Origin of the sequence: Mycobacterium paraffinicum (genome assembly GCF_001907675.1) — a bacterium.
GTDB classification, from domain to species: Bacteria; Actinomycetota; Actinomycetes; order Mycobacteriales; family Mycobacteriaceae; genus Mycobacterium; species Mycobacterium paraffinicum_A.
In genome coordinates this window covers 1-55,735 of record NZ_MPNT01000017.1, presented here as the reverse complement: position 1 = coordinate 55,735, position 55,735 = coordinate 1, and the positions used below count along the sequence as shown (strand labels likewise).

Here is a 55,735-nt window from a genome sequence, read left to right as displayed (position 1 = left end):
ACCGTGCAGCAGGTCGTGGGTCATGCGCAGGCCGCCGCAGAACGGGCAGTTCCAGCCCGTCAGCCATTTGAAGGGGCATTGGGGATACAACGAATTCGTGTTGTGCGGGTCGACCAGGGCGACGTAGCCGAGCGCGCCGCCCAGCACCACGGCGGTGCCGGCGGCGACGTAACGGCGCGGGCCGTGACGTCGTTCCACCGCATGGCCGGCGGAATGTGGCTGCGTCACGTTCTCAGGATGCCAGACTGCGCCGGCCGCTAGGTGTTCGACGGCCGGTTCCTTCGCAACCTCCAGCGGCTGCGTGGTGTCTGGTACGGCTCGGCGGCCGAGGCCGGTTCGGCCGAATCCTGTGCCGGCTCTGGCTCGGGCTCGTCGTCTTCTTCGGGTTCGGGCTCTTCTTCAGCCTCGGGCTCGTCGGCTTCGGGCGCATCGGCCTCAGCCTCGGGCTCTTCGGATTCGGGCTCGTCGGCTTCGGGCTCTTCGGCGTCGGGCGCTTCGGCCTCGGGCGCTTCGGCCTCGGGCGCTTCGGCGTCGGGCGCTTCGGCCTCGGGCGCTTCGGCCTCGGGCTCTTCGGCCTCAGCCTCGGGCCCTTCGGCCTCGGCTTTTTCGGCCGCCGCGGTCTCCGGCTCGTCGGCTTCGTCGGCCTTGCCCGTTTCCGCCGCGTCGGCGGATTCGGTGCCAGCCGCGGCCGACGCGGCCGATGCCCCGGCAGCGACGGTTGCGAGCTCTTCCGCCGGCTGTGCTGCCGCGGGTTCCCCGGCCTCCTTGCCGCGCAGGCTCTCGGGGGCCTCCCGCCCCTTCGGCGCCGCCATGATGTACACCACGGCCCCGATGAACACGAAAGTCGATGTGAACGAATTGATCCGGATGCCCGCGATGTGGGTGGCGGTGTCGTCGCGCAGCAGCTCGACGCCGAACCGCCCGATGCAATAGCTGGCGACATACAGCGCGAACAGCCGCCCGTGGCCCAACACGAATCGCCGGTCCGCGTAGACCAATATGGCGAAAACCACGACGTTCCAGATCAATTCGTACAGGAACGTGGGCTGCACGACGAGCGCCACCTGCCCCGTCGAGACGCCGTCCAGCGAATGGGGGTCGATGTACCCCGAGGGGTCGCGGCGGTAGAAGATCTCCAGGCCCCACGGCAGGGTGGTTTCCCGGCCGTAGAGCTCCTGGTTGAAATAGTTGCCCAGCCGGCCGATGGCCTGCGCCAGGACGAGTCCCGGGGCGACCGCGTCAGCGAATGCGGGCAGCGGAATGCCGTGCCGCCGGCACCCGATCCACCCACCCACGCAACCGAGGGCCACCGCACCCCAGATGCCCAGCCCGCCGTCCCAAATACGCACCGCGGCGCCCAATCCGGCGCCGCCGGGCCCCCAATAGGTCCGCCAGTCGGTGGCCAGGTGATAGAGCCGCCCGCCCACCAGCCCGAACGGCACGACCCACAACGCGATGTCGTAGATGACGCCGCGCTGTCCGCCGCGGGCTTCCCAGCGGCGGTCGCCGATCAACAGCGCGACCACGATGCCGGTGATGATGAACAGTGCGTAGGCACGAATGGGCAGCGGCCCAAGGTGCCAGACACCCTGGGGCGGGCTGGGAAAGTACGTCGGCAACGTCGTCATCAGGCGGACGCCTTCTGCCGAACACCGGCGGCCAGTTCCTCGGTCAGTTCCCGCAACGCAGGCAGCCCCCCCTCACCGAGCGCCGACACCAGCGCCGAGCCGACGATGACGCCGTCGGCGTAGCTGCCGATCTGGGCGGCCTGCTCCCGCGACCGCACCCCGAGGCCGACGCCGACGGGTATGTCCGATACCGCCTTCACCCGCCCCACCAGCTCGGGCGCGGCCTGCGACACCGCGTCACGCGCGCCGGTGACCCCCATCGTGGAAGCGGCGTAGACGAATCCTCTTGACGCCGCGACGGTCATGGCCAACCGTTCCGGCGTCGACGAGGGCGCGACGAGAAAAATGCGATCCAACCGATGCTCCTCAGCTGCCGCCAACCACTGCCCGGCCTCGTCGGGGATCAGGTCTGGAGTGATCAAGCCGTGCCCGCCGGCCCCCGCGAGATCCCGCGCGAAGGCGTCGACCCCGTAGCGCAACACGGGATTCCAATAGGTCATCACCACCGCGCGGCCGCCGGCCGCACTGATCGCCTCGACCGCGGCAAGGGTGTCCCGAACCCGCACCCCCCCTTGCAGCGCGGCCTCGGTGGCCCGGGCGATGGTCGGCCCGTCCATGCCCGGGTCCGAGTAGGGCACACCGACTTCGATGATGTCGCAACCGGATTCGACCAGGGTGAGCATTCCGTCCACCGAACCCCGCACGTCGGGGTAGCCGGTGGGCAGGTAGCCGATCAAGGCCGCGCGATTCTCCTTGCGGCACAAGTCGAAGACGGGCCCCAGCCTGCTGGCTTGCCTCTGTTGCACGCTCATCGCCCGCTGGGCCCCATCAGGCCGAACCATTTCGCGGCCGTCTCGACATCCTTGTCGCCGCGGCCCGACAGGTTCACCACGATGATCGCGCCCCGGCCCAACTCGGGGCCCAGCTTGACCGCACCCGCGACCGCGTGGGCCGATTCGATGGCCGGGATGATGCCCTCGGTGCGGCACAGCAGCGCGAACGCGTCCATCGCCTCCGTGTCGGTGATCGGCCGATATTCCGCGCGCCCGATCTCCTTCAGATACGCGTGCTCGGGGCCCACCCCGGGATAATCCAGACCCGCTGAGATCGAATGGGATTCGATGGTCTGGCCGTCCTCGTCCTGCAGCAGGTACGAGAACGACCCCTGGAAGGCTCCCGGCGATCCGCCGGCGAAAGTCGCGGCGTGCCTTCCCGTCTCGACGCCGTCGCCGGCCGCCTCGAAGCCGACCAGGCGTACCCCCGGATCGTCGATGAACGGGTGAAAGATGCCGATGGCGTTGGACCCGCCGCCGACACAGGCCACGACCGCGTCGGGCAACCGGCCCGCCTGGGCCTGAATCTGAATGCGGGCCTCCAACCCGATGATCCGCTGGAAATCGCGCACCATCGCCGGAAACGGATGCGGCCCGGCCGCGGTGCCGAAGCAGTAGTAGGTGCGCTCGGCGTTGGTCACCCAGTCGCGGAACGCCTCGTTGATGGCGTCTTTGAGCGTCTTGGAGCCGCTCTCGACCGACACCACCTCGGCGCCCAGCAGTCGCATCCGTGCGACGTTGAGCGCCTGGCGCGCGGTGTCGACGGCGCCCATGTAGATGACGCAGTCCAGGCCGAGCAGGGCGCACGCGGTGGCCGTGGCGACGCCGTGCTGGCCGGCCCCGGTCTCGGCGATGACCCGGTTCTTGCCCATCCTCTTGGCCAGCAGCGCCTGACCGAGAACGTTGTTGATCTTGTGAGAACCGGTGTGGTTCAGGTCTTCTCGTTTGAGGAAGATGCGCGCCGATCCGGCGTGCTCGGACAGCCGGATGGCTTCGTACAGCGGCGACGGCCGGCCCGCGTAGTTGGCCTGCAAGTCGTCCAACGTGTCCAGGAAATCGGGGTTGATGCGTTCCTTTTCGTAGGCGGCGGTGACCTCCTCGATCACCGCCATCAACGCCTCGGCCACATAGCGGCCGCCGTACACGCCGAAATGGCCGCCAGCATCGGGTTCGTGGCTGGTCGGTTGGGCGACGGCTGCACTCGGAAGGGGAAGGTCCGGGCGGGACAGATTGACCATCACCAAGGCTCTACGCGGGGACGGCTCATCAGGTTCAACGTTTCAGCGCCGGGACTCTTCAAGTGACTTGACGACTAGCGAGACGGCTTCGGACAAGACGGGTGGGTGCCCGCGGTGACCAGATCGGCGACCGCGGCGCGCGGGTCACCGCTTTTGACCAGACCCTCGCCGACCAAGACGGCGTCCGCGCCCGCGCCGGCGTAGGCCAACAGGTCGCCGGTGCCGCGGACACCGGACTCGGCGATCCTGATCACGTTGCTCGGCAGCCCCGGGGCGATGCGCGCGAAGCAGTCGCGGTCGACCTCCAGCGTCGCGAGATCGCGCGCGTTGACACCGATTACGTTGGCTCCGGCCTTCAGCGCCCGGTCGGCCTCCGCCTCGGTGTGCACTTCGACAAGGGCCGTCATGCCCAGCGATTCGGTGCGGTCCAACATCGACACCAGGGCCGACTGGTCGAGCGCGGCAACGATGAGCAGCAGCATGTCGGCGCCGTGCGCTCGGGCTTCGTGGATCTGATAGGGCTGGACGACAAAGTCCTTGCGCAATACCGGGATCGAGACCGCGGCGCGAACCGCGTCGAGGTCGTCGAGCGATCCGTGAAAGCGCCGCTCCTCGGTCAAGACGCTGATGATCCGGGCCCCGCCGTCCTCGTACGCCCGCGCCAGCTTCGCCGGGTCGGCAATGGTCGCCAAGGAACCCGCCGACGGACTGGCGCGCTTGACTTCGGCGATGACACCGATGCCGGGCTCGCGCAGGGCGGCCATCACGTCGCGCGGCGGCGGCGCGGCGGCGGCGGCGGCTTTGATTTCGGAAAGGCTGATGAGAGCTTCGCGCGCCGCAACATCGGCCCGGACTCCCTCGAGGATGGAGTCAAGCACGGTAGCCGGACTCATGCCTGTTGCTTCCCTTCGCGCTGTTACCCATCGTCACCCCGCGGCCAACTCGACACATCTGAGCCGATTGCGACGACGTGAATGAAGGGTAGCGGCCCTCGGCTCGCGGCCCGTCACCGACCCTCGGTGTCCGAGTCGCGCGGCCGATCGGTCGCGTCCCGCGTTGGGTCACAGCCCTCGTCAAGCGCATCCCAGATCATCCGCTCCGACATTTCCGGCGTCTCCGGCTTCTCCAGCATCGCGCCATCGGCGTCGTCGCGGAGCGCATTTGAGCGGCGCGCCGCGGGCGTCGCATACTTTTCCGCGCTCAACCGAGAACCGCCGGCCGACCGCAGCAACAGGACGGCCGCGACGAGGGTGCATGTGGCGGCGGCCACCGCGATGCCCGCGCCGACGTACCGCCGCTCGCTGCCGACCAGCGACATCACGGCGACGTGCGCCAGATCGGCCCCCCGTACGGCGACGTCCGGCAGCGCCCACAGGCTGACCCCGAGGTATCCGACCGCCAGGCTGGCCAACGCCAGCAGCCCCGCCAGCACGCGCAGCGGCCAGCCGCGCACCGCGATCGCCGCGACGGCCGTCGCCAGCATCAGCACCGCCAACGGCAGCAGCGCCGTCGACCACGACGCGCCGGACAGCGTCACGTCGCGGGGCGGGCTCAGCCCGTCGAACGACCGGATCACCACCCACGGCAGCCGGGACGCCGCCCACAACGCCGCGGCCGACAACACGAGCAACGCCTGCGCCACCCGAACGGAGAGCCGCGCCCGCCGATTCGGCCGCGCCTCAGTCATGGTGGTCGGCATCCGGAGCGGTGAGCGTCTCGGCGGCCGCGATCGCGTTGAGCACCGCGCGCGCCTTGTTGGAGGCCTCGGTGTACTCGTACGGACCGTTGGAGTCGGCCACCACCCCGCCGCCGGCCTGGACATAGGCCGTCCCGTCACGCATCAACGCGGTGCGGATGGCGATCGCGAAATCGGCGTTGCCGGCGAAGTCGAGGTAACCGACCACACCGCCGTACAGACCGCGCCGCGTCTTCTCGACCTCTTCGATCAGCTCCATGGCCCGCACCTTCGGGGCGCCCGACAGCGTGCCGGCCGGGAAGCAGGCCGTCACGGCGTCCAGGGCGGTCCGGCCCTCGGCGAGCATCCCGGTCACCGTGGACACCAGGTGCATGACGTGGCTGTAGCGCTCGATGTGGCTGTAGTCCTCGACGCGCACGGTGCCCGGCGCGCAGACCCGGCCAAGGTCGTTGCGACCCAGGTCAACCAGCATCAGGTGCTCGGCGCGCTCCTTCTCGTCGGCCAGCAGTTCCTTTTCCAGCAGCTGGTCCTCTTCGTCGGTCTGCCCACGCCAGCGGGTTCCGGCGATCGGATGCGTCGTCGCCCAGCCGTCGTGCACGGTGACCAACGCCTCGGGGCTGGAGCCGACCACCGAAAAGTCCGTTCCGCCGGTGCCGTCCGGGACGTGCAGCAGGTACATGTAGGGGCTCGGGTTGGTGACCCGCAGCATCCGGTACACGTCGATGGGATCGACGTCGGTGTCCATCTCGAAGCGCTGGGAGGGGACGACCTGGAAGGCCTCGCCCGCGGCGATCTGCTCGACGAGGTAGTCGACGATCTTGCCGTATTCCTCGACGCTGCGCTGCGAGCGGTACCGCGGCTCGGGCCTGTCGAACGTGGCGACCGTGGACGGCAGCGGCTGCCCCAGCGCCGCGGTCATCACGTCCAGACGGGCGACCGCGTCGTCGTAGGCCTCGTCGACGCGCTCGTCGGTGCCGTTCCAGTTCACGGCGTTGGCGATCAGCGTGATGGTGCCCTCGTGGTGGTCGACCGCGGCGACGTCGGTGGCCAGCAACAGCAGCATGTCCGGGAGGTGCAGGTCGTCGACGGCCAGCTCGGGTAAGCGCTCCAGCCGCCGCACCATGTCGTAGGCGAACAACCCGACCATGCCGCCGGACAGCGGCGGCAGCCCGGGCAGCGCGCCGGTGGCCAGCAGCTCGCACGTGGCCCGCAGCGCGCTCAGCGGGTCGCCGCCGGTGGGTGCGTCCTGCGGCGCGGCGCCCAACCACACCGCCTCGCCGTCGCGGACGGTCAGCGCCGACGGCGCGCCCGCACCGATGAAGGACCAGCGCGACCAGGATCGGCCGTGCTCGGCGGATTCCAGCAGGAAGGTGCCGGGGCGATCGGCGGCCAGTTTGCGGTAGGCCGACAGCGGCGTCTCGCTGTCGGCCAGCACCTTGCGGGTCACCGGAACCACGCGGTGCTCGGCCGCCAGCAGGCGGAAATCCTCTCGTGAGGTCGTCGCGGCGAGGTGGGCGTGCACCGAACCATCCTCCCAGATGGGCCGACGGGGCTCGCGAGCGTGACGTGGCTGCGCTTCCCTGGGTCGAAACCCGCCGCGGCGTTACGCTCGCGGCATGAAAACTGGTGACACGGTCGAGGACTTCGAACTTCCCGATCAGTCCGGCGCGCCGCGCAGGCTCAGCGAGTTGCTCTCCGGCGGTCCGGTGGTGCTGTTCTTCTACCCCGCCGCGATGACGCCCGGCTGCACCAAGGAAGCCTGCCACTTCCGGGACCTGGCCTCCGAATTCGCCGCCGTGGGCGCCAATCGGGTCGGCATCAGCGCCGATCCGGTGCAGAAGCAGGCGAAGTTCGCCGACATGCAGAAGTTCGACTACCCGCTGCTGTCGGACACCGAGGGCACGGTCGCCACGCAATTCGGCGTCAAGCGCGGCCTGCTCGGCAAGTTGCTGCCGGTCAAGCGCACCACCTTCGTCATCGACACCGATCGCAGGGTGCTCGACGTGATTTCCAGCGAGTTCAGCATGGACACCCACGCCGACAAGGCGTTGGAGACCCTGCGCGGCCGGTCAGCGGCTACGGGCTGATCGCCAGGAAGACATAGGCGGCCAGCAGCACCAGGTGCACCTCGCCCTGCAGCCGGGTGGCCCGGCCGGGCACGACGGTGAGCGTGCTGATGACGACGGTCAGCGCCAGCAGTACCAACTGGATCGCGCCCAGGCCGAGCACCAGCGGCCCCTTGAGCCAGATCGACGCCAGCGCGATCGCCGGGATGGTGAGCCCGATGCTGGCCATCGCCGAGCCGTAGGCCAGGTTCAGGCTGGTCTGGATGCGGCCCTGGCGCGCCGTGCGCACCGCAGCCAGGGTCTCCGGCAACAGCACCAGCGCGGCGATCACCACGCCGACGAAGGACTGCGGGAAGCCGACCGCCGTCACCGCGTGCTCGACGGCCGGCGATTCCTCCTCGGCGAGCCCCACCACCGCGGCCAGGGCGACAAACAGCAGCCCCAGACTGCCCAGCGCCTCGCCGCGGCTCGGCGGATCGGCGTGGCTTTCGTCCTCGAAGAGCCGCTTCCGCTGCCCCTTCTGCGCGACCGGCAGGAAGAAGTCGCGGTGCCGTACCGTCTGCGTGAACACGAAGACCAGGTAGAGCAGCAGCGAGACGATGGCCGCGAAGATCAGCTGCCCCGGCGAGAACTCCTTGCCCGAGCCGCTGGTGGTGAACGCCGGCAGCACCAGGCTCAGCGTGGCGAGCGTGGTGAGGGTGGCCAGCGCGGCGCCGCTGCCCTCGGCGTTGAACAGCGTGACGCCGTAGCGCCGCGAACCGAGCAGCAGCGACAGGCCCGCGATGCCGTTCGTGGTGATCATCACCGCGGCGAACACGGTATCCCGGGCCAGCGTCGCGGCCTCGTTGCCCCCGGACGACATCAGCTCGACGATGAGGGCCACCTCGATCACGGTCACGGCGGCGGCGAGCACCAGCGACCCGAAGGGCTCACCGACCCGGGCCGCGACCACTTCCGCGTGCTGCACCGCGGCCAGCACGGCGCCGATCAGAAACACCGCCGCCACGACGACCAACGCCGGGCTCAATTCGTGGCCCCAGGTCAACGCCAGCACCGCGACGGCAAGCAGCGGCACGACCGCGGTCCACGACACCCGTCTCAACATCGCCCGCCATTCTGGTCGACGGCATCCGACCGGGCGAGTTCGGAGCTAGGCCCCGGTCTGCCGGCCGGTGCGACGGCGTCGCCGGAACATTCTTGAGCCGAAAGTCCTCCGACGGTTGCGACAAAAGCCCCTACGTTCGACCGACGGCGTTTTCTACGGTCGCAACATTCGCCTCGGGTTGTTCGGGCTCGGCCAGAGGGAGTCAACACAGCCATATCCGAACGCTGAACTCTCAGCGCGGCCGGAGCGAAGGGGGACGCGGTGCTAGCTACTCGGATCACCGCAGACGGCGACACCAATAGCCCGATTCACAACCATCTCCGGATTGTGAAGTCGGAAGATCGCGACGCCTGGGTTTCCAGGGCACTGTGTCGCACCGGCGACCCGGACGGGTTGTTCGTCCGCGGCGCCGCCCAGAGGAAGGCCGCGGCGATCTGCCGGCACTGCCCGGTGATCCTCGAGTGTGGCGCCGAAGCGCTCGACAACCGAGTCGAGTGGGGCGTCTGGGGCGGGATGACGGAACGCCAGCGACGCGCGCTGCTCAGGCACCACTCCGAGGTGGTGTCTTGGGCCGATTTCTTGGCCGCCACCCGGCGGCAGCAGCGCGCCGCGAATTAATCCGGCGAGGCGGCCGCCCGCGCGCCACAACCTAGGTCCCCGGTTGCAGCAACACGTCGGCGTCGAAGCAGCTGTGATCCCCGGTGTGGCAGGCGCCGCCCACCTGGTCGACCGTCAGCAGCACGGTGTCCCCGTCGCAGTCCAGCCGCACCGAGTGCACGTATTGGGTATTGCCGGACGTCGCGCCCTTGACCCACTGCTCGGCGCGCGACCGCGAAAAATAGGTCGCCTCACGGGTTTCCAGGGTTCGGGCCAGCGCCGCGTCGTCCATCCAGGCGACCATCAGGACGTCGCCGGTGCCGCGCTCCTGCACGACGGCGGTGAACAGGCCTTCGGCGTTGCGCTTGAGCCGCGCGGCGATCTGCGGGTCGAGCGTCATCGCACCGTGATCCCCTCCGCAGCCATCGCGGCCTTCACCTGGCCGATGGTCAGCTCCCGGAAGTGAAAGACGCTGGCCGCCAACACCGCGTCGGCGCCGGCGGCGACCGCGGGCGCGAAGTGCTCGGCCGCGCCGGCGCCCCCGCTGGCGATCACCGGGACCGTGACCGCCGAGCGCACCGCCTGCAGCATCGGCAAGTCGAACCCGGCCTTGGTGCCGTCGGCGTCCATCGAGTTCAACAGGATCTCCCCGACGCCCAGATCGGCGCCGCGCGAAGCCCACTCGACGGCGTCGATCCCCGTCCCGCGGCGTCCGCCGTGCGTGGTGACCTCCCAACCGGACGCCGTCGGCACCGAGTCCGGGGGCACCGTGCGGGCGTCGACCGACAGCACGATGCATTGCGAGCCGAATTGCCTTGCCATTTCCTCCAACAGGTCGGGGCGGGCGATGGCGGCGGTGTTGATCGAAACCTTGTCGGCGCCGGCGCGCAGCAGGACGTCGACGTCGGCAACCGTACGCACGCCGCCGCCGACGGTCAGCGGGATGAAGACCTGCTCGGCCGTGCGGCGCACCACGTCGAGCATGGTGGCCCGCCCCGACGAGGAGGCGGTGACGTCGAGAAAGGTGAGCTCGTCGGCGCCTTCGGCGTCGTAGGCGGCGGCGAGCTCGACGGGATCGCCCGCGTCGCGCAGGTTTTCGAAGTTGACACCCTTGACCACCCGCCCGGCGTCGACGTCCAGGCACGGAATCACCCGCACCGCAAGCCCGTTACCGGACGACATCTCAGTAGTCCTCCGGTCGGCCGGTGCTGCGCAAAATCTCGAGAATCTCGGCATGCGCGCGGGGCCCGGCGGCCAGGGCGGAGTCCGAGGCAGGCGACCACGATTCGCCGTGGACATCGGTGACGACCCCGCCCGCCGCCCGCACCAGCGCCACGCCGGCGGCGTGGTCCCACACGTGGCCACCGAAACTGATCGAGCCGCCGAGGACCCCGTCGGCGACGTAGGCGAGGTCGAGTCCGGTGGAGCCGTGCATGCGCAACCGCGACGAGACCCGGCTCAAGTTCTCCAGCACGGCGATGCGGTAGCGCCCGGGGAACCGGCCCCTCGCGTCGGCGCTGAAGGAGCCCGCGCCGATCAGGGCGTCGGCCAGGTCGATGTCGGCCAGCGGCGGTTGCGCCACACCGTTTTTCATCAGCGGTCCGTCCACGACCGCGGTGTAGCGCTGGTCGACGAACGGCAGCCAAGTCAGGCCCGCAACCGGGTCGCCGTGATGCAGCAGGCCGAGCAGGATGCCCGCCATCGGCGACCCCGCCGCGTAGTTGAACGTGCCGTCGACGGGGTCCAGCACCCACACCCACTCCGAGTCGACGTCGGCGCCGCCGAACTCCTCACCGTGCACACCGATCCCGGTCGCCTCTTCCAGCGCGCCGACCACCTGCCGCTCGATCGCGAGGTCGACGTCGGTGGCGAAGTCGTTGCCCTTCTTCTGGACCGCCGAATCGGCGCGGTGCCCGGCCAGGAACGGCTCGGTGGCGTCGTCGAGGATCGCCGAAGCCTTTTCCACCAACGCGTCCAGGTCCGCCACGGCCCCTACCCCGCAACCGCGGCCAGCGCCTGCGGCAGCGTGAACCGCCCGGCGTAGAGGGCTTTGCCCACGATCGCGCCCTCGACCCCGCGGTCGGTGAGCGTCGCGATCGCGCGCAGGTCGTCCAGGCTCGACACGCCGCCGGAGGCGATCACCGGAGCCTCGGTCCGGCCGGCGACGGCGGCCAGCAGGTCGAGGTTGGGTCCACCCAGCGTGCCGTCCTTGGTGACGTCGGTCACGACGAAGCGCGAACAGCCCTCGCCGTCAAGGCGTTCCAGCACCTCCCACAGGTCACCGCCGTCGGTTTCCCAGCCGCGTCCGCGCAGTCGATGCTGGCCGTCGAGGATCTGGACGTCCAGCCCCACCGCGACCTTCTCGCCGTGCTCGGCGATCGCGCGCGCGCACCACTGTGGGTTCTCCAGGGCCGCGGTGCCCAGGTTCACCCGGGCGCAGCCGGTGTCCAGCGCCGCGGCCAGCGAATCGTCGTCGCGGATCCCGCCGGACAGCTCCACCTGCACGTCGAGCTTGCCGACCACCTCGGCGAGCAGTTCGCGGTTGGAGCCCCGCCCAAACGCCGCGTCCAGGTCGACGAGGTGGATCCATTCCGCGCCGTCGCGCTGCCAGCCCAGCGCCGCGTCCAGCGCCGAGCCGTACTCGGTTTCACTGCCCGCCTTGCCCTGCACCAGCCGCACGGCGCGGCCCTCGACCACGTCGACCGCGGGCAACAAGATCAACACATTCCCTCCCGAGCCGTTCTTCACAGAGCCTCGATCCAGTTGCGCAGCACGGCCGCACCCGCATCCCCACTCTTTTCGGGGTGAAACTGGGTGGCGGACAGCGGTCCTTGCTCGACGGCGGCCAGGAAGGGCACCCCGTGGGTGGCCCAGGTGAGGACGGCCTCGGGCGAGCCCTCCCAGCGCTGCGCGGCGTAGGAGTGCACGAAGTAGAAGCGGGTGTCGGAGTCCAGCCCCTTGAACAGGGTGGTGCCTCCCCCGGCGTCGACCACGTTCCAGCCCATGTGCGGGATCACCGGGGCATCCAGCCGGGTGACCTCGCCGGGCCACTGGCCGCAACCCGTTGTCCGCACGCCGAATTCGACGCCGCTGGCGAACAGGATCTGCATGCCCACACAGACTCCGAGCACCGGGCGCCCGGCGGCGACCCGGTCGGCGATGATGCGGTCCCCCTTGACTCTGTGCAGGCCGGTCATGCAGGCCTCGAAGGCCCCGACGCCGGGCACCACCAGCCCGTCGGCCGCCGCCGCGGCGTCGGCGTCGGCGGTCACCTCGACCGACGCGCCCGCCCGCTGCAGCGCACGCTGGGCCGACCGTAGGTTGCCCGAGCCGTAATCCAGGACGACGACGGATGGTTTTGTCACAGAACGCCTTTGGTGGACGGCACGTCGGACACCCGGGGGTCGGGCTCGACGGCCTGACGCAACGCGCGGGCCACCGCCTTGTATTGCGCTTCGGTGATGTGGTGCGGGTCGCGCCCGTACAGGACGCGCACGTGCAGGGCGATGCGGGCGTTCATGGCGAGCGACTCGAACACGTGCCGGTTGATGACGGTGTGGTACGGCACCGAGCTGCCGGCGATGGTGGTGTGCAGCAGGTGATCCGGCTCGCCGGTGTGCACGAAATAGGGACGGCCGGACACGTCGACGACGGCGTGGGCCAGCGTTTCGTCCATCGGGATGAAGGCGTCGCCGAACCGGCGGATCCCCCGCTTGTCGCCGAGGGCCTGCCCGAGCGCCTGTCCGAGCGCGATCGCGGTGTCCTCGATGGTGTGGTGCCCCTCGATCTCCACGTCGCCCTTGGTGCGCACGGTCAGATCGAAGCTGGCGTGGCTGCCCAGCGCCGTCAGCATGTGGTCGTAGAACGGCACACCGGTGTCGACGTGAACCCGGCCGGCGCCATCGAGATCGAGTTCGATGACGATGTCGGATTCCTTGGTGCGGCGCTCGATACGCGCGCGCCGGGTCGCTTTTCCTGCTTCGGTGGTGGTCACGGGGCTCCTACAGGGGTGGCTGGGGCCAGCTCGGTGGCCGCGATCTGGGCACTGGCCCGCAGGAAGGCATCGTTCTCCTCGGCCAGCCCGGTGGTGGCGCGCAGGTAACCGGGAATCCCGACGTCGCGGATCAGGACGCCGGCGTCCAGGTAGCGCTGCCAGGTGGCCGGGGCGTCGGCGAACTGCCCGAACAGCACGAAATTCGCGTCGCTGGGGATCACCCGAAAACCCATGCCCGTCAACGCTTTCGTGACGCGCTCGCGCTCGGCGATCAGCGTGGCGACGCTGCCCAGGGTGTCGTCGGCGTGGCGCAGCGCGGCCCGGGCCGCGGCCTGGGTGACCGACGACAGGTGATACGGCAGCCGCACCAGCAGCATCGCGTCGATCACCGCGGGCGTGGCGATCAGGTAACCGAGCCGCCCGCCGGCGAAGGCGAACGCCTTGCTCATGGTGCGCGTGACGATCAGTTTGGTCGGGTATTCCCGCACCAGCCCCACGGCGCTGGGTTCCGAGGAGAACTCGCCGTAGGCCTCGTCCACGATCAGGATGCCCGGAACCGCGTCGAGCAGCCGCCGCAGACCCGGCAGCGAAACGCTTTGTCCGGACGGGTTGTTCGGGCTCGCGATGAACACCACGTCGGGCCGGCGTTCGGTGACCGCGGCGACGGCCGCATCGACGTCGAGGCTGAAGTCGTCGGCACGGACGCCCTCCAGCCACTCGGTGCGCGTGGCGTCGGAGATGATCGGGTGCATCGAGTAGGACGGGACGAACCCGATCGCGGTGCGGCCGGGCCCGCCGAACGCCTGCAGCAGCTGCTGCAGGATCTCGTTGGATCCGTTTGCGGCCCAAACGTTTTCCACGCCGACGTGCACACCGGTCTGCGCGGTGAGGTAGGCGGCCAGGTCGCGGCGCAGGGCAACCGCGTCCCGGTCGGGATAGCGGTGCAGGTCGGCGGCCGCGGCCGCCACCGACCGCACGACGTCGTCCACCAGCGCCCGGCTGGGTGGGTGCGGGTTCTCGTTGGTGTTCAGCCGCACCGGGACGGCCAATTGCGGTGCGCCATAGGGCGATTTGCCGCGCAGGTCGTCGCGCAGGGGTAAGTCGTCGAGCGTCGGCTCCCGCGGTTCGGTCATCGCTCGAACCTCCGCCGGATCGCCTCGCCGTGCGCCGGCAGGTCTTCGGCCTTGGCCAGCGTGACCACGTGGCCCGAGACGTCCTTGAGCGCGGCCTCGGTGTAGTCGACGACGTGGATGCCGCGCAGGAAGGTCTGCACCGACAGCCCGCTGGAATGCCGGGCCGAGCCCGCGGTCGGCAAGACGTGATTGGATCCGGCGCAGTAGTCGCCGAGGCTCACCGGCGAGTACGGGCCCACGAAAATCGCTCCGGCCGAACGGATTCGGGCGGCCACCACGGGGGCATCGACGGTCTGGATCTCCAGGTGTTCGGCGGCGTAGGCGTTGACCACCCGGACCGCGGCGTCGAGGTCGTCGACCAGGATGATCGCCGACTGGCGGCCTCCGAGCGCGGCGGCGACGCGGTCGTGGTGCACCGTCGTGCGCAGCTGGGCGGCCACCTCGGTGGCGGTGGCGGAGGCCAGGTCCTCGCTGGGAGTGACCAGCACGCTACCCGCCATCTCGTCGTGCTCGGCCTGGCTGATCAGGTCGGCGGCCACGTGGGTCGGGTCGGCGGTGTGGTCGGCGAGGATGGCGATCTCGGTGGGCCCGGCCTCGGCGTCGATGCCCACGTGGGAGCGGCACAGCCGCTTGGCGGCGGTGACGTAGATGTTGCCGGGCCCGGTGATCATGTCGACCGGCACGAGCTCCGCACCGTCCGTGTCGGTGCCGCCGTGGGCCAGCAACGCCACCGCCTGCGCACCGCCGACGGCCCACACCTCGTCGACCCCGAGCAGCCGGGCGGCGGCCAGGATCGTCGGGTGCGGCAGGCCTTCGAACGAACCCTGGCGGCGAGCCTGCGGCGGGCTGGCCACCACCAGCGACTCGACGCCGGCGGCCTGCGCCGGCACCACGTTCATCACGACGCTGGAGGGGTAGACGGCGTTGCCGCCGGGCACGTAGAGGCCCACCCGCTCGACGGGGACCCAGCGCTCGGTGACCGTGGCGCCCGGGCCGAGGGTGGTGGTGACGTCGGCGCGACGCTGGTCGGCGTGCACGGCGCGGGTGCGTTCGATCATCACCCGCAGGGCGTCGACGACGTCGGGGTCCAAACCGGCCAGCGCCGCCTCCAGCGCGCCGTCGGGCACCCGGACGGTCGCGGGGCGCACGCCGTCGAACGACGCCCCGTACTCGAGCGCCGCCTCGGCGCCGCGCTCGGCGACGTCCTGCACGATCGGCCGCACCTTGGGTAGGACGCTCTCCACGTCGGCGCCGCCGCGTGGCAGCGCCGACCGCAGCCGGGCAGCCGTCAGCTCGACGCCCCGCAGGTCGATGCGGGCCATCACAGGTGCTGAAGCGGTACTCATCGCCTCCATTGTCCCAGAGCAACTCAAGTAGTTATCCGACCGGTACAGTGCCGTTGAGTTAGGCCCACACGACTCAGGGAGCCGTCATGTCCGCGAAGGATCACCCCAATAACGCTCCAGGCGTCCCGATGGTGTTCCCGCCCTGGTTCGAGCGCTTCCAGATCAAGTATTTCAACCCCGCGGTCAAGCCGATCGCGCGCTTCCTGCCCGGGACCGCGACCATCAAGCATCGTGGCCGCACCTCCGGCACGCCGTACGAGACGATCATCACCCCGTACCGCAAGGGCAACGTCCTGGCGATCGCGCTCGGCCACGGCAAGACGAACTGGGTCAAGAACGTCCTGGCGGCCGGCGAGGCCGACGTGCAGTTCAGCCGCAACCGCGTGGTGCACATCACCAACCCGCGCATCCTGCCGGCCGGCACCGAGGGTCCCGAGGCCGAACGCCTGCCGCGGATGGCCCGCATGCAGCTGCGCCGGATCGGCGTGTTCGTCGGCGACATCGCCTGAGCCCGGGGCGCGCGCTCGCGGCATTTTTCGTGCGTTGACAGCTCCTGGTGTGCGCTCACGGCATTGCGCGTGCGCTCATGGCGGCGACACGCCGCTGGGGCCCGCCCTGGGCGCACGCTCGACGACCCGAACCCGCCCTGAAGCGGCCTACGCCCTGGTGAAGATCGTCTTGCCGGTCATCGTCGGCCAGTCCGAGGGGGCGTCCTCCCAGGCGACGACCCGGTCGACGGCCGGCGACACGTCCAGGCCGCCCGCCAGCAGGTCGAGCACCCGCGGGATCACCGCACGCGCGCTGACGCGTCCGGTGACGAACCGCACGCCGCGCGAGTACATCGGCAGCAACGGCATCGCGACCTGGTACTCGGGGTAGATCCCGGTGTCGGTGCACACGCCGTCCGGCCAGGTGGCGCGCAGCGTCGCCGCCAGCAGCGCCGCGTCGCTGGTGGTGTGCACGGTGACCGGGTAGGAGCCCCACGACTTGTCGGGTTTGGCGACGTCGTGGACCGCCGCGCCGAGCTTCTCGGCGGCGGCCAGCCGCTGGGGGTCGGTGTCGACGTAGTCGACGTGGGCGCCCAGCGCCGTGGCGATCGCGGCCGAGTACAGACCGATCGACAGCCGTCCGAGCACCAGGACGCGGCGATCGACCGGATCGAGCGCGGCCAGTTCCGCGCTGAACGGCCCGACGGTGCGCCAGCCGTCGGGAATGTTGTCCGACAGGGACGCGATCGAAACGGGGTCGACGCCGTCGGGCGCCGGGATGAGCATCGCGTCGGCGTAGGGGACGAGCACCAGATCCGACATGAAGCCGCCGCCGTCCAGGCCGGCGATCGGCGCCATGCCGTAGGCCGCCATCAGGGGCACCGCGCTGCACGAACCCGTGACGCCGCGGCGGCATTCGCGGCAGTCCCCGCAGTTGATCTGAAACGGCACCACGACGCGGTCGCCGACCCCGGCGCCCGTGACGTCGTCGCCGACGGCGACGACCTCGGCCAGCCCCTCGTGGCCCACCGCGTACCCGGGCGGCAGCGGCAGGCGCCCGTTGCACACCGCGACGTCGAGGTCGCAACACGCCACCGTCAGCGGCCGCACCAGCGCCTGCCCGGGCGCGGTGATCTGCGGCTCGGGCGCCTCACGCCACGCGTATCGCCCGGCTTCTTCGAAGGTCAGCTGCCTCATCTCTGCATTCTTGAGTGATCACTCAAGTAAAGTCAATAGCATGCCGAGACCCGACCGCAGCCGCGCCGCGTTGATCGACACGGCCGCCACGCTCTTCCGCCGCCAGGGCTACGCGGCGACCGGCCTGAACCAGATCCTCGAGGAGGCCGGCGTCAAGCCGGGATCGCTGTATCACCACTTCCCGCAGGGCAAGCAACAACTGGCCGCGGCGGTCGTCGAGACCGAAGGGGCCGGTATCGAGCAACTGCTGCGCAGGTTCCTGGCGACGGGCCGGCCGGCGGCCGACATCGTCGATCGCTGGATCGACGTGCTGGCGGCGGGGTTGGCCGGCGACCGGCGCGACGGCTGCCCGATCGAACCGGTCGCGACCGAGTCGGTGCACGCCAGCGCGCTGGTGCGCGAGGCGTCGGCCCGCGCCTTCACGGGCTGGTGCGCGGCGGTCGAGGAGCGGCTGCGCTCCGACGGCTGGGCCGCGGCGGAGTCGAAAGACGTTGCGCTGGCGGTGATCTCGCTGATCGAGGGGGCGCTGATGCTGTCCCGGATCTCCGGCGACGCGGCCGCGCTCGACGCCGCCAAACCCGCCGCGCGCACGTTGCTGCGTGGCTAGCGGCCCCTACATGTCCAGGCCGATGTCGAGCGCGCGCACCGAGTGCGTCAGCGCGCCGACGGCCAAAAAGTCCACCCCGGTGGCGGCGTAGGTGGCGGCGTTGTCCAAGCTGAGCCCGCCGGAGGACTCGAGCAGCACCGCCGGGGCGCGCGTGTCGCGGCGCTGCACCGCCATCTGCGTCTGCCACACCGGGAAGTTGTCCAGCAGCACCAGTTCGGGCTTTTCGGCCAGCACCTCGTCGAGCTGTTCGAGCGAGTCCACCTCGACCTCGCAGGGCAGATCCGGCGCCGCGTCGCGCACCGCGCGCAGCGCGTCGACCACCGATCCCGCGGCCACCACGTGGTTGTCCTTGATCAGCGCCGCATCCCCCAGCCCCAACCGGTGGTTGACGCCCCCGCCGACCCGCACCGCGTATTTCTGCAGCGCGCGCAGGCCCGGCAGGGTCTTGCGGGTGTCGCGGATCTTGGCCTTGGTGCCGTCCACGGCGTCGACCCAGGCCGCCGTCGTGGTGGCGATGCCCGACAGGTGGCAGACCAGGTTCAGCATGGTTCGTTCGGCGGTCAGCAGGCCGCGGGTGTCGGCGCGCACGCTCAGCACCGGCTCGCCGGGCTGCAGCCGGGCGCCGTCCTCGACGCCGTGCACCACCTCGTAGCCGCCGGCGAGGACGGCATCCAGGACCAGCATGGCGACCTCGACGCCGGCGATCACGCCGGGCTCCCGGGGCACCATCGACGCCGTGGCCACCGCGCCGGCGGGCACCGTCGCGAGCGTGGTGATGTCGGGCCCGAAGCGCAGGTCCTCTTCCAGCGCCCGCCGGATGGTGTCTTGAGCGGCGCTGCGCTCATCAGGCAGCATCATCAGCCCACCGCCGCCAGCGCCTCCACCAGCACCGAGTTCTGGTCGTCGGCCAGCCGCAGCACGCTGCTGCGGGCCTGTTCCGGTCCGGGGTCGGGGTACTCCGCGCGGTGGTGGCAACCCCGGCTCTCGTTGCGGGCCAGGGCCGCCGCGGTCACCGCGCGGGCGGACACGGCCAACGCCACGTCCTCGAAATCGCGGCGGCCGGCGACGGCGCGCACCGGCGCCCCCGACAGCGCGTCGGCCAGCCGCGTCAGCCCGGCGGCGTCGCGCACCACCGAGGCGTCGCGGCTCATCGCGGCCTGCAATTCGGCGCGTTCGGGCGCCGTGTGGGCGATCGGCTCGGGCGTCGTGAACGGCACGGGCCGGACGCGGCCGGTTGCCACGGCGTGCGCGGCCGCGGCCCGGCCGGCGCGGCCGCCGACCACCAGGCCTTCCAGCAGGCTGTTGGACGCCAGCCGGTTGGCGCCGTGCATGCCGGTGCGCGCCACCTCGCCGGCCGCAAACAGCCCGGGCAGCTCCGTCTGCCCGTGCACGTCGGTGACGACGCCGCCGCAGCTGTAGTGCGCCCCCGGCACGACCGGGATCGGTTGGCGGACGGGGTCGATGCCGGCGGCCCGACACGCGGCGGTCACGGTCGGGAAGCGGGCCGCGAAACCGTCGATGCCGCGAGCGTCGAGGAAGACGCACGGGTCGCCGGTGGCCTTCAGCCGCGTGTCGATGGCCGCCGCGACGACATCGCGCGGCGCCAGGTCGCCCATCGGGTGCACGCCCGCGGTGACCGAATTGCCTTGCCGGTCAACCAGTATCGCACCCTCACCGCGGATGGCCTCGGTAACCAGCGGGCGCCGGCCGCCGGCCGCGCCGGCGTACAGCATGGTGGGGTGGAACTGGATGAACTCCAGGTCGCTGACCGCGACACCGGCCCACAACGCCAAGGCGATCCCGTCGCCGGTGGAGCCTTCCGGGTTGGTCGTCGCCCCGTAGAGGTGCCCGAGGCCGCCGGAGGCCAGGATCACCGCGGGCGCGGCGATGATTCCGTAACCGTCCCGGTTGGCGACGGACACGCCGGTCACGGCGGTGCCGTCGTGCAGCACGCGCAGGCCGACGTGAGCGGTGCGGATGTCCAGCAGCCGGGCGGCGTGGTCGAGCGCGCGCTGCACCTCGGCGCCGGTGGCGTCGCCGCCGGCGTGCACGATCCGCCGCCGGGAGTGCCCGCCTTCCCGGGTGACGTCCCAGCGACCGGGGACCGCCTCGTCGAATCGCGCTCCGGCGCCGACCAATTCCGACACCGCGCGATAACCGTCGGCGACGATCGAGGTCACCGCGTCGGGATCGCACAGGCCGGCGCCCGCGGTCACGGTGTCGGCGACGTGGGCCTCGACGGAATCGTCGTTGTCGGGGAGCACCACCGCGATGCCGCCCTGGGCGTAATGCGTCGCGGTCACCCCGCGCGCGTGGTCGGCCTTGCTCAGCACGACGACGCTGCGCCCGGCGCGGTGGGCGGCCAGCGCCGCGGCCAATCCCGCGACACCGGTACCGATGACGACGACGTCGGCGCTGTGCGTCCAGGCGGGGCGGGCGATCATTCACCACCGCCCGGCTGGCCGATTTCGATCATGCGCTGCACGCTGCGGCGGCCCGCCGCCGCGATCTGAGGGTCGACGTCGACTTCGTCGGCCCCCTCGACCAGGCAGCGCAGCAGCGCCGCGGGGGTGATCATCTTCATGTACTTGCACGACGCCCGGTCGTTGACCGCGCGGAAGTCGACTTGCGGTGCGGCCCGGCGCAATTGGTGCAGCATGCCGACCTCGGTGGCGACCAGCACCTTGCGGGCCCGCGTTCGGTGCGCCGCGTCGAGCATGCCGCCGGTGGACAGGATCTTCACCCGGTCCGCCGGGACGGCGCCCTCGCCGGCCAGGTACAACGCCGAAGTGGCGCAACCGCATTCGGGGTGCACGTAGAGGTCGGCATCGGGGTTGGCCCGCGCCTGCTCGGAGAGCTCGTCGCCATTGATGCCGGCGTGCACGTGGCACTCACCGGCCCACACGTGCAGGTTCTGGCGACCGGTCACCCGGCGCACGTGCGCGCCGAGGAATTGATCCGGGCAGAACAGCACCTCGCGGTCGGGGTCGATGGATGCGACCACGTCGACCGCGTTGGACGACGTGCAGCAGATGTCGGTGAGCGCCTTCACCGCGGCCGTGGTGTTGACATAGGAGACGACGACGGCGCCGGGGTGCTCGTCCTTCCAGGCGCGCAGCTCGTCGGCGGTGATGGAATCGGCCAGCGAGCAGCCGGCCCGCTGATCCGGGATGAGGACCGTCTTGTCCGGGCTGAGGATTTTGGCGGTCTCCGCCATGAAGTGCACGCCGCAGAACACGATGGTGTCCTCGGGGGCCTCGGCGGCGATCCGCGACAGCGCCAGCGAGTCGCCGACGTGGTCGGCGACGTCCTGGATGGCGGGCAGCTGGTAGTTGTGGGCGAGCACGGTGGCACCGCGCAGCTTGGCCAGGCGGCGGATTTCGGCGGCCCATTGCGCGTCTCCGTCGACGCCGGCGTAGCCGGTGGGCGAATTCGTGACGTCGGCCATCATTTCTTCGGCGAGCGTGTCCATGCGATTCATAACCGTCACGGCGGCTCCTTTCAGCCCGGGAGGTTTTCGACTTATAATCGAAAACATGGGCCATACTAGCACTGAACACGAGGTGCTCGCGGTGGTGTTTCAGGTTCGCCGGGTAACGACCGGACCGCGGACGGAGAAACCGCAGCTAAACGTGCTGTTATGGCAGCGTGCCAAGGAGCCGCAGCGCGGCGCCTGGTCGCTGCCGGGCGGTCGGCTGCGCAACGACGAGGACATGACCACCTCGGTACTACGCCAGCTGGCCGAGAAGGTCGACCTCAAGGAACTGGCCCACCTCGAACAGCTGGCCGTGTTCTCCGACCCGAACCGGGTGCCGGGCGGCCGGGTGATCGCGTCGACCTTCCTGGGATTGGTGCCCTCCCCCGCCACCCCCGAGCTGCCGCCGGACACCCGCTGGCACCCGGTGAGCAGCCTGCCGCCGATGGCCTTCGACCACGGCCCGATGGTGACCCACGCCCACGCCCGGCTCAGCGCCAAGCTTTCCTACACCAACCTCGGATTCGCCTTGGCGCCAAGGGAATTCGCGCTCTCTACGCTGCGCGATATCTACGGTGCCGCGCTGGGCTATCAGGTTGACGCGACCAACCTGCAGCGGGTGCTGGTCCGCCGCGGCGTGATCAGCCAGACCGGCACCATCGCGCAGTCCGGCCGCAGCGGCGGCCGGCCCGCGGCCCTCTATCACTTCACCGACTCCCAATTACGGGTCACCGACGAATTCGCCGCGCTGAGGCCGCCGGGTCAGGTCTGACGCGAGCGAATGCCGCTCCGGATAGGCTTGCGAGAAGCGTCGCCGGGTGACGCGGCCACAAACTGGGTACCAGTGACGTGCATGACTCCGATCCGCCGCCGAAGAAGTCGCTCACTGTGCGGCGATTACGTTTTGGTTACCTGCCGTTCGTACGCGAGAATGCCGGATGGCCTAGAAGGGAGCCTCAATGGCTGAGCTCGGCAATCTGGCAGGCACGCGCGGGGCGGAGTGGATCGCCCGGCCGCCGCACGAGGAACTGCAGCGCAAGGTGCGCCCGCTGCTGCCCTCCGACGACCCGTTCTACCAGCCGCCGCTCGGCTTCCAACACGCCGAACCCGGCACCGTGCTGCGCTCCCGCGACGTCGAGCTGGCGTTTCTGGGGCTGATCCCGCAACCCGTCAAGGCCATCCAGCTGCTCTACCGGAGCATGGACCTCAACGGCGAGCCCGAGGCCGCCGCGACCACCGTGATCGTCCCCGCCGAGCTGACCCCGGAACGCCCCTGCCCGCTGCTGTCCTACCAGTGCGCGATCGACGCCGTGTCGTCCCGCTGCTTCCCGTCCTACGCGCTGCGGCGGCGGGCGAAGGCCCTCGGGTCGATCGGCCAATTCGAACTCTTCCTGATCACCGCGGCTGTCGCCGAGGGCTGGGCCGTGTCCGTGCCCGACCACGAGGGGCTGCGGGGCCTGTGGGGCGCGCCCTACGAACCCGGCTATCGCGTCCTGGACGGCATCCGGGCCGCCCTGGGTTCGGAACGCCTCGGGCTCTCGCCGTCGGCGCCGATCGGCCTGTGGGGGTACTCCGGTGGCGGACTGGCCAGCGCCTGGGCGGCCGAGGTGTGCGCCGAATACGCGCCCGAGCTGGACATCGTCGGGGCGGTGCTGGGATCGCCCGTCGGGGATCTCGGCAACACCTTCCGCCGCCTCAACGGCAGTTTCCTGTCGGGCCTGCCCGCGTTGGTGGTGGCGGCCCTCGCGCACATCTACCCCGAGCTGGACCGGGTGATCAAAGAGCACAGCAACGAGGAGGGGCGCGCCCTGCTCGAGTCGCTGGAGAAGATGACCACCGTGGAGGCGGTCGTCCGCATGGCCGGCAAGAACATGGGCGACTACCTCGACGAGCCGCTCGATGCCATCCTGTCGACGCCCGAGGTCACGCACGTGTTCGAGAACATCAAGCTGGGTGTCGCGGTGCCGACGCCGCCGGTGTTGATCGTGCAGGCCGTCCACGACTACCTCATCGACGTCAACGACATCGACGTGCTCGCTGACGCCTATTCGGCCGGCGGCGCCCGGGTGACCTACCACCGGGACGCCTTCAACGAGCACATGCTGCTCCACCCGCTGTCGGCGCCGATGACGCTGCGCTGGCTCACCGACCGCTTCGACGGCCGGCCACTGACCGAGCACCTCATCCGGACCACCTGGCCGACGATGTTCCACCCGATGACCTACGTCGGCATGGCGCGGCTCACCAAAATCGCGGCCAAGGTCATCCTCGGCCGCAGGATTCACCGCCGTCCGCTATGACCCGGACGCCTCCGGGGCGCTGCCCGCTGCCACCGGCAGCGCATCGGAAGACCGGTCGCGCGGCGGGATAGCCCCCAGATCGTCGCGGGCGTCGGCGGCCGCGAGCACCGCATAGACCAGCGCGGCGATCGCGGCGGGCCACAGCAGGGTCAGCGCCACCCGCAGCGGATCGCTCGCGAAGAACACCGGCGGCGCCTGGATGACGTAGGCCACCGACGGGCCCCTCGGCAGCGGTATCGCGTCGAAGTTCAGCGCTCCGTACCTGATTCGGGCCAGCGCCGCCCCGGTGGCCGCCGCGACCGCCGCCGCGGTCACCAAGCCGGTCGCCAGCGCGACGACCATGCCCGGCCCCCGGCGCGCGCGCCACTGCCACGCCAGCGCCGGTGCCACCACCGCCAGCACGGTCAGCAGGCCCAGCATCAGGCAGGGCGCGTCGAAGAAGTGCTGGGACTCGTTGCCGAGATAGTCGTGGACCCGTTCACCGGCGCGCGTGAGGGCCACCACGGCGTGGATCGGCGGGGCGATCCACGCCCACAGCGCCCCGAGGAGCACCCCGGCCGCCATCGGCGCCAGCCCCGCGAGGACGATCGCGCGCGCCGGCAATGTGCGCGGGATCGTGTTCGGCGGGGTGTGCGCGGGCTCGGTCATCGCTGGCCCTCCAGGTCGACGGAGTCGACCTGTCCGTGCCGCGAGCACCGCGCCCGCCAGCCGTCGGGGCGCACCTGCACCACCATGCGGCGTCCGCATTCCGCGCAGAATCGGGGCGGTTCCAAACCCAACTGCGCCGCTGTCGGCACCGCGGTGCCCCCCAATTCGCCGGTGTAGACGTTGTAGACGCCCGCGCTGACCGGTGCGCCCAGATCGTGGACCACAGTCTCCAAGTCTCTTACAAAGTGGCGTTGAGCGCCTTGATCGGCATCTGCAGGTCGTCGAGCAGTTCCAGATCGGCTTCGGCCGGCCGGCCCAGCGTGGTCAGGTAGTTGCCGACGATCACGGCGTTGATGCCGCCCAGGATGCCCTTCTTGGCGCCCAGGTCGCCCAGGGTGATCTCGCGGCCCCCGGCAAAGCGCAGCATCGCGCGCGGCAGGGCCAGCCGGAAGGCGGCCACCGACTTCAACGCCTCGGCCACCGGCAGCACCTCCAGGTCGCCGAACGGCGTGCCCGGCCGCGGGTTCAGGAAGTTCAGCGGGACCTCGTCGGGCCCCAGCTCGGCCAGCTCGGCGGCGAACTCCGCGCGTTGCTCGAGCGTCTCGCCCATGCCCAGGATGCCGCCGCAGCACACCTCCATGCCGGCGGCGCGCACCATCGACAAGGTCTGCCAGCGCTCTTCCCAGGTGTGGGTGGTCACCACGTTGGTGAAGAACGAGCGGGCGGTCTCCAAGTTGTGGTTGTAGCGGTGCACACCCATGGCCGAGAGCTGCTCGACCTGCTCGGCGGTCAGCATCCCCAGCGAGCAGGCGATGTTGATCTCGACCTCGTCGCGGATCGCCTCGATGCCGGCCGCGACCTGGGCCATCAACCGCTCGTCGGGCCCCCGCACGGCGGCCACGATGCAAAACTCGGTGGCACCCGACTTGGCGGTCTGCTTGGCGGCCTCGACCAGGCTGGGAATGTCCAGGCGGGCGCTGCGCACCGGCGAGGCGAACAACCCCGACTGCGAGCAGAAGTGGCAATCCTCGGGGCAGCCGCCGGTCTTCAGGCTGATGATGCCCTCGACCTCCACCTCCGGGCCGCACCAGCGCATCCGCACCTCGTGGGCCAGCGCCAGCAGGTCGTCGAGCCGGTCGTCGGGCAGCTGCAGCACCCGCAACACCTGCTCCCGACCCAGTCCCTCGCCGCGCTCGAGCACCTGTTCGCGGGCCACCGCCAGGATGTCCGCGTCGTTCGCGCCGGTCGCCGGTCGAGTCGCCGCTTGAGTCACCAGTACTCCCCTGCATCGTCGTGACCGCGCGCGCGGCCTCCTGCCCCACGGTCGTGGCGGCTGCGAATAAAAGTGTTCAAAGTAGGGTAACGGCCGCGATGCATGCCGCCCGCCGGGGTATCTCACCACCATGACCGATCCGAACGTCACGTACGTGGCTCACCACATGATCCTGCTGGCGATTCCCGCGTTCCTGCCGGCGGTCATCGTCGTCGGTGTGATCCTCTACGTCGCGCTCAAAGACCGCCGTTCCCGCGACCAGCCGGAAGACGCCGGTCAGCGCGACGGCGAAGATCGGTGATTGACCGGCCCGGGAATTGGGCATTCCGCTTCCTGCGAGCTGGATCACAGGTCGCGGGTTGTCCCGGCAGCATTGGGAGGTTTTGACGATGAAGTCGACGGAACTGACAGTCCTTGCCGAGGCGCCGGCGCGCGGCGCCGGCCTCAACCAGGTGATCGGGCTGTCGGTCGCGGCGGTGGTGATCGCCGCGGCGATGCTGTGGGTCGGCTATGCCCACCGCACCCATCGGATCGAGTGGCTGACCCGGCTCGCCGACAAGCTGGGCGAGAAGTTCCACCGGCCCAATTGGGTGGCGCTGCCGGTCCTCATCTTCACCACGTTCATCATCTGCGCCCTGTTCGGGTTCATCTGGGACGTCAGCTGGCACATCGGCAACGGGCGCGACCCCGGCCCGTTGGCCAACCCCGCGCACTACTTCATCATCATCGGACTGTTCGGCATCTTCGTCGCCGGCATGGTCTCGGTCGTGCTGCCGTTCGACAGGCCGGGCCCCGCGGCGGTGCGCATCACGCGCAATTGGCACGCCCCGGTCGGCGGCCTGCTGATGGCGGGCTGCGGGATGTACGCGATGATCGGGTTCCCCCTCGACGACATCTGGCACCGGATCTTCGGGCAGGACGTAACACTATGGGGCCCAACGCATTTGATGATGATCGGTGGGGCCTGCTTCTCGCTCTTCTCGGTGCTGATGCTGGAGCGCGAGGGCGAGGCGCACGACGCCGACGAGGTGACCCACGGCGCGTTCATCACCTTCCTGCGTTACCTGTCGTTCGGCGGGCTGTTCATCGGCTTGTCCGTCTACCAGATCGAGTTCGACTTCGGGGTTCCGCAGTTCCGGCTGGTGTTCCAGCCCATGCTGATCGCCGCGGCGTCCGCGCTGGCGGCCGTCGCCGCCCGCGTGACGATGGGGCGCGGCGCCGCGATCATCGCGGCGCTGTTCGCCATCGCGCTGCGGGGCGCGGTCGCGCTGGTGGTCGGCCCCATCCTGGGCGCCCCGATCAACTGGTTCCCGCTGTACCTGGGTCCCGCCCTCGTCGTCGAGCTGGTGGCGCTGACCCCGCTGATCAAGCGCCCGGTGGCCTTCGGCGCCGTCTCCGGCCTCGCGGTGGCCACGGTGGGGCTGTGGCTGGAGTCGCTGTGGATCGGCGCGGTGTACCACTACCCGTGGCCGACGAGCATGTGGGGCGAGGCGCTGGCGATGTCGGTGCCCGTGGCGGCGTTGACCGGGGTGTGCGGCGCGCTGTTCGGCCTCGTCCTCACCGGCCAGCGCCTGCCGGGCCGCCGGCTCGGCATCGGCGTCGTCGCCCTGACCGTGCTGGTGATCGGCGTCGCGGTGGCCAACGGGTTGCACATCCTCGTGCCCGAGAAGAACACCGCCACGGTGACGCTGACGGATCTGCCCAGCCCCGCGGGGCAGCGGATGGTGTCGGCCGACGTGATGATCTCCCCGACCGCCATGGTCAGCGACCACCCGGACTGGCTGACGATCCTGTCCTGGCAGGGGCGGATGCAGAACGACCGCGGCCTGATGATCGACAAGCTCGCCAAGGTCGGGCCGGGGCACTACCGGTCCACCCAGCCGGTCCCGGTGTGGGGTGACTGGAAGACGCTGTTGCGGGTGCAGGACGGCCGCACGATGACGGCCGTGCCGATCTACGAGCCGGCCGACGCCGCCATCCCGGCGCCCGAGGTCCCCGCGCTCGCGACCAGCACGCGGCCGTTCGTCCTGGAAGTCACGATCCTGCAGCGCGAACGCGACCAGAGCGCGCCGGCCTGGCTGTTCACCGCCGGCGGGATCGTCGTGCTGTTCCTGACGCTGATGGTGATCACCGCCCTGACCTGGGGCGCCGGCCGGATCAACAACTACGACACCCTGCCCAAGCGGCCCGAGGAGGAGAAGCACACCGTGCCCGGCACCCCCCAGGCGGCGTGACCGATGGGGATGCGTAGCGCCCTGGCCGCGGCGTGGGTGGCGGCCCTGGCGTGGGCGTTGATCGCGTGCGGCGGTTCGCAGCACCAGTCCCCGGCCGCCGGCCCGACGGTCGACGTCACCATCGCCAAGGGGCAGGTGACCCCCACCAACGCCACGCTGCAGGCCACGGTCCGCCAGCAGATCACCCTCCGAGTGACCAGTGACGCCGCCGACGAACTGCACGTGCACTCGACGCCCGACCACAAGTTCCCGGTGGCCGCGGCGCCGAATCAGACCTTCCAGTTCGCCGTCGACGTCCCCGGCAACGTCGAGGTGGAGCTGCACCACCTGGACCGCACGATCGCGACCATCCAAGTCCAACCGTGAGCGACCGCGCGGTACTCGCGCACGGGCTCGGCGGATCCGGCGACCTTCCGGTGCCGTACATGTACGCGATGGTCGGTGCGGCGTGGGCGCTGACATTCACCTTCGCGCTCGTCGCCTTCGCATGGCGGCGGCCGGGGTTCGATCCGGGGAAGCCGGGCCGTGCACTGCCGGCGGCGGTGACCGCGGTCGTCGACGCGCGGGCGACCCGGTGGGCGGCGGCCGCGCTGGCCCTGGTCTTCGCGGCGTGGGCGGTGGCGGCCGGGGTGTGGGGCCCGCGGTCGGAGGCCAACGCCCTGCTCGGCGTGTTCTACGTGCTGCTGTGGGTCGGACTGGTGGCGCTGTCGCTGCTGGTCGGGCCGGTCTGGCGGGTCATCTCCCCGATGCGGACGATCTACCTGCTGTTGCGCAGCGGCACGCCGGAGCGCTTGCACACACCGCGGCTGTCGTATCCCGACGGCTGGGGCTATCGCCCGGCCGCGGTGGGCCTGTTCGCCTTCGTCTGGATGGAACTGGCCAGCCCGAACCCGGCGTCGCTGCCGTGGGTGCGGGCGTGGCTGGCCGGCTATGCCGTGGCCATGCTGGTCGGCGCCTGGTTGTGCGGCCAGCGCTGGCTGGCCCGGGCCGATCCCTTCGGGGTTTACAGCATGGCGGTGTCGCGCCTGTCGCCGTTTCGGCGCAACCCGGAGAGCGGCCGAATCGTGGTGGGCAACCCGCTCGACCATTTGCCGTCGTTGCCGGTGCGGCCCGGCGTGGTGGTGCTGCTCGCGGTGTTGCTCGGGTCCACCGCGTTCGACAGCTTCTCGTCGTCGGCGACGTGGCGCGGTTTCGCCGACGGGCTCTCCCCCAAGATCGGCCTGGCGCCGGCGGCGTCGTCGTCGCTGCTGCGGACCCTGGGGCTGATCGTGTTCATTTGCGTTGTCGCCGTGACCTTTTCGCTCGCCGCCCGCGCGACCGGTGGCGTGGACCGCGCGCAGCGCCGCGCCCTGCCCGGGCAGATGGCGCATTCGCTGATCCCGATCGTGGTGGGCTACATCTTCGCCCATTACCTGACCTATCTCGTCGAGCGCGGACAGCAGGCCGTGTTCGCGCTGGCCGACCCCTTCGGCCGCGGCTGGAACGTGTTGGGACTGGCGCATCAGCAGGTCGCCTACGTGCTGTCCACCCACCCGCCGGTGCTGGCCGGGATCAAGGTGGCGTGCGTGGTGACCGGCCACATCCTCGCGGTGATCGCGGCCCACGACAAAGCGCTGCGGCTGCTGCCCGGCGGCCACCAGCTCACCGGTCAGCTGACAATGATGCTGGTCATGGTCGGCTACACGTTCACCGGCTTGTACCTGCTGTTCGGCGGTTAGCCGATCAGGTAGTCGACCTTCTTCTCGCCGTTCCAGTGCCGCAGGGCGGCGAAGCTGCCCTCGACGAGCGCGGGCCGCCCCGCGATGCGCAGCGCGCGGCCCAGCGCCGGCCCGCCGACGCGGCGGGCCAGCGTGACGTGCGGCGTCCATTGACCGGGCAGGCTGGTGGGGGCCGGCGCGGGGGCCAGGTGGTCGCCACACAGCCGGTGCACCTCCGAGTGGAAATCGAGCAGTTCGGCCGTCGGCACGATGAGCCGGGCCAGGATCGCGTTGGACCGCCCGAGCAGCAGCGACGCGCCGACGCCGCAGCGCAGCGGCAGCCGCCCGGTCAGTTGCCGCAGCGCGGCGTCGGCCTCCTCGGCGATGCGGTCGGCCACCGCGAGCGTGACGTGCGGCCGCCCGGCCGGCGCCTGGCTGGGAATCCCGGCGTCCGCCAGCGCATCCCACAGCCCACGGATCGTCGCCTCGGTGTCGGCGTCGAAGAGCAGCTCGATCGAGTGCACCATCAGCGGGCCAGCGCGGTGACCCAGTCGCGGTCGAACGCCGCCGCGCTCATCTCCGCGAACTGCGCGGCGTCCATCGCCCCGGCCCCCGCGGGCAGCGCGGCCCGGACCGGGCCCAGCCGGTCCAGGGCGACGCGGTTCGAGACCTCCACCGGCCCGGGGCGGGCCGGCCAGCTGCCGATGACCAATCCCGCGCACGAAACATCGTGCGCGGCAAGCGCTTCCAGTGTCAGCGCGGTGTGGTTGAGAGTGCCCAGTTCCGCGGCGACCGCGACCAGCGCCCCGGCGCCCAGCTCGACGGCGAGGTCGCGCAGCGTGACGCCGTCGGCGGCGAGTTCGACCAGCAGCCCGCCGGCCCCTTCCACCAGCGTCAACCGGCCCGGGCGGTCCAGGCCGGCGATCAGCCGCAGCACCTCCCCGGCGGTGGGCAGCGCCGCGCCGGCCAGCTCGGCCGCGGCGGCCGGCGCCAGCGGTTGCGGATAGCGGGCGAGCCCGGCCCGCTCGGTCACGCCGGACAGGCGGGCGACCTCGGCGAGATCGTCGTCGCCCGATTCGGTGCCCGTCTGGACCGGTTTGCACACCGCCACGTCGATGCCGGCCTGGCGGGCGTGGCAGGCCAGGGCCGCGGTGACGACGGTCTTGCCGACCCCGGTGCCCGTGCCCGTGACGACCAGGACGGTCAAGGGCGCGTCACAGCGAGGACGTCGGTGAGCACCCGCCGGGCGATCTCGAGCTCGGCGGCGTCCATGGAGGCCCGCGCGGTCAGCCGCAGCCGCGACGTCCCGGCGGGCACCGTCGGGGGCCGGAAACAGCCCACCTTCACGCCGGCGTCCAGGCAGGCGGTCGCCGCGGCCAGGGCCACCTCCGGCTCCCCCAGGATCACCGACACCACCGCCGACTGCGGGGCGTCGGGAACGTCGCACACCTCGGCCAGGGCGCGGGCATGCCGCAACACCGCTTCGGGTCGCCACGGCTCGGCCCGCAGCACGGTCAGCGCGGCGCGCGCGGCGCCCACCGCGGCGGGCGCCAGGCCGGTGTCGAAGATGAACGTGCGCGCCGCATCGATCAGGTGGGCCCGCACCGCCGCCGGTCCGAGCACCACGCCGCCCTGGCTGCCCAGCGCCTTGGACAGGGTCGTGGTCATCACCACGTCGGGAGCGCCCGCCAGCCCGAGCTCGTGCAGCAGCCCGCGGCCACCGCCGCGCACACCCAGGCCGTGGGCCTCGTCGACGATCAGCAGCGCGCGGTGGCGGCGGCAGGCCTCGTGCAACTCCCGCAGCGGCGCCAACGCGCCGTCGGCGCTGAACACCGACTCGGTGATGACGACCGCCCGCTCCTCGTCGCGGGAGGCGAGGGCGGCCTCCACGACGTCGACGTCGCGGTGCGGCGTGACCACCACCCGGGCCCGCGACAGCCGGCAGGCGTCGACCAGGGACGCATGAGAGAGGGCGTCGGACACCACCAACGCACCCCGGCCCGACAGGCCGACGACGGCGCCCAAGTTGGCCGCGTATCCGGACGAGAACAGCAGGCCCGCCGAGGCGCCGACGTACCCGGCGAGCTCCGACTCGAGCTGCTGGTGCAGTTCGGTGTCGCCGGTGACCAGCCGGGAACCGGTGGCCCCGGCGCCCCACATGCGCAGCGCGGCGACGCCGCCCTCGATCACGTCAGGGTGCTGGGACAGGCCGAGGTAGTCGTTGGACGCCAGATCGAGCTCGGTGGCGACGGCCGGACGGGGCCGCAACGAGCGACGCAGCCCGGCCTCGCGACGCTGCTTCTCCACCGCCTCCAGCCAGGCCAGCGGTGATGCCTCGATCGGTGTCTTCATCGCCCTAGACACTACGAGAGCCGACGAGCCGTGCGACCTCCACCATCGCCGAGGTGATCTGGGCGATCTCGGCCGGCGAGCAAATGTAGGGCGGCATCGCGTAGACGAGGTTGCGGAACGGGCGCAGCCACACCCCGCGCTCCATGGCCGCCGGGGTGGCGACGGCCAGGTCGACGGGGCGGGCGCACTCGATGACGCCGATCGCCCCGCACACCCGCACGTCGGTGACGCCGGGCAGCGCGCGGGCGGGCTCGAGTCCGTCCGCCAGCCCGGCGGCGATCTCGCCGACTCGCCCGCGCCAGTCCTGGTCGAGCAGCAGTTCGACGCTGGCCACCGACACCGCGCAGGCCAGCGGATTGGCCATGAAGGTGGGCCCGTGCATCAGCGCGCCGGCCTCGCCGGCGCTGATGGTGTGGGCGATCTCGGTGCTGCACAGGGTGGCCGCCAGGGTGACGTACCCGCCGGTCAACGCCTTGCCCACGCACATGATGTCCGGGCTGACCCCGGCGTGGTCGGCCGCGAACAGCTCGCCGGTACGGCCGAAGCCGGTGGCGATCTCGTCGAAGATCAACAGCACGTCGTGGCGGCGGCACAGCTCGCGCAGGTCACGCAGGTAGCGGGGGTCGTGGAAGCGCATCCCGCCCGCGCCTTGCACCACCGGTTCGACGATGACGGCCGCCAGTTCGCCGGCGTGCTGCGCGAGTTGGCGCTCGAACGCCGCGCTGTAGCCGGGGTCGTAGTCGCGCGGGACCTGCGGGGCGAACACCTGGCGCGCGAGAACGTCGGTCCACAGCTTGTGCATGCCGCCGTCGGGATCGCAGACGCTCATCGGCGTGAACGTGTCGCCGTGGTAGCCGCCCCGCCACGTCATCAGCCGGTGCCTGCCGGGCCGGCCCCGGCTGCGCCAGTACTGCAGCGCCATCTTGACCGCGACCTCGACGGACACCGATCCCGAGTCGCTGAAGAACACGGTGTCCAACCCGGCCGGGGTGATGTCCACCAGCAGCTGCGCCAGCCGGGCGGCCGGTTCGTGGGTGAGCCCGCCGAACATGACGTGGTTCATGACGCCCAGCTGCGCGGTCAGCGCCGCGTCCAGCGCCGGGTGGCCGTGCCCGTGGATCGCGGTCCACCACGAGCTCATCGCGTCGAGCGCCTCGATCGGCTCGCCGTCGCGGACCAGCGTCAACCTGGCGCCCCGCGCGGCGATGGCGACCACCGGGGCGACGGCCTCGCTGCCGATGGTGCTGTACGGGTGCCACAGATGCGCAGCGTCGATCGCGCTGATCTGCTCGGGGGTCAACCCGGCCCTCGCCGCAGGCATAGTGATCGAGGGTAAAGCAGCCAAAGTCGCACAAAGACCGCCCATCGGGGAGCATGGGATCCGATGGCTACGCCGAACACGCCGGGTGAACCCGCCGCGGGCACCCCCGCGACCGCGACGACACATTCCCTGCTGGCCAATTACGACGACGAAGCGCCCCGGGTGATCCGCGTGCGGCTGGCGCCGTGGGACGTCGCCTGCACCGTCGCGCTGCTGGCCCTGCTCCTCGTCCTGGCCACCGCGACGGCGTGGCCGGACCGCCTCTTCGGCTTCCTCGAGCACGTGTGCGCCGACGAGACGTGCGGGCCGGTGCCCTTCGGGGTCGACTACTACATCCGCCCGATCGTGTGGGGCGGCATCGGCGCCGCGATCGCCGCCGCGGTCCTCGGCCCCATCGTGTCGCTCCTGAAGGGCTGGTACATGTCCTTCTGGCCGGTCCTGGCCCTCGCGCTGACCATGCTCAGCGCGCTCGTCGGCTCGCTGCTGACGGTGTTCAGCGAACGCTATTGGGCCTAAGCGCGCCGGCGCCCCGGTCCGCTCGACGCCCGCCCGACTGAGACCGAAATCACAACTGCGCGCCCGGATTTGGGCCGCCCAGTCACCGTCCGGTCACGTTACGACAAAAAATCCCGCCGGGCCCTGGCGGCCAACAACTTCTGTTGACAGAGTGGCTGCAGTGACTGATGTGAAACAGGACCGCTGTTCACATCCGCAAGTGTCGTGCAGCGGCGTCGGCCCCAAAGGGGAGGCTGTCGCCCGGGCATGGATCGGCGGCGGACGCGTGAGGTCACCGCGCTGAGGCCAGTGAGCCCCTGAGAGGCCAAGACAATGAAACGCATCTACGCCTTCGCGATCGGTTTGGCGCTGCTTGCCGCACCGATGGCCGCCCCCGTGATCGCGTCCGCCGACCCGGGCGTCCGGCCGATGGACTACCAGCAGGCCGCCGACGTGGTGATCGCGCGCGGGCTGTCGCAGCGAGGCGTGCCGTTCTCCTGGGCCGGCGGCGGCATCAACGGACCCACCCGCGGCACCGGGACGGGCATCAACACGGTCGGCTTCGACGCCTCGGGCCTGATGCAGTACGCGTACGCCGGCGCGGGCATCAAGCTGCCGCGGTCGTCCGGGGCGATCTACCGGGTCGGCCAGAAGGTGCTGCCGCAGCAAGCGCAAAAGGGCGACATGATCTTCTACGGTCCCGAGGGCACCCAGAGCGTCGCGATGTACCTGGGCAACAACCAGATGCTCGAGGTGGGCGACGTCGTCCAGGTGTCGCCGGTGCGCGCCAACGGCATGACCCCGTACCTGGTCCGCGTCCTCGGGGTCCAGCCGGCGCCGGTCCAGCAGCTGCCGCAGCAGGTGCCGGCGCAGCAAGCCCCGTTGCAGCAGGCACCGGTGCAGCAACTGCCCACCCAGCAAGCGCCGACGCAGCAAGCCCCGCTACAACAGGCCCCGCTGCAGCAACTCCCGACGCCACAGGCCCCGGCGGTGCCGACGCCGCAACCGCCGGTGCAGCAGGCGCCGCTCCAGCAACAGTCCGGCCAGCTCCCGTTGCAGCAGGCGCCGCTGCAGCAGCTCCCGACGCCGCAGGCCCCGCTACAACAGGCCCCGATGCAACGGGTCCCGGTGCAACAGCCGCCGGTCCAGCAGTTGCCCACGCAGCAACTTCCGGCGCCGCAAGCCCCGGTGCAACTGCTGCCGCCGCAGCAATCGCCGTTCCTCCCGCCAGCCGCCGGCACCGCCCGGTAATTTCCCCGGACTTCGGGGGCCTCTCGAACGCCGCCACCCGCTCCTGAACAGGAACGGGTGGCGGTTTTCGGTAAATTAGCGGTCGATCATGTCGACCCTGTCCCTGTCTCCCCAACCGGTCGCGACCGCGGAACCGGCCGGTACGGCAGCGCGCAATCGGGGCTTCTATCGCTACGACCTCGACGGCCTGCGTGGCATCGCCATCGCGCTGGTGGCCGTCTTCCACATCTGGTTCGGCCGGGTCTCCGGCGGCGTCGACGTGTTCTTGGCGCTGTCCGGGTTCTTCTTCGGCGGCAAGATCATTCGCGCGGCGCTGAACCCCGCGGGGACGCTGTCGCCGGTGGCCGAGGTGGTCCGGCTGGTGCGCCGCCTGGTGCCGGCCCTGGTCGTGGTGCTGGCCGGGTGCGGGGTGCTGACCATCCTGGTGCAACCGGAGACCCGGTGGGAGGCCTTCGCCGACCAGAGCCTCGCCAGCCTCGGCTACTACCAGAACTGGGAGTTGGCCAACACGGCGTCGGACTACCTGCGCGCGGGCGAGGCCGTCAGCCCCCTGCAGCACATCTGGTCCATGTCGGTGCAGGGCCAGTTCTACGTCGGCTTCCTGCTGTTGATCGCGGCATGCGCGTACCTGTTCGGGCGTCCGCCGGGTCCCCGGCTGCGCACCCTGTTCCTGGTGCTGCTGACCGCGCTGACGGTGGCGTCGTTCGTCTACGCGATCGTGGCGCATCAGGACGACCAGGCGGCCGCCTACTACGACAGCTTCGCGCGCGGCTGGGAGTTGTTACTCGGCGCGCTGGTCGGTGCGCTGGTGCCGGCCATCCGCTGGCCGATGTGGTTGCGAACGGCCGTGGCCACCCTGGCGCTGGCGGCGATCGTCTCGTGCGGGGCGCTGATCGACGGCGTGAAGGAATTTCCCGGCCCGTGGGCCCTGGTGCCCGTCGGGGCCACCGTGCTGATGATCCTGGCCGGGGCCAACCTGCAGGGCGACCACCGGTTGCCGCTGCCCAATCGCCTGCTGGCGGCCGGCCCGCTGGTCGCGCTGGGCGCGATGGCGTATTCCCTCTACCTGTGGCACTGGCCGCTGCTGATCTTCTGGCTGTCGTTCAGCGGGCACCGGCACGCCAACTTCGTCGAGGGCGCCACGGTGCTGTTGGTCTCGGGACTGTTGGCCTACCTGACCACCCGGCTCGTCGAGGACCCCTTGCGCTACCGGACCGCCGGGAGGTCACCGGCACCCGCGCCCGCGTGGCTGGCGCGCCTGCCCCGGCCCACGATGGCGCTGGGGACGGCCGTCGTGCTGCTCGGCGTCATGCTCACCGCGACGTCGTTCACGTGGCGCCAGCACGTCACCGTCCTGCGGGCCGCGGGCAAGGAACTCAGCGTGCTCAACCCGCAGGACTACCCGGGGGCGCGCGCGCTGACCGAACGCGTGCGGGTGCCCGCGCTGCCGATGCGCCCCAGCGTGCTGGAGGTCAAGGAGGATCTGCCGGTCTCCACCCGCGACGGCTGCATCAGTGATTTCGTCAACCCGGCGGTGGTCGCATGCACCTATGGCGACGTGGCCGGCGACCGCACGATCGCGCTGGCGGGCGGGTCGCACGCCGAACACTGGCTGCCCGCACTGGATCTGCTCGGCAAGATGCATCACTTCAAGGTGGTGACGTACCTCAAGATGGGCTGTCCGCTGTCCACCGAGGAAGTCCCGTTGATCATGGGCAACAACGCCGCCTACCCGCAGTGCCGGGAGTGGGTGGAGCAGACGATGGACCGGGTGATCGCCGACCATCCCGACTACGTGTTCACCACCACGACGCGCCCGTGGAACGTCAAGCCGGGCGACGTGATGCCGGCGACCTACATCGGAATCTGGCAGCGGTTCTCGGACAACAACATTCCGATCCTCGGCATGCGAGACACCCCATGGCTGGTCAAGAACGGCCAGCCGTTCGACCCGGCTGATTGCCTGGCCAAGAAGGGCGGAAGCCCCCAGTCGTGCGCGATCAAACGTTCCGACGCGCTCTCCGACCGCAATCAGACCCTCGACTTCGTCACACAATTCCCGCTGCTGAAGGTGCTCGACATGTCCGACGCGATCTGCCGCACCGACGTGTGCCGGCCGGTCGAAGGAAACGTGCTGATCTACCACGGTGCCCACCACCTGACCCCCACGTACGTGCGGACCATGGTGGGCGAATTGGGCCGCCAGATCGCCGCCAACACCGGTTGGTGGTGACGCGCCCCGCCGCCCCGAGCGCGGATAAGGTCAGATAGTGCCGACCGACAATCACGCTTCAGAAACAGGCGTAGCTGGTAACCAACAGCCGAAACTCGCCACCGTCTGGCCGGGGAACCCGTATCCCCTCGGCGCCTCCTATGACGGCGCGGGGACAAACTTCTCGTTGTTCTCCGAGATTGCCGAGAAGGTCGAGTTGTGTCTGATCGACGACGCCGGGGCGGAATCACGGATCCCCCTCGACGAGGTCGACGGTTACGTGTGGCACGCCTATCTGCCCAACATCTCCCCGGGCCAGCGCTACGGCTTCCGCGTCTACGGGCCCTTCGACCCGGCCGCCGGACACCGCTGCGACCCGAGCAAGCTGCTGCTCGACCCGTATGGCAAGGCCTTCCACGGGGACTTCGACTTCGGGCAGGCGCTGTTCTCCTACGACATGAAGGCGGTGCATCCCGACGGTGACGATGCCGACCCCGGGACGCCGCCGATGGTCGACTCGCTTGGCCACACCATGACCAGCGTGGTGAGCAATCCGTTCTTCGACTGGGGCTCGGACCGCTCGCCGCTGACCCCGTACCACGAAACGGTCATCTACGAGGCCCACGTGAAGGGAATGACCCGGACCCACCCCGGCATCCCCGCCGAACTGCGCGGCACCTACGCCGGCCTGGCCCACCCGGTGATCATCGACTATCTCAAGTCGCTCAACGTCACCGCGCTGGAGCTGATGCCGGTGCACCAGTTCATGCACGACTCGCGGCTGCTGGACCTGGGCTTGCGAAACTATTGGGGATACAACACTTTCGGTTTCTTCGCGCCGCACAACCAGTACGCGGCCAACCGCACCTCCAGCGTCGCCGAGTTCAAATCGATGGTGCGCAGCCTGCACGAAGCCAACATCGAGGTGATCCTCGACGTGGTGTACAACCACACCGCCGAGGGCAACCACCTCGGGCCGACCATCAATTTCCGCGGCATCGACAACGCGGCGTACTACCGGCTGGTCGACACCGACCTGCGGCTGTACAAGGACTACACCGGCACCGGCAACAGCCTGAATCCGCGTCACCCGCACGTGCTGCAGCTCATCATGGACTCGCTGCGCTACTGGGTGACCGAGATGCACGTCGACGGCTTCCGTTTCGACCTCGCCGCCACGCTTGCGCGAGAGCTGCACGACGTCGACCGACTGAGCGCGTTCTTCGATTTGGTGCAGCAGGATCCGATCGTCAGCCAGGTCAAATTGATCGCCGAACCGTGGGACGTCGGTGAGGGCGGTTACCAAGTCGGCAATTTCCCGGGTTTGTGGACCGAGTGGAACGGGAAGTATCGCGATACTGTGCGTGACTACTGGCGGGGCGAGCCCGCGACCCTGGGCGAGTTCGCGTCCCGGCTGACCGGGTCGTCGGACCTCTATGAGGCGACCGGCCGGCGGCCCAGCGCCAGCATCAACTTCGTCACCGCCCACGACGGGTTCACGCTCAACGACCTGGTTTCCTACAACGAAAAACACAACCTGGCCAACGGCGAGGACAACCGCGACGGCGAAAGCCACAACCGCTCGTGGAACTGCGGCGTCGAGGGCCCCACCGACGACCCGGAGATCTTGGCGCTGCGCGGTCGCCAGATGCGCAACTTCTGGGCGACGCTGATGCTCAGCCAGGGCACGCCGATGATCGCGCACGGCGACGAACTCGGCCGCACCCAAAACGGCAACAACAACGTGTACTGCCAGGACTCCGAATTGTCTTGGATGGATTGGTCATTGGTCGACAAGAATTCGGACCTGCTGGCGTTTGCGCGCAAGGTGACCACCTTGCGCAAGACCCATCCGGTGTTCCGCCGGCGCCGGTTCTTCGAGGGTGAACCGATCCGCAGCGGTGACGAAGTCCGCGACATCGCCTGGCTGAATCCGAGCAGCCGGGAGATGACGCACGAGGACTGGGGCGCGAGCATTCACAAATGCGTGGCGGTGTTCCTCAACGGCGAGGCCATCACCGCGCCCAACGCGCGCGGCGAACGGGTGGTCGACGACTCGTTTCTGTTGTGCTTCAACGCCGGCGAAGAACCCGTGGAGTTCGTGATGCCGAACGACGACTATGCGCAGGAGTGGACCGTGGAACTGGACACCAACCACCCGAAGGGTGACGCGGACCAGGTGGTGAATGCCGAAGAGAAGGTGTCGTTGCCCGGGCGGTCACTTCTGGTCTTACGTAAGACCATGTGACGCATGCCGTTTCCGATACTCTCGACCTACCGGTTGCAGCTGCGCGGTGAGGCCAGCGGGTTCGCGTTCACCTTCGCCGATGCCGAGGACCTGCTGGACTACCTGGACGAACTCGGGGTATCGCACCTCTACCTGTCCCCGATCTTGACCGCGGCCACCGGGTCGAACCACGGCTACGACGTCACCGACCCGACGACCGTCTCCCCCGAACTCGGTGGCCGCGCGGGGCTGGAGCGGCTGTCGGCCGCGGCGCGGGAGCGCGGCATCGGCCTCGTCGTCGACATCGTGCCCAATCACGTGGGCATCGACCAGCCGCAACAGAACGCATGGTGGTGGGACGTGTTGCGGCACGGCCGTTCGTCGAAGTACGCAACGTATTTCGACATCGACTGGGACCTCGACGAGGACGGCCGTATCGTGCTGCCGATCCTCGGTTCCGACGACGACGCCGCCGGCTTGCACGTCGACGGGGACCTGCTGCGGCTGGGCGACCTGGCGCTTCCCATCGCGCCCGGCACCGCCGAGGGCGCCGGGCCCGAGGACGGCGCGCTGGTCCATGACCGCCAGCACTACCGGCTGGTGGGCTGGCGCAACGGCGTGTGCGGCTACCGGCGCTTCTTCTCGATCACTTCCCTGGCCGGGCTGCGCCAGGAAGACCGCGCGGTGTTCGACGCCACCCACGCCGAGGTGGCCCGGTGGGTCGCCGAGGGCCTCGTCGACGGTCTGCGCATCGACCATCCCGACGGGCTGTCCGACCCGTGCGGCTACCTGGCGTGGCTGCGCGAAGCGGTTGGGCCGCAAACGTGGATCGTGATCGAGAAGATCCTGGCCGTCGACGAGGCGCTCGAACCCACGCTGCCCATCGGGGGAACCACCGGGTACGACGTGCTTCGGGAGACGGGCGGGGTCTTCGTCGACCCCAGTGGCAAGCCCGCGCTGACCGAACTTGTCGAATCGGCGGGGCTGGACTACGGCGCGACCCCGGAGATGTTGGCGGACCTCAAGATCCGCGCGGCCACCGACACGCTCGCGAGCGAACTGCGCCGGCTGCGCCGCGCCATCGTGGCCGCGGCCGGCTCGGACCACCCGCAGTTGCCCGAAGCGGTGGCCGCGCTGCTCACCCACATCGGCGTGTACCGCTGCGACTACCCGGCGCTGTCCGCGATCATGCCCACCGCGCTGGCCGAAACACAGGCGCAGTCACCGGAATTGGGGCCCGCCCTACAGGTGATCGCCGCCGCCGTGGCCCGGGGCGGCGAGCCGGCCACCCGGCTGCAGCAGCTCTGCGGTGCGGTGACCGCCAAAGCGAGCGAGGACTGCTACTTCTACCGTGACGCGCGGCTGGTGTCGCTCAACGAGGTCGGGGGTGAGCCGCATCGCTTCGGTGTCGGCGCGGCGGAGTTCCACCAGAGGGCGGCCACCCGCGCCCGGCTGTGGCCGCAGACCATGACGACACTGACCACCCATGACACCAAACGCGGTGAGGACGTGCGGGCGAGGATCGGGGTGCTCTCGCAGGTCCCGTCGCTGTGGACCGAGTTCGTCGCCCGCTGGGAGGTCGAAGCCCCCTCCCCCGACCCTCTCTCCGGACAGTTCCTGTGGCAGAACATCTTCGGCGTGTGGCCGGTCAGCGGCGAGGTGACCCCCGAGTTGCGCGAGCGCCTGCACGCGTACGCCGAGAAGGCGATCCGGGAGGCGGCCTGGCATACCTCGTGGAACGATCCGGACACCGAGTTCGAGGAGGGGGTGCACCGGTGGCTGGACAGCGTGTTCGACGGCCCGGTGGCAGGCCAGCTCACCGAGCTCGTCGCCCAGCTCAACCCGCACGCCGCCAGCGACGCGTTGGGCCAGAAGCTGCTGGCTTTGACCGTGCCCGGGATACCCGACGTCTACCAGGGCACCGAACTGTGGGACGACAGCCTGGTGGACCCGGACAATCGCCGGGCCGTCGACTACGCCGCGCGGCGCGCCGCGCTGAAGGCGTTGGCGCAGCCCAAGATTCGGGTGGTCACGACCGCGCTTCGGGTGCGGCGCGCCCACCCGGACACCTTCCTGCGTGGCGACTACGTTCCCGTGCTGGCCGACGGGGATGCCGGCGATCACGTGCTGGCCTTCCGCCGGGGTGGGGACATCGTGGTCGCGGTGACCCGGTGGACGCTGCGCCTGACCGAAACCGGTTGGGGCAATACGGTGCTGGCGCTGCCGGAGGGCACCTGGAAGGACGCGCTGACCGGCGCCATCGCGGACGGGCCGACGGCGGCGGCCCAGTTGTTCGCCGAGCTGCCCGTCGCGTTGCTGGAGCGCCACCATGACTGAATTCCGCGTCTGGGCACCTAAACCGGAGCTGGTCCGGCTCGACGTCGAGGGCCAGGTGCACCCGATGACGCGCTCGGACGACGGCTGGTGGCACGCGTCCGTGGACGCGGCCGCGGACGCCCGGTACGGGTTCCTGCTCGACGACGATCCCACGGTGCTGCCCGACCCGCGCTCGCCCCGCCAGCCCGACGGCGTGCACGCCCGCTCGCAGCTGTGGGACCCGGCCGGCGCCGCCTGGACCGACGGAGAGTGGCCGGGCCGGTCGGTCGAGGGCGCGGTTATCTACGAACTGCACCTCGGCACCTTCACCCCGGCGGGCACCCTCGACGCCGCCATCGGGAAGCTGGACTACCTGGTGGACCTCGGCGTCGACTTCGTCGAGCTGATGCCGGTGAATTCCTTTGCCGGAACGCATGGTTGGGGTTACGACGGCGTGCTGTGGTACAGCGTGCACGAGCCCTACGGCGGCCCCGACGCCCTGGTCCGGTTCGTCGACGCCTGCCACGCGCGGGGCCTGGGCGTCCTGATCGACGCGGTGTTCAACCACCTCGGCCCGTCGGGCAACTACCTGCCCAGGTTCGGCCCGTACCTGTCGTCGGCGAGCAACCCGTGGGGCGAGGGCATCAACATCGCCGACGCCGACTCCGACGAGGTCCGGCGCTACATCATCGGGTGCGCGCTGCGCTGGATGCGCGATTTCCACGCCGACGGGCTGCGCCTGGACGCCGTGCACGCCCTGGTCGACACGACGGCTATCCACATCCTCGAGGAGCTTGCGACCGAAACCGATTGGCTGTCACGGCAAGTGGGCCGCCCGCTGTCGCTGATCGCCGAGAGCGATCTGAACGACCCGCGGCTGGTTACCGCGCGCGACCGGGGCGGTTACGGCCTGACCGCGCAATGGGCCGACGACATCCACCACGCCATCCACACCGCGGTGTCCGGCGAGCGCCAGGGCTACTACGCCGACTTCGGCAGCCTGGCCACCCTGGCGCAGACCCTGCGCCACGGCTACTTTCACGCCGCCACCTATTCGTCGTTCCGGCGCCGCCGGCACGGCCGCCCGCTGGACACGGGGTCCATCCCGGCCACCCGGCTGGTCGCCTACACCTGCACCCATGACCAGGTCGGCAACCGGGCGCTCGGGGACCGCCCGTCGCAGAACCTGTCCGGCGGCCAGCTGGCGATCAAGGCCGCGCTCGCGCTCGGCACGCCCTTCACCGCAATGCTTTTCATGGGCGAGGAGTACGCGGCGTCGACCCCGTTCCAATTCTTCAGCTCGCATCCCGAGCCGGAACTGGCCAAGGCCACCGCGGAAGGGCGCAAGGCCGAGTTCGCCGAACACGGCTGGGACGCCGACGAGATCCCCGACCCCCAGGATCCGCAGACGTTCGAGCGGTCGAAACTCGACTGGGCCGAGGTGGACTCCGGCGAGCACGGCCGGCTGCACCGGTTCTACCGCGACCTGATCGCTCTGCGGCACCGCGACCCCGACCTCGCCGATCCCTGGCTGGCGCACCTCGCCGTCGACTTCGACGAGGAGCAACGCTGGATCAGCGTGTCCCGCGGGAGGTTGCGCATCGTGTGCAACCTCGCCGCCGAGGCGGTGACGGTGCCCGTCGCCGGTGACGTGGTGCTGGCCTGGGGCGACCCCGCCGTCGAGGCCGACAAGACGGTGCTCGAAGGACATTCGCTTGCCGTCCTCGCGGTGCGCGCTCAGGGCTGACGCTTGTGGATAACGGTGCGCGAACCCGGGGGCGACCGCCGATGATTCGGCCATGGATCAAACCGTGTTCGGCCGCTGGATCGGCTTACTGAGGAAGAAGAGGAAGAAGAAGCCGGTTTCGGCTCCGCTCGCCGCGCTCGACGAGGCGCCCCCGGAGCGCAGCGTGGAGTTGTTGTGGACGGGCCCCGGCCTCGGGTGCACCGAAGGGGCTTGACCTAGACGCTGGGGCGGCCCGCGCTGTGCACCGCCGCGGCGATCTCGTCCGCCAGCGGGTCGATCTCGTCGGCGCCGACGTCGGCGATGGTGACGCGGATGCCCGGGGCGGTGCCGATGCGGAACCGCGTGCCCGGCGCGGCGGCCCAGCCCGCCCCCAGCAACCGGGTGACCGCGACCGTCTCGTCGGGCACCGGTACCCACACGTTGAGTCCGGAGCGGCCACTCGCGGCGACGCCGCGCTCGGCCAGCGCGGCGGACAACCGCAGGCGGGTGTCGGCGTACCGCCGCTCGGCCGTCGCGACGAGGCGCGCAGCCGCCGGGTCCGACCACAGGCTGACGGCCAGGTCCTGCAGCAGGTGGCTGACCCAGGCGGGCCCGAGTCGCAGGCGGCCGTGCACACGCTCGACGGTGCGCCGATCTCCCGCCAGCACGGCCACCCGCAGGTCCGGGCCGTAGGCCTTGGACGCGGACCGCACGAACGCCCATCGCTCGGTCACGCCGGCCAACGTGTGCAGCGCCGCGCCCGAGATGCCGGCGCAGTGGTCGTCTTCGACCAGCAGCAGATCCGGGGCCCCGCGCACCAACAGGTTGCGTAGCTCGTCGCGGCGGCCGGCGGACAACGCCGCCCCGGTCGGGTTCTGGGCGCGGGTGGTGACGATGAGCCCGCGCACACCGCGGTCCAGCGCCCGCGCCAGGTCGGCGGGCACTGGCCCGTCGTCGTCGACGCGCACGGGCTCGGCCGAAAGACCAAGGGCCGCAAGCAGATCGAGGAGGTTGGCCCAGCCCGGATCCTCGACGGCGACGCGGTCGCCGGGGCGTAGGTGGGCGTTGAGCACGCGTTCGATGCCATCGAGTGCGCCGCTGGTCACCGCGAGGTGTTCGGCCGGGACGCCGTCGGCGGACAGCGCCGCCCGGGCGAACTCCACCAAGGCCGCCGACATGGCCGGCTCGCCGTACAGCACCGGGCGGCCCACGACCGGCCCGGGCAGGGAGGCTCCGGCCAGGGGCAACAGGGCGGGGTCGGGATTGCCGGTCGACAGATCGCGCACCCCGGCGGGGACGTTGAGCCCCAGCAGGGATCGGGGGGTGGTCGCCGGGCGTTGCCGGACGCGGGTACCGCGCCGGCCGGCGGTCTCCACGGCGCCGCGCTGCCGTAACAGTCGATAGGCCGCGGCGGCGGTGTTGGCGTTCACCCCGAGCCGGGCGGCGAGGTCGCGGACGGGCGGCAGCGTGTCGCCGGGCGCCAGCGAGCCCGCCGAGATGGCCTCCTCGACGCTGGCGGCTATGGATTCCGCACCCGACCCGGATATGCTGTTTTGTACTGTCACGCAATCAATTATGTACTAGAACAAAGGCAATCTCCATGGTGACCGGATACCAGCCGACTCAGCGCACGACGCCCACCCGCTACCGGGAACGCGCGCGGTACGACCGCGAGACCGTCCACCGGATCCTGGACGAGGCGCTGATCTGCCACCTGGGCTACCTCGGCAACGGCCGACCGGTGGTCCTCCCGACCACCCACGTCCGCGTGGGCGAGACCCTCTACCTGCACGGTTCGACCGGCAGCGGCCCCGTGCTCGCGGCCGGCGCGGCGCCGGCGGGGTTGCCCGTGTGCGTCACCGTCACCCTGGTGGACGGGCTGGTGCTGGCGCGGTCCGCCATGCACCACTCGGTGAACTTCCGCTCGGTCGTCGTGCTCGGCGCCGCGCGCGTGGTCGACGACGCGGCGGAGAAACTGCGGGCGCTGGTCGGGCTGCTCGATCACATCGCGCCCGGGCGCGCCGCCGACTGCCGAGCCCCGAACCCGCGCGAGCTGGCCGCGACGGGGGTGCTCGCCCTCGACCTGGTGGAGGTGTCGGCCAAGGTGCGCAGCGGCGGGCCGGTGGACGATCCGGACGATTGCGCGCTGCCGCACTGGGCCGGGGTGGTGCCGCTGAGCGTGACGGCCGGGCCGCCGGTGCCGGCCGGGGACCTCGACCCCCGCACTCCCGTGCCGCCGTACCTCAGCGGGCGAAGCGCCTGAGGCTCACCTCGGCCGCGTGCCGCGTGCGCGCCGGACGTCGTCCCACCAGGTTCCGACGAGCATGACGGTGCCGGCCCAGGCTAGGCCCAGCATCCAGCCGGAGAGCACGTCGCTGACGTAATGGACTCCTAGGTAGATCCGCGAGAACCCGATCAGGAACGCCGAGCCGATCGCGACCGTCCACACGATCACCCGCCCGGTCCACCGCATGATCAGCCACCGGGTCAGCATCCACGCGGAGATCACCACGACCGCGGCGGTGCCGGTGGCGTGTCCGGACGGGAACGAATACCCGTCCGCGTCGACGAGCGCAAAGGGCAGGGGCGGTCGTGGCCGACCCACCAAGGCCTTGGCGGTGAAGAGCACCAGCGGAACCCCGCCGCCGCCAACCAGGGCGAGCACCACGGGCCGCCACGACCTGCTCCGGTAACCGGCGGCAACGGAAATCGGGAACGCGATCGCTGCCAGGAAGAGGGGTCCGCCCGCGACGGTGACCGCCCGCAAAGCCGCGGTCAGCCACAGCTCACGGTGGGCCGCGAGCCACCGAGTCACCGGTTGGTCGATTCCGACGATGCCGTCGCCCTCGAGCACGTCCTCGAGGATCTCGCTGAAGCCGACCGCAAGCGCGACGACCACGGCCAGACCGAAAAGCAGTGCGGCACCGGCGACCTCACTCTCCGACCACCGACGGGCCAGCGACCACCCTCGGTCACTGATCCGGTCACGGGCCCAGGTCAGCGTCTCGGAGACCCTCGCCCAGAGCGTCCGGAACGGGGGTCCGCCCCGGGCGACCCGAATCGCCACCCACGCAAGCAGCACGAACAGAACGACGACACCGGCGCCGACCAGGCCGAACCCGCCAGCACCGGGGCCATACTGCTGGTCCATGCACTGCGGCCCGGGTTCTAGAACAACAGGTAGCGGTAGGCGGGCGAACCCGGCTCGAGGCGTTCGACGTGCAGCTCCGTCGCCCGCATCCGGGCGAGCAGGCCGTCCAGGTCGGCCGACGACGCCAACTGGATGCCCACCAGCGCCTCGCCGGTCTCGCGGTTGTTGCGCTTGATGTACTCGAACAGCGTGATGTCGTCGTCGGGTCCCAGCACCTCGTCGAGGAACCGGCGCAGCGCGCCGGGCTCCTGCGGGAAGTCCACCAGGAAGTAGTGCTTGAGGCCGAGGTGGACCAACGACCGCTCCAGCACCTCGCCGTAGCGCGAGACGTCGTTGTTGCCGCCGGAGATGAGGCACACCACGCTCGAGCCGGGCTCGACGTCCGCCTCGAGCAGCCCCGCGACCGACAGCGCACCCGCGGGCTCGGCGATGATGCCCTCGTTCTGATACAGGTCCAGCATCGCGGTGCACACCGCACCCTCGTCGACCGTGGTGATCGAGACCATGTCCCCGGCGGCCGCAAGCGCGGCGTAGGTCAGCGTGCCCGCGCGGCGCACCGCGGCACCGTCGACGAACTGGTCGACATGATCCAGCGTCACCGGCTCGCCGGCGGCCAGCGCGGCCATCATCGCGGCGGCCCCGGCCGGTTCGACACCCAGCACCGAGGTATTCGTCGTCCGCTCGGCCAGGTAGGTGGTGATGCCGGCGATGCAGCCGCCCCCGCCGACGGGGACGACGACCAGGTCCGGCTCCGCGTCCAGCTGATCCAGCAGCTCGACGGCGATGGTGCCCTGACCGGCGATGGTGCGCAGGTCGTCATACGGGGGCACCAGCGTGGCGCCGGTGCGTTCGACGTCGGCCAACGCGGCCTCGGCGGCCAGGTCATACGTCGTCCCGCCCACGATCAGTTCGATGAACTCCCCGCCGTGGTAGCGGATCCGGTCGCGCTTCTGCTGCGGGGTCTTGGCGGGCACATAGACGCGGCCGTGCACCCCCAGCGTCCGACACGCGTACGCGAAGCCCTGCGCGTGATTGCCGGCCGACGAGCACACCACCCCGGCGGCGAGCTCCTCCTCGGACAGCTGCACCAGCAGGTTGTAGGCCCCGCGCAGCTTGTAGGAGCGCACCACCTGCAGGTCTTCCCGCTTGAGGTAGACCTGCGCGCCGGTGATCGCCGACAACCGGTCGCTGTGTTGCAGCGGGGTCGGCGTGACCACCGCGGCGATCCGCTTCGCCGCGTGGTCGATGTCAGACCCGCAAACGTACGGCACGCTCGGGTGCTGGCTCAGTTCGGCGGACACTGGTCAATGGTGCCATGCCAGCCGGTCAACCCAGGAATTCAGTCGACGGGGGTGAGCACGAAGACCGGGATCTGGCGGTCGGTCTTCTTCTGGTATTCGGCGTAGTCGGGCCAGGCCTCGACGGCGCGCTCCCACCACACCGCCTTTTCGTCGCCGAACACCTCACGCGCGTCGTACTCGCGGGTGGTGGCGCCGTCCTGCAGCTCGACGCGGGGGTTCTTGACGACATTGTGGTACCAGACGGGGTGCTTGGGGGCACCGCCCAGCGAGGCGACGATCGCGTACTGGCCGTCGTGCTCGACCCGCATCAGCGGGGTCTTGCGGAGCTTGCCCGTCTTGGCCCCGACCGTGGTCAGGACGATGACGGGCTTCCCCTTCATGTCGGTGGCCTCGGTCCCGCCCGACTGCTCGTACTTCTCGGCCTGTTCGCGGGACCAATCCCATGGGCTCGGCGCGTATTCCCCAGAAAGTGGCATGCCCCAACTCTAGGCCGGGGACTTCGAGGGCGCGGGGCCCGTCAGGTACCGCGCGAGCACCGGGCGTACCCACTCGGTCAGCGCCGCGTCGTCCATCTCGGCCAGGGCCGGCACCCCGACGACGTAGCGGGCCATCGCGATTCCCAGCACCTGCGAGCCCACCAGCGCCGCCCGCTCGGCGGCGCGGTCGGGGGTGACGCTGGCCAGCGCGGGAGCGACCTGCTCGACGAACACCGCCAGCAGCGTGTCGGCGGCCGTGCGATTGGTCGCGGCCGCGCGCAACAGGGGCAGGAACGAGCCGTCCGGATCCCACACCTGGACGAACAGCGGAACCAGCACGTCCGCGAGGCGCTCGGGCGCGACGCCGGACAGGTCGGGAAACCTGACCTCGAGCCGCGACACGCCGGCGAACAGGTCGGCCTTGCTGCCGAAGTAGTGCATGACGAGCGCGGGGTCCACGCCGGCCTCCGCCGCGATCGAGCGGATGGTGGTCCGCTCGAAGCCGTGCGTGGAGAACTGGGCGCGCGCGGCGCGGAGGATGGTTTCGCGGGTGAGGTTCCCGTCGCGCGTCTTCGCGGGCATGGCCGCGATTGTATTCAACAACTGTTGACACGGCCAGCACCCCGGCCTACCGTTGAGTTCAACAACTGTTGAACTCAACTCCGGGGAGGTCCCAGCCATGACCGTGTCCGTCATCCAGATCGGGCTCGATCCCGACGTGATCGACTACTCGTCGCCGGATTTCGCGCAGTTCGCCGGGCTGTCCAAGGAGGTGTTGCGTGCGGCCAACGACGACAACGTCGCGGCGTTGCGCGCCGCCGGCTACGAGGTCGACAACTGCTTGATCGACTTCGGCGCGGCCGGCGCCGGCAAGGCCCGCCGGTGGCTGGAGGCCAAGCGCTACGACGCGGTGCTGATCGGGGCCGGGATTCGGCTGGTCGCCGCCAACACGCTGCTGTTCGAGTCGATCGTCAACGCCGCGCACGCGACCCAACCCGGCTGCCGGTTCGTCTTCAACCGCGCCGCGCAGTCCACGCCCGGCGACATCCGTCGCTGGTACCCGCAGCCCGAGGGGGCCGCGCGATGACCGCCCACGACGTCGACGTCCTGGTGGTGGGGGCGGGACCCACCGGCCTGACCGCCGCGGGCGACCTGGCCCGCGCCGGGCGGTCGGTCACGGTGCTGGAACGCTGGCCCACCGAGAACCCGGCAAGCCGCGCGTTCGCCACTATGGCGCGCACCCTGGAACTGCTCGACGCGCGCGGCCTGGCCGACGACCTGTTGGCGCTCGGGCACCGCGCGCCGGGCGTCCGGCTGTTCGCCGGTGCGCAGATCGACCTGACCCACCTGGACTCCCCCTATCCGTTCGTGTTGATCACCCCGCAGACGCACGTCGACGCGGCGTTGCGCCGCTACGCCGAGGCCGAGGGCGCCGAGATCCGGCGCGGCATCGAGGTGGTCGCGCTGCGCGAGGACGCCGACGGCGTGACCGTCACCGCTCGCCCGAAGGACGACGACGATCCGGCGCACCGGCTGACGTGGCGGGCGCGGTATGTGATCGGCGCCGACGGCGCGCACAGCACGGTGCGACGGCTGGTGGGCTCCGCATTCCCCGGCAAGACGGTGCTGACGTCGATCGTGCTGGCCGACGTCAGGCTGGCGCACGGGCCCGCCGGCGGTGGCCTCACGGCCGCCGCCCCCGGTGACGTCCTGGCCTTTCTGGCTCCGTACGACTGCGCGGACGGTTCCTGGTATCGCGCCATGCTGTGGGACCGCGCGAATCAGGTGCCCGACGGCGAACCCGTTTCCGACGCCGAGATCGTCGACGTGCTCGCCCGCGGCATGCGCACCGACTACGGCGTCGTCGAGGTGGGCTGGAAGTCCCGATTCCATTGCGACGAAAGACAAGTCGAGCAGTACCGGCACGGACGGGTGTTCTTGGCCGGCGACGCCGCGCACGTGCACTCCCCCATGGGCGGCCAGGGCATGAACACCGGAATTCAGGACGCCGCCAACCTGGCCTGGAAGCTCGACGCGGTGCTCGGCGGCGCCGACGAGGCGCTGCTGGACAGCTACCACGCCGAACGCCACCCGATCGGCAAGCGCGTGCTGGTGCAGTCCGGACTGATGGCCCGCGCCGCGACCCTGCATCCGCGCCCCGCTCGGTGGTTGCGGAACGTGTTGGCGCCCAGGCTGCTTCGAATTCCGGCGGTCCGCGACACGGTGGCGGGCAGCTTCGCGGGCACGACGCTGCGCTACGGCCGCCGCGGCCTGGTCGGCACCCGCGCCACCCAGATTCCCCTCGCCGGGGGACGGTTGACCGAATTGCAGCGCGCCGGGGGTTTCGTGCTGGTCCGCGAACGCGGCGCCCCACCGGTCGAGGCGCCCGGGATGCTGCAGGCCGAGCGGACCGATCGCGGGCCGGCCGTCCTCGTGCGCCCCGACGGGTACGTCGGCTGGGCGGGGTCTGCGGCCCACGCGCCGACCCGGATCGCCGAGCTGGCGGCGATGCGCACGCGGTGATCGCTAGCGCGTGTCGACGAACGGGCGCAGGTGGACTCGCGTCTGGTGATCGGGCGCACCGGGCTCGCCGTCGGCGTGCTTGCCACGGGTGTAGTCGCCCTGCCACGGCACCTTTTCCCCCAGTTCGGTGTTGACCGCGGCCTGCGCGTGGCCCAGCTCGCTGCGTGAACGCAGGAAGAACTCGTGTTTACGCCGCGCTTCCTCGTCGGAGTCGATCGGCCTGAGTTCCGGCGCGAACTCTTCCAGCTCCGCGCGGCGCTGCGGGACGATCATGCAGATCGGCTCGTCGACCTCGAACCGCACCGGCATCATCTTGCGGGTCATTTGCCAGCTCATGCTGAAACTTGAGGTGGCCCAATCGGTTTCGACGATGCCCTCCAACGGCGACACCGCGTCCTTCGGATAGTTCGCCGGCCCGCGGACCAACAGGTTGTAACCGGGCGGGGTGCGGAACAACATCGGCAGGTGCCAGGTCAGGATGCCGTGACCGAAATGGCTGAACGGCAGCAGCTGAGCGGGGTCGCGGCGGTCGGGCGCGACGATCACCCCCAGGCTGTCGTCGCCGCCCATCCACGTTGCGGTGAATGCGCACGGGTTGCGCAGCTCCCAGCCGCTCTGGTTGGCGATCAGTATCGGCAGGCACCGGTTCGGCCACCCGTTGCGCAGCTTCGACATCCACGGCCGGCTGATCGGCGCGGGCGTGATCGGCGGCGCGTTGTCTGCGGTGGTGAACGCGATCAGCGGGCGCGTGGCCCCCCGGGACTTGTCGCTCATCGATTCCCCTCGATTCGCCGCTTGCCGCGGACGTCGTCCATGCCCGTCTTTGCGCACGTCTGGCGGTGCCGCCTCGCGCCAACGGTCATCGGTCGTGTTCGTTGAGCGCTGCCTCAATTGTGCGAGTCGGAAGACCCGACCACGGCAGCGGGTCACTGGGCCGCCCGGGCCGGTCCGCCAGGTCGCGGCGCCACCAGCCGATGTCCCACCACGCCCCGTTCTTGAAGCCCACCCCCTCGAACACGCCGGCACAGGCGAAACCCATCGACTCGTGCAGAGCGACGCTCGCGGGATTGGGCAGCGCAATGGCGGCGAACGCATTGATATAACCCTGCGCGGCAAGCAGATTGAACAACGCGGAGTATATCCGGCGGCCATGGCCAGTCCGGTGAAGCGACCGGTCGAGATAGACGGATACGTCGACGGACCAGCGGTAGGCGGCCCGCTGGCCGTGCGGACTTGCGTAGGCGTAGCCCCTGACGGCGTCGGCATGGGTGACGACCAGCCAGGGCAGGTCGGTCAGCGTGGCGGTCAGCCTCGACCGCATTTCCTGGCCGCTCGGCGGAACCACCTCGAAGGAGATCGCGGAGTCGAGGACGTACGGCGCATAAATCTCGGCGATAGCGTCCGCGTCCTCCGGCGTCGCCATACGGATCATGAGAAGAGCTTGCCCGTCACCGTCTCGGCGAACCGACGGTGGGTGTTCAGCGCCGGCGCGCGTAGCCACCGGCCATGGGTTCCTGGCTACATCCGGGGCACGGCCACGCGCTCGCACGGAGTCCACACGGCTTTGTCCGCTCGGCGTGGCGGCATGCCAAGCGACCGGCGCCGACGTCGGCAATCACTCACCGGTACAGGGGTCAAGGGTGAGTAGTAGCCGGACGAGTTCGGCTTGGCGGTGCGTGCCGGTCTTCTCGAAGACGTGCCGGAGGTGCGTCTTGACTGTCGTCAAGGACACCGACAACTCGTCGGCGATCGGCTTCAAACCTTCAGCTCGTACCACCATCAGCGCAACTTTCGCTTCGCTTGTTGTCAGACCGTAGAGGCGCCGCAAGAGCATTGCAGGCGGTTCGGGTTCCCGTTCCGGGTCGATGATGACGACGATCACTCGCCCGTACCGCGGGTGGGCCGCAGTGCTGTGGTCGATCGGTACTACGTGAATGATGTAGGGCCGCAGGCCGGACGGTCTGGCGCAGACGAACGACCCGACCCAGATGTCGGGGCCACGTGGCTTTAGTGCGGTTGCGATGCCCTCTTGCAACCTAGTGTCCGCGTGTCGTGTTGCGGCCTCGAGGCGCCCCCTGAGGATCCGCAGTCCGTCGTCTGACCGCAGGACCTGTTCGGCCGCCGGGTTGGTGTAGATGACCCTGCTTCCGGACGCAACGATGACGATGGCTTGCTTGGCAGTCTCGCTGACCCAGGCAAGATCGCTGCTGCGATGAGTGAGATCGGAGACTTGACGCTGCATCCGCAGGGCCTGTTTCAAGTGGGGCACCAAAAGCTGTGCAAACGCGACATGCTCACCGGTGTCGAACCTTTTCGACCGTTTGGGTGTTGCCAGGGCCAGACTCTTGGCGCTTGGAGAGGCGTCGAGGCGGATGAACATTCCGTCCTCGAAACCGTTGGGGCGGGCCCAGTCCGTTGCGAATTCGCATCTTTCATAGGGCCACATCAGTTCCGCGCCGGGGCGCACAACGCCAACCGGCCCACTCTGGACCGCCGACAGCACATGGTCGATTGCGGCGAAATGCTCGGCATAGCTCTTGGCTGCGTCGGCGGGCATGTGCGCGTGTTTGATTGAGCGTGTGGCACCGTCGGTAACCACCAACGCTGCACTTGCACCGTCGAATGCGCGCCCGATATCAGCCATGGTGACGTCCCAGCGTTCGGGAGTGATGACCGCCGAATAAATCCCGGAGACTATCTGCGAGAACTCATCGAGTGTGGCCATCGTCCGCGCTCCGATACCACCGCTGATGCTGCATCTGCCCGTCCTGTCATTGCTGCGCAAAGCGTAATGCAAATCTCCTCCGTTTGGATGAGGCATCGCCAGATCGCGGCGAGCATAAATAAATAGCAACAGGTCTGCATGCGGCGGCAAGATCGCCGATCGCGTTATCACGGTGAGCAGTGCGATGTGCGCCGCGCGGTTTGGTCGTCGCCGTGTGGGGTCGCAAGCCCGGCCGGGGTATGAATTGAGAGGTGGAGCGTGACCGTAAACGCCCTTGATATCGTCGGCGTAGATCTTGCCGATCCAAGCACCTATGAGACCGGTGTGCCTTACGAAGAATTCAGCCAGCTCCGTAGGCGTGCGCCGGTTGCATGGCATCCCTACAAGGACGGACCCGGCTTCTTGGCGCTGACGGGCTACGACGAAGTACAGGCCGTGTCGCGAGACAGTGAAACGTGGTCCTCAAAGATCAACGGGATTGTCTTTGAACCCCCAACACCCGAACAGCGAGCAGCTGTTGAGCTGATGATGTTGACGATGGACCCACCACGGCACACTGAATTTCGCAAGTTGATCAATAAGGGCTTTGCGCCACGTCAGGTCGCGCGGCTAAACGCTCACGTCGCAGACCTGGCCCGGCAGATCGTCGACGAAGTGATCGAGCAAGGCGAATGTGACTTCGCGAACGACGTCGCGGGCGCGCTGCCGTCCTACGTTATTGCCGAAATGCTCGGCATTCCAGTAAAAGACGGCCGCCGACTCTACGATCTAGTGGAAATCATCAACAACGGCAATTACGACGGCGACGAGCGCTTCGAGCAAGCGCTTACGCAGATGTTCGAATACGCCGCGGACTTAGCGGCGCAAAAGCGCGCCGAGCCTGGCGATGACATCGCTACGTCGCTGCTACGGGCAGAAGTCGACGGCCAGCGCCTCAACGACATCGAGTTCAACATGTTCGTTCTGCTGCTGATCAATGCGGGGGGCGAAACGACCCGCAACCTGGTCGCAGGAGGGATCCTCGCCCTGATGGAACACCCAGATCAGTGGCAACGGCTCACAGCTAACCCGTCGCTGATGCCGTCGGCGATCGAGGAGATGCTGCGCTACGTTTCTCCAGTCATGAACTTCGTACGCACGGCGACCCGTGACACAAGGTTGCGGGGGCTACCCGTCAAGGCGGGCGAGCGGGCAGCGATGTTCTATATATCGGCGAACCGCGACGAGACGCGGTTTGGTGACCCCAACCAATTCGACATAAGCCGTGCACCGAACCCCCATCTCGCCTTCGGCGGTGGCGGGACCCACTTCTGCCTCGGTGCGAACCTCGCGCGCGTGGAAGCTGCGGCGATCATCCCTGAGGTGCTCGAACGGATGATTGGCTTGGAACTCGCCGGCCCGGTCAAACGGACGTGGTCAAACCAGATGAATGGGATCAACTCCATGCCCGTCCGATTCATGCCCGCCGGACGCGCCGCCCACTGATACCGCTCGTTCCCGATAACGGGCTGACGGCATATGCCGGTCGGCTGTCGCGCGCAGATGCATGCGACATCCGCATGCCGCTCGTGCGCTGAAGCCCACCATTGAAGAACGCCGACGCGATTTTGAAGCCCATCACCTGACGCAAGCTGGCGAGCCAGGGCAGGTCGGTCGGTCTCCGCCTTAACTGTGGCGTCGCGATACGGATCATGAGAAGAGCTTGCCCGTCACCGTCTCGGCGAACCGACGGTGGGTGTTCAGCGCCGCCACCGGCCATAGGTACGTATGCGAACCAACCTAGTTGGTGCTGGGTGGTGGTTGGGGTTGGAAGGGGTCGTACCACCACCAGTCGGCGCGTTCGCCGAGGGGCCCGGGCCATGGTGGGACGGCGGGCGGGGGATCGTTGGGCGGATGGGCCAGTGATCCGGGGCTCAATGCTCGACCGCAGTCGTCGGTGACGACGAGATCGGTCGCGGTTCCGCTGATGGTGATCAAGCCGCGGTGATGCGCCCGGTGGTGATACGGGCAGACCAGCACCAGGTTGGTGACAAGTTCCTAATATACCCTCCTGGCAGCCGTCCGGTTACCCCGAGATAGGTAGGTGCCGGGCCACCGACGACAC

55 protein-coding genes and 2 pseudogenes (1 of these 57 cut by a window edge) are annotated in these 55,735 nt (G+C 70.1%); 21 read left to right on the top strand and 36 right to left on the bottom strand.

Translation table 11 applies throughout. The features are described 5' to 3' along the window. The 7 genes from BRW65_RS18725 to BRW65_RS18695 form a co-directional block, all read right to left on the bottom strand. Positions 1-198 carry the 5' end (the start) of a DUF2752 domain-containing protein gene (locus tag BRW65_RS18725; RefSeq protein WP_073877187.1) on the bottom strand. The gene continues 204 nt to the left of window position 1, outside the view, so only the first 198 of its 402 coding nucleotides appear in the window; the start codon lies at positions 196-198; its stop codon lies off the left edge, out of view. A 59-nt stretch (positions 199-257) separates the two neighbouring features. Then, complete coding sequence (locus tag BRW65_RS18720) at positions 258-1,628, bottom strand: prolipoprotein diacylglyceryl transferase (protein ID WP_073877185.1); 1,371 nt, start codon at positions 1,626-1,628, stop codon at positions 258-260. Continuing rightward, the gene (gene trpA, locus BRW65_RS18715; protein ID WP_073877183.1) at positions 1,628-2,440 is read right to left on the bottom strand and encodes a tryptophan synthase subunit alpha; all 813 of its coding nucleotides are present in this window, start codon (positions 2,438-2,440) and stop codon (positions 1,628-1,630) included. Before trpA ends, BRW65_RS18720 begins: the two co-directional genes overlap by 1 nt. Continuing rightward, on the bottom strand, positions 2,437-3,699 hold the full coding sequence (gene trpB / locus BRW65_RS18710) for a tryptophan synthase subunit beta (RefSeq protein WP_073877181.1): 1,263 nt from the start codon (positions 3,697-3,699) through the stop codon (positions 2,437-2,439). The genes trpA and trpB overlap by 4 nt, the downstream gene beginning before the upstream one ends. A 74-nt stretch (positions 3,700-3,773) precedes the next feature. Then, positions 3,774-4,592 (bottom strand): indole-3-glycerol phosphate synthase TrpC, encoded by an 819-nt coding sequence (gene trpC / locus BRW65_RS18705; protein ID WP_073877179.1) that lies wholly within the window; start codon positions 4,590-4,592, stop codon positions 3,774-3,776. Positions 4,593-4,705: 113 nt separating this feature from the next. Further along, a complete protein-coding gene (locus BRW65_RS18700) occupies positions 4,706-5,398 on the bottom strand; it encodes a TIGR02234 family membrane protein (protein ID WP_432206436.1) in 693 nt (230 codons plus the stop codon). After that, a complete protein-coding gene (locus tag BRW65_RS18695) occupies positions 5,379-6,917 on the bottom strand; it encodes an anthranilate synthase component I (RefSeq protein WP_073877177.1) in 1,539 nt (512 codons plus the stop codon). The genes BRW65_RS18700 and BRW65_RS18695 overlap by 20 nt, the downstream gene beginning before the upstream one ends. A 94-nt stretch (positions 6,918-7,011) precedes the next feature. On the opposite strand from BRW65_RS18695, the gene BRW65_RS18690 reads away from it, so the two are divergent. Then, positions 7,012-7,482 carry a peroxiredoxin gene (locus BRW65_RS18690; RefSeq protein WP_073877174.1) on the top strand — a complete coding sequence of 157 codons (471 nt, stop codon included), beginning with the start codon at positions 7,012-7,014 and terminating at the stop codon, positions 7,480-7,482. Here the strand turns inward: BRW65_RS18690 and BRW65_RS18685 are convergent. Beyond that, positions 7,472-8,566: a calcium:proton antiporter gene (locus BRW65_RS18685; RefSeq protein WP_073877172.1), complete on the bottom strand. Its 1,095-nt coding sequence runs from the start codon at positions 8,564-8,566 to the stop codon at positions 7,472-7,474. The genes BRW65_RS18690 and BRW65_RS18685 overlap by 11 nt on opposite strands. Positions 8,567-8,842: 276 nt before the next feature. Between BRW65_RS18685 and BRW65_RS18680 the strand changes: the two genes are divergently transcribed. Continuing rightward, the gene (locus tag BRW65_RS18680) at positions 8,843-9,184 is read left to right on the top strand and encodes a WhiB family transcriptional regulator (RefSeq protein ID WP_073877261.1); all 342 of its coding nucleotides are present in this window, start codon (positions 8,843-8,845) and stop codon (positions 9,182-9,184) included. 31 nt (positions 9,185-9,215) lie between these two features. Here the strand turns inward: BRW65_RS18680 and hisI are convergent, their stop codons facing one another. The 8 genes from hisI to hisD are packed head-to-tail and all read right to left on the bottom strand — an operon-like array spanning position 9,216 to position 15,615. Beyond that, positions 9,216-9,563 (bottom strand): phosphoribosyl-AMP cyclohydrolase, encoded by a 348-nt coding sequence (gene hisI, locus BRW65_RS18675; protein WP_073877170.1) that lies wholly within the window; start codon positions 9,561-9,563, stop codon positions 9,216-9,218. After that, a complete protein-coding gene (gene hisF, locus BRW65_RS18670) occupies positions 9,560-10,345 on the bottom strand; it encodes an imidazole glycerol phosphate synthase subunit HisF (protein ID WP_073877168.1) in 786 nt (261 codons plus the stop codon). The genes hisI and hisF overlap by 4 nt, the downstream gene beginning before the upstream one ends. A 1-nt stretch (position 10,346) precedes the next feature. After that, entirely contained in the window at positions 10,347-11,150 is an 804-nt protein-coding gene (locus BRW65_RS18665; RefSeq protein WP_073877166.1) for an inositol monophosphatase family protein, read from the bottom strand. Between the two features lie 5 nt (positions 11,151-11,155). Then, positions 11,156-11,887 carry a bifunctional 1-(5-phosphoribosyl)-5-((5-phosphoribosylamino)methylideneamino)imidazole-4-carboxamide isomerase/phosphoribosylanthranilate isomerase PriA gene (gene priA, locus BRW65_RS18660; RefSeq protein WP_073877259.1) on the bottom strand — a complete coding sequence of 244 codons (732 nt, stop codon included), beginning with the start codon at positions 11,885-11,887 and terminating at the stop codon, positions 11,156-11,158. A gap of 20 nt (positions 11,888-11,907) precedes the next feature. After that, positions 11,908-12,528, bottom strand: a complete 621-nt coding sequence (gene hisH, locus BRW65_RS18655) for an imidazole glycerol phosphate synthase subunit HisH (protein WP_073877164.1) — start codon at positions 12,526-12,528, stop codon at positions 11,908-11,910. Further along, positions 12,525-13,157: an imidazoleglycerol-phosphate dehydratase HisB gene (gene hisB / locus BRW65_RS18650; RefSeq protein ID WP_073877162.1), complete on the bottom strand. Its 633-nt coding sequence runs from the start codon at positions 13,155-13,157 to the stop codon at positions 12,525-12,527. The genes hisH and hisB overlap by 4 nt, the downstream gene beginning before the upstream one ends. Then, complete coding sequence (locus tag BRW65_RS18645; protein ID WP_073877160.1) at positions 13,154-14,290, bottom strand: histidinol-phosphate transaminase; 1,137 nt, start codon at positions 14,288-14,290, stop codon at positions 13,154-13,156. The genes hisB and BRW65_RS18645 overlap by 4 nt, the downstream gene beginning before the upstream one ends. Continuing rightward, a complete protein-coding gene (gene hisD, locus BRW65_RS18640; protein ID WP_139273176.1) occupies positions 14,287-15,615 on the bottom strand; it encodes a histidinol dehydrogenase in 1,329 nt (442 codons plus the stop codon). The genes BRW65_RS18645 and hisD overlap by 4 nt, the downstream gene beginning before the upstream one ends. 107 nt (positions 15,616-15,722) lie before the next feature. Here hisD and BRW65_RS18635 point away from each other — a divergent pair, with 107 nt between their 5' ends. Further along, positions 15,723-16,145, top strand: a complete 423-nt coding sequence (locus tag BRW65_RS18635; RefSeq protein ID WP_073877156.1) for a nitroreductase family deazaflavin-dependent oxidoreductase — start codon at positions 15,723-15,725, stop codon at positions 16,143-16,145. A gap of 147 nt (positions 16,146-16,292) precedes the next feature. Here the strand turns inward: BRW65_RS18635 and BRW65_RS18630 are convergent, their stop codons facing one another. Continuing rightward, positions 16,293-17,321, bottom strand: a complete 1,029-nt coding sequence (locus BRW65_RS18630) for a zinc-dependent alcohol dehydrogenase (RefSeq protein WP_073877153.1) — start codon at positions 17,319-17,321, stop codon at positions 16,293-16,295. Positions 17,322-17,361: 40 nt separating this feature from the next. Here BRW65_RS18630 and BRW65_RS18625 point away from each other — a divergent pair, with 40 nt between their 5' ends. Continuing rightward, on the top strand, positions 17,362-17,928 hold the full coding sequence (locus tag BRW65_RS18625; RefSeq protein WP_073877151.1) for a TetR/AcrR family transcriptional regulator: 567 nt from the start codon (positions 17,362-17,364) through the stop codon (positions 17,926-17,928). A 6-nt stretch (positions 17,929-17,934) separates the two neighbouring features. Here the strand turns inward: BRW65_RS18625 and nadC are convergent, their stop codons facing one another. From nadC to nadA, 3 genes are read right to left on the bottom strand one after another with little or no spacing between them, the layout of a single operon-like run. Then, complete coding sequence (gene nadC, locus BRW65_RS18620; RefSeq protein WP_073877149.1) at positions 17,935-18,786, bottom strand: carboxylating nicotinate-nucleotide diphosphorylase; 852 nt, start codon at positions 18,784-18,786, stop codon at positions 17,935-17,937. Beyond that, on the bottom strand, positions 18,786-20,369 hold the full coding sequence (locus BRW65_RS18615) for an L-aspartate oxidase (RefSeq protein ID WP_208611886.1): 1,584 nt from the start codon (positions 20,367-20,369) through the stop codon (positions 18,786-18,788). The genes nadC and BRW65_RS18615 overlap by 1 nt, the downstream gene beginning before the upstream one ends. Continuing rightward, on the bottom strand, positions 20,369-21,418 hold the full coding sequence (gene nadA / locus BRW65_RS18610; protein ID WP_073877145.1) for a quinolinate synthase NadA: 1,050 nt from the start codon (positions 21,416-21,418) through the stop codon (positions 20,369-20,371). The genes BRW65_RS18615 and nadA overlap by 1 nt, the downstream gene beginning before the upstream one ends. Positions 21,419-21,464: 46 nt before the next feature. Here nadA and BRW65_RS18605 point away from each other — a divergent pair, with 46 nt between their 5' ends. Then, the gene (locus BRW65_RS18605; RefSeq protein ID WP_073877142.1) at positions 21,465-22,175 is read left to right on the top strand and encodes an NUDIX hydrolase; all 711 of its coding nucleotides are present in this window, start codon (positions 21,465-21,467) and stop codon (positions 22,173-22,175) included. A 187-nt stretch (positions 22,176-22,362) separates the two neighbouring features. Further along, the gene (locus BRW65_RS18600; protein ID WP_073877140.1) at positions 22,363-23,703 is read left to right on the top strand and encodes a lipase family protein; all 1,341 of its coding nucleotides are present in this window, start codon (positions 22,363-22,365) and stop codon (positions 23,701-23,703) included. Here the strand turns inward: BRW65_RS18600 and BRW65_RS18595 are convergent. Genes BRW65_RS18595 through bioB form a run of 3 tightly spaced genes read right to left on the bottom strand, consistent with a single transcriptional unit; the run spans position 23,698 to position 25,624 of the window. Then, on the bottom strand, positions 23,698-24,351 hold the full coding sequence (locus BRW65_RS18595; RefSeq protein WP_073877138.1) for a DUF2567 domain-containing protein: 654 nt from the start codon (positions 24,349-24,351) through the stop codon (positions 23,698-23,700). The two genes, BRW65_RS18600 and BRW65_RS18595, sit on opposite strands and share 6 nt — an antisense overlap. Further along, on the bottom strand, positions 24,348-24,575 hold the full coding sequence (locus BRW65_RS18590; RefSeq protein WP_073877257.1) for a hypothetical protein: 228 nt from the start codon (positions 24,573-24,575) through the stop codon (positions 24,348-24,350). The genes BRW65_RS18595 and BRW65_RS18590 overlap by 4 nt, the downstream gene beginning before the upstream one ends. Positions 24,576-24,589: 14 nt before the next feature. After that, positions 24,590-25,624, bottom strand: a complete 1,035-nt coding sequence (gene bioB, locus BRW65_RS18585) for a biotin synthase BioB (RefSeq protein WP_073877136.1) — start codon at positions 25,622-25,624, stop codon at positions 24,590-24,592. A gap of 130 nt (positions 25,625-25,754) precedes the next feature. On the opposite strand from bioB, the gene BRW65_RS31790 reads away from it, so the two are divergent. The 4 genes from BRW65_RS31790 to BRW65_RS18570 all read left to right on the top strand — a co-directional run bounded on the left by BRW65_RS31790 (position 25,755) and on the right by BRW65_RS18570 (position 29,576). Then, positions 25,755-25,925, top strand: a complete 171-nt coding sequence (locus tag BRW65_RS31790) for a hypothetical protein (RefSeq protein ID WP_167374066.1) — start codon at positions 25,755-25,757, stop codon at positions 25,923-25,925. Positions 25,926-26,013: 88 nt separating this feature from the next. Then, complete coding sequence (locus BRW65_RS18580) at positions 26,014-27,858, top strand: hypothetical protein (RefSeq protein ID WP_073877134.1); 1,845 nt, start codon at positions 26,014-26,016, stop codon at positions 27,856-27,858. A 3-nt stretch (positions 27,859-27,861) separates the two neighbouring features. After that, the gene (locus tag BRW65_RS18575; protein ID WP_073877132.1) at positions 27,862-28,224 is read left to right on the top strand and encodes a hypothetical protein; all 363 of its coding nucleotides are present in this window, start codon (positions 27,862-27,864) and stop codon (positions 28,222-28,224) included. A 59-nt stretch (positions 28,225-28,283) separates the two neighbouring features. Continuing rightward, entirely contained in the window at positions 28,284-29,576 is a 1,293-nt protein-coding gene (locus BRW65_RS18570; RefSeq protein WP_244168138.1) for a hypothetical protein, read from the top strand. Here BRW65_RS18570 and BRW65_RS18565 read toward each other — a convergent pair. The 4 genes from BRW65_RS18565 to BRW65_RS18550 are packed head-to-tail and all read right to left on the bottom strand — an operon-like array spanning position 29,573 to position 33,228. Next, a complete protein-coding gene (locus BRW65_RS18565; protein ID WP_073877128.1) occupies positions 29,573-30,082 on the bottom strand; it encodes a 2'-5' RNA ligase family protein in 510 nt (169 codons plus the stop codon). The genes BRW65_RS18570 and BRW65_RS18565 overlap by 4 nt on opposite strands. Next, entirely contained in the window at positions 30,082-30,762 is a 681-nt protein-coding gene (bioD, locus tag BRW65_RS18560; RefSeq protein WP_073877125.1) for a dethiobiotin synthase, read from the bottom strand. Before bioD ends, BRW65_RS18565 begins: the two co-directional genes overlap by 1 nt. After that, a complete protein-coding gene (locus BRW65_RS18555) occupies positions 30,759-31,907 on the bottom strand; it encodes an 8-amino-7-oxononanoate synthase (protein ID WP_073877123.1) in 1,149 nt (382 codons plus the stop codon). The genes bioD and BRW65_RS18555 overlap by 4 nt, the downstream gene beginning before the upstream one ends. 4 nt (positions 31,908-31,911) lie before the next feature. Beyond that, positions 31,912-33,228: an adenosylmethionine--8-amino-7-oxononanoate transaminase gene (locus BRW65_RS18550; protein WP_073877120.1), complete on the bottom strand. Its 1,317-nt coding sequence runs from the start codon at positions 33,226-33,228 to the stop codon at positions 31,912-31,914. 63 nt (positions 33,229-33,291) lie between these two features. Here BRW65_RS18550 and BRW65_RS18545 point away from each other — a divergent pair, with 63 nt between their 5' ends. The 7 genes and pseudogenes from BRW65_RS18545 (at position 33,292) to BRW65_RS31785 (ending at position 43,690) form a co-directional block, all read left to right on the top strand. Beyond that, the gene (locus BRW65_RS18545) at positions 33,292-33,744 is read left to right on the top strand and encodes a hypothetical protein (protein WP_073877118.1); all 453 of its coding nucleotides are present in this window, start codon (positions 33,292-33,294) and stop codon (positions 33,742-33,744) included. Between the two features lie 312 nt (positions 33,745-34,056). Beyond that, positions 34,057-34,725, top strand: a pseudogene (ripD, locus tag BRW65_RS18540) (NlpC/P60 family peptidoglycan-binding protein RipD); the annotation flags it as partial. A gap of 337 nt (positions 34,726-35,062) precedes the next feature. Then, the gene (locus BRW65_RS18535; protein WP_073877114.1) at positions 35,063-37,207 is read left to right on the top strand and encodes an acyltransferase family protein; all 2,145 of its coding nucleotides are present in this window, start codon (positions 35,063-35,065) and stop codon (positions 37,205-37,207) included. A gap of 37 nt (positions 37,208-37,244) precedes the next feature. Next, the gene (gene glgX, locus BRW65_RS18530) at positions 37,245-39,434 is read left to right on the top strand and encodes a glycogen debranching protein GlgX (RefSeq protein WP_073877112.1); all 2,190 of its coding nucleotides are present in this window, start codon (positions 37,245-37,247) and stop codon (positions 39,432-39,434) included. A 3-nt stretch (positions 39,435-39,437) separates the two neighbouring features. Next, complete coding sequence (treY, locus tag BRW65_RS18525) at positions 39,438-41,750, top strand: malto-oligosyltrehalose synthase (protein ID WP_073877110.1); 2,313 nt, start codon at positions 39,438-39,440, stop codon at positions 41,748-41,750. Then, positions 41,743-43,476, top strand: coding sequence for a malto-oligosyltrehalose trehalohydrolase (treZ, locus tag BRW65_RS18520; RefSeq protein WP_073877108.1), 1,734 nt, complete (start codon positions 41,743-41,745; stop codon positions 43,474-43,476). The genes treY and treZ overlap by 8 nt, the downstream gene beginning before the upstream one ends. Positions 43,477-43,528: 52 nt before the next feature. After that, positions 43,529-43,690 carry a hypothetical protein gene (locus tag BRW65_RS31785; protein ID WP_167374065.1) on the top strand — a complete coding sequence of 54 codons (162 nt, stop codon included), beginning with the start codon at positions 43,529-43,531 and terminating at the stop codon, positions 43,688-43,690. Between the two features lies 1 nt (position 43,691). On the opposite strand, the gene BRW65_RS18515 is transcribed toward BRW65_RS31785, so the two are convergent. Continuing rightward, positions 43,692-45,020, bottom strand: a complete 1,329-nt coding sequence (locus tag BRW65_RS18515; protein WP_073877106.1) for an aminotransferase class I/II-fold pyridoxal phosphate-dependent enzyme — start codon at positions 45,018-45,020, stop codon at positions 43,692-43,694. 35 nt (positions 45,021-45,055) lie between these two features. Between BRW65_RS18515 and BRW65_RS18510 the strand changes: the two genes are divergently transcribed. Beyond that, positions 45,056-45,718 carry a pyridoxamine 5'-phosphate oxidase family protein gene (locus tag BRW65_RS18510; RefSeq protein WP_073877104.1) on the top strand — a complete coding sequence of 221 codons (663 nt, stop codon included), beginning with the start codon at positions 45,056-45,058 and terminating at the stop codon, positions 45,716-45,718. A gap of 3 nt (positions 45,719-45,721) precedes the next feature. On the opposite strand, the gene BRW65_RS18505 is transcribed toward BRW65_RS18510, so the two are convergent. The 4 genes from BRW65_RS18505 to BRW65_RS18490 are packed head-to-tail and all read right to left on the bottom strand — an operon-like array spanning position 45,722 to position 48,965. Beyond that, the gene (locus BRW65_RS18505; RefSeq protein WP_073877102.1) at positions 45,722-46,606 is read right to left on the bottom strand and encodes a phosphatase PAP2 family protein; all 885 of its coding nucleotides are present in this window, start codon (positions 46,604-46,606) and stop codon (positions 45,722-45,724) included. A 17-nt stretch (positions 46,607-46,623) separates the two neighbouring features. Further along, positions 46,624-47,907, bottom strand: a complete 1,284-nt coding sequence (gene ilvA / locus BRW65_RS18500; RefSeq protein WP_073877100.1) for a threonine ammonia-lyase — start codon at positions 47,905-47,907, stop codon at positions 46,624-46,626. Between the two features lie 38 nt (positions 47,908-47,945). After that, positions 47,946-48,383, bottom strand: a complete 438-nt coding sequence (locus tag BRW65_RS18495; protein ID WP_073877098.1) for a nitroreductase family deazaflavin-dependent oxidoreductase — start codon at positions 48,381-48,383, stop codon at positions 47,946-47,948. A gap of 9 nt (positions 48,384-48,392) precedes the next feature. Further along, a complete protein-coding gene (locus BRW65_RS18490) occupies positions 48,393-48,965 on the bottom strand; it encodes a TetR family transcriptional regulator (RefSeq protein ID WP_073877096.1) in 573 nt (190 codons plus the stop codon). A 97-nt stretch (positions 48,966-49,062) separates the two neighbouring features. Here BRW65_RS18490 and BRW65_RS18485 point away from each other — a divergent pair, with 97 nt between their 5' ends. Beyond that, the gene (locus BRW65_RS18485; RefSeq protein ID WP_073877094.1) at positions 49,063-49,470 is read left to right on the top strand and encodes a hypothetical protein; all 408 of its coding nucleotides are present in this window, start codon (positions 49,063-49,065) and stop codon (positions 49,468-49,470) included. Further along, positions 49,467-50,906, top strand: a complete 1,440-nt coding sequence (locus BRW65_RS18480) for an FAD-dependent oxidoreductase (RefSeq protein ID WP_073877092.1) — start codon at positions 49,467-49,469, stop codon at positions 50,904-50,906. Before BRW65_RS18485 ends, BRW65_RS18480 begins: the two co-directional genes overlap by 4 nt. A 3-nt stretch (positions 50,907-50,909) precedes the next feature. On the opposite strand, the gene BRW65_RS18475 is transcribed toward BRW65_RS18480, so the two are convergent. The 3 genes from BRW65_RS18475 to BRW65_RS18465 all read right to left on the bottom strand — a co-directional run bounded on the left by BRW65_RS18475 (position 50,910) and on the right by BRW65_RS18465 (position 53,631). Beyond that, complete coding sequence (locus BRW65_RS18475; protein WP_073877090.1) at positions 50,910-51,680, bottom strand: DUF6065 family protein; 771 nt, start codon at positions 51,678-51,680, stop codon at positions 50,910-50,912. Between the two features lie 85 nt (positions 51,681-51,765). Then, positions 51,766-52,329 (bottom strand): arsinothricin resistance N-acetyltransferase ArsN1 family B, encoded by a 564-nt coding sequence (locus BRW65_RS18470; RefSeq protein WP_073877255.1) that lies wholly within the window; start codon positions 52,327-52,329, stop codon positions 51,766-51,768. Between the two features lie 192 nt (positions 52,330-52,521). Continuing rightward, positions 52,522-53,631 (bottom strand): helix-turn-helix transcriptional regulator, encoded by a 1,110-nt coding sequence (locus BRW65_RS18465; RefSeq protein ID WP_073877088.1) that lies wholly within the window; start codon positions 53,629-53,631, stop codon positions 52,522-52,524. 258 nt (positions 53,632-53,889) lie between these two features. On the opposite strand from BRW65_RS18465, the gene BRW65_RS18460 reads away from it, so the two are divergent. After that, a complete protein-coding gene (locus BRW65_RS18460) occupies positions 53,890-55,116 on the top strand; it encodes a cytochrome P450 (protein WP_073877086.1) in 1,227 nt (408 codons plus the stop codon). 294 nt (positions 55,117-55,410) lie between these two features. Here the strand turns inward: BRW65_RS18460 and BRW65_RS18455 are convergent. After that, positions 55,411-55,662 (bottom strand): annotated as a pseudogene (locus BRW65_RS18455) (hypothetical protein); the annotation flags it as partial. Positions 55,663-55,735: the final 73 nt, after the last annotated feature.

What these genes read in the sequence shown, in the direction of transcription:
- BRW65_RS18720 (WP_073877185.1), bottom strand. Translation starts at nt 1,628, where the DNA reads ATGACGACGTTGCCGACGTACTTTCCCAGCCCGCCCCAGGGTGTCTGG.
- trpA (WP_073877183.1), bottom strand. Translation starts at nt 2,440, where the DNA reads ATGAGCGTGCAACAGAGGCAAGCCAGCAGGCTGGGGCCCGTCTTCGAC.
- trpB (WP_073877181.1), bottom strand. Translation starts at nt 3,699, where the DNA reads ATGGTCAATCTGTCCCGCCCGGACCTTCCCCTTCCGAGTGCAGCCGTC.
- trpC (WP_073877179.1), bottom strand. Translation starts at nt 4,592, where the DNA reads ATGAGTCCGGCTACCGTGCTTGACTCCATCCTCGAGGGAGTCCGGGCC.
- BRW65_RS18700 (WP_432206436.1), bottom strand. Translation starts at nt 5,398, where the DNA reads ATGCCGACCACCATGACTGAGGCGCGGCCGAATCGGCGGGCGCGGCTC.
- BRW65_RS18690 (WP_073877174.1), top strand. Translation starts at nt 7,012, where the DNA reads ATGAAAACTGGTGACACGGTCGAGGACTTCGAACTTCCCGATCAGTCC.
- BRW65_RS18685 (WP_073877172.1), bottom strand. Translation starts at nt 8,566, where the DNA reads ATGTTGAGACGGGTGTCGTGGACCGCGGTCGTGCCGCTGCTTGCCGTC.
- hisI (WP_073877170.1), bottom strand. Translation starts at nt 9,563, where the DNA reads ATGACGCTCGACCCGCAGATCGCCGCGCGGCTCAAGCGCAACGCCGAA.
- hisF (WP_073877168.1), bottom strand. Translation starts at nt 10,345, where the DNA reads ATGTCGTCCGGTAACGGGCTTGCGGTGCGGGTGATTCCGTGCCTGGAC.
- BRW65_RS18645 (WP_073877160.1), bottom strand. Translation starts at nt 14,290, where the DNA reads ATGACCGAACCGCGGGAGCCGACGCTCGACGACTTACCCCTGCGCGAC.
- BRW65_RS18635 (WP_073877156.1), top strand. Translation starts at nt 15,723, where the DNA reads ATGTCCGCGAAGGATCACCCCAATAACGCTCCAGGCGTCCCGATGGTG.
- BRW65_RS18630 (WP_073877153.1), bottom strand. Translation starts at nt 17,321, where the DNA reads ATGAGGCAGCTGACCTTCGAAGAAGCCGGGCGATACGCGTGGCGTGAG.
- BRW65_RS18625 (WP_073877151.1), top strand. Translation starts at nt 17,362, where the DNA reads ATGCCGAGACCCGACCGCAGCCGCGCCGCGTTGATCGACACGGCCGCC.
- nadC (WP_073877149.1), bottom strand. Translation starts at nt 18,786, where the DNA reads ATGATGCTGCCTGATGAGCGCAGCGCCGCTCAAGACACCATCCGGCGG.
- BRW65_RS18605 (WP_073877142.1), top strand. Translation starts at nt 21,465, where the DNA reads ATGGGCCATACTAGCACTGAACACGAGGTGCTCGCGGTGGTGTTTCAG.
- BRW65_RS18600 (WP_073877140.1), top strand. Translation starts at nt 22,363, where the DNA reads ATGGCTGAGCTCGGCAATCTGGCAGGCACGCGCGGGGCGGAGTGGATC.
- BRW65_RS18595 (WP_073877138.1), bottom strand. Translation starts at nt 24,351, where the DNA reads ATGACCGAGCCCGCGCACACCCCGCCGAACACGATCCCGCGCACATTG.
- BRW65_RS31790 (WP_167374066.1), top strand. Translation starts at nt 25,755, where the DNA reads ATGACCGATCCGAACGTCACGTACGTGGCTCACCACATGATCCTGCTG.
- BRW65_RS18580 (WP_073877134.1), top strand. Translation starts at nt 26,014, where the DNA reads ATGAAGTCGACGGAACTGACAGTCCTTGCCGAGGCGCCGGCGCGCGGC.
- BRW65_RS18575 (WP_073877132.1), top strand. Translation starts at nt 27,862, where the DNA reads ATGGGGATGCGTAGCGCCCTGGCCGCGGCGTGGGTGGCGGCCCTGGCG.
- BRW65_RS18570 (WP_244168138.1), top strand. Translation starts at nt 28,284, where the DNA reads ATGTACGCGATGGTCGGTGCGGCGTGGGCGCTGACATTCACCTTCGCG.
- BRW65_RS18565 (WP_073877128.1), bottom strand. Translation starts at nt 30,082, where the DNA reads ATGGTGCACTCGATCGAGCTGCTCTTCGACGCCGACACCGAGGCGACG.
- BRW65_RS18555 (WP_073877123.1), bottom strand. Translation starts at nt 31,907, where the DNA reads ATGAAGACACCGATCGAGGCATCACCGCTGGCCTGGCTGGAGGCGGTG.
- BRW65_RS18550 (WP_073877120.1), bottom strand. Translation starts at nt 33,228, where the DNA reads ATGCCTGCGGCGAGGGCCGGGTTGACCCCCGAGCAGATCAGCGCGATC.
- BRW65_RS18545 (WP_073877118.1), top strand. Translation starts at nt 33,292, where the DNA reads ATGGCTACGCCGAACACGCCGGGTGAACCCGCCGCGGGCACCCCCGCG.
- BRW65_RS18535 (WP_073877114.1), top strand. Translation starts at nt 35,063, where the DNA reads ATGTCGACCCTGTCCCTGTCTCCCCAACCGGTCGCGACCGCGGAACCG.
- treY (WP_073877110.1), top strand. Translation starts at nt 39,438, where the DNA reads ATGCCGTTTCCGATACTCTCGACCTACCGGTTGCAGCTGCGCGGTGAG.
- treZ (WP_073877108.1), top strand. Translation starts at nt 41,743, where the DNA reads ATGACTGAATTCCGCGTCTGGGCACCTAAACCGGAGCTGGTCCGGCTC.
- BRW65_RS31785 (WP_167374065.1), top strand. Translation starts at nt 43,529, where the DNA reads ATGGATCAAACCGTGTTCGGCCGCTGGATCGGCTTACTGAGGAAGAAG.
- BRW65_RS18510 (WP_073877104.1), top strand. Translation starts at nt 45,056, where the DNA reads ATGGTGACCGGATACCAGCCGACTCAGCGCACGACGCCCACCCGCTAC.
- BRW65_RS18505 (WP_073877102.1), bottom strand. Translation starts at nt 46,606, where the DNA reads ATGGACCAGCAGTATGGCCCCGGTGCTGGCGGGTTCGGCCTGGTCGGC.
- BRW65_RS18495 (WP_073877098.1), bottom strand. Translation starts at nt 48,383, where the DNA reads ATGCCACTTTCTGGGGAATACGCGCCGAGCCCATGGGATTGGTCCCGC.
- BRW65_RS18490 (WP_073877096.1), bottom strand. Translation starts at nt 48,965, where the DNA reads ATGCCCGCGAAGACGCGCGACGGGAACCTCACCCGCGAAACCATCCTC.
- BRW65_RS18485 (WP_073877094.1), top strand. Translation starts at nt 49,063, where the DNA reads ATGACCGTGTCCGTCATCCAGATCGGGCTCGATCCCGACGTGATCGAC.
- BRW65_RS18480 (WP_073877092.1), top strand. Translation starts at nt 49,467, where the DNA reads ATGACCGCCCACGACGTCGACGTCCTGGTGGTGGGGGCGGGACCCACC.
- BRW65_RS18475 (WP_073877090.1), bottom strand. Translation starts at nt 51,680, where the DNA reads ATGAGCGACAAGTCCCGGGGGGCCACGCGCCCGCTGATCGCGTTCACC.
- BRW65_RS18470 (WP_073877255.1), bottom strand. Translation starts at nt 52,329, where the DNA reads ATGGCGACGCCGGAGGACGCGGACGCTATCGCCGAGATTTATGCGCCG.
- BRW65_RS18465 (WP_073877088.1), bottom strand. Translation starts at nt 53,631, where the DNA reads ATGGCCACACTCGATGAGTTCTCGCAGATAGTCTCCGGGATTTATTCG.